The organism is Natrinema zhouii (genome assembly GCF_013456555.2).
GTDB lineage: Archaea > Halobacteriota > Halobacteria > Halobacteriales > Natrialbaceae > Natrinema > Natrinema zhouii.
On record NZ_CP059154.1, the window covers coordinates 3,422,403 to 3,479,410 of the forward strand.

52 protein-coding genes and 2 tRNA genes (2 of these 54 cut by a window edge) are annotated in these 57,008 nt (G+C 63.3%); 19 read left to right on the plus strand and 35 right to left on the minus strand.

Going from position 1 to position 57,008, the window contains the following annotated elements; all coding sequences use genetic code 11:
* The 6 genes from HYG81_RS35790 to leuS all read right to left on the minus strand — a co-directional run.
* Positions 1 to 620, minus strand: the 5' portion of a protein-coding gene (locus tag HYG81_RS35790; protein WP_180840923.1) for a class I SAM-dependent methyltransferase. Its footprint begins 73 nt before the window's first position; only the first 620 of its 693 coding nucleotides appear in the window; it begins with the start codon at positions 618 to 620; its stop codon lies off the left edge, out of view.
* Positions 621 to 627: 7 nt separating this feature from the next.
* Entirely contained in the window at positions 628 to 1,527 is a 900-nt protein-coding gene (locus tag HYG81_RS35795) for a thiamine-phosphate synthase family protein (RefSeq protein WP_180840924.1), read from the minus strand.
* A gap of 98 nt (positions 1,528 to 1,625) precedes the next feature.
* Entirely contained in the window at positions 1,626 to 2,231 is a 606-nt protein-coding gene (locus HYG81_RS35800; protein ID WP_180840925.1) for a DUF420 domain-containing protein, read from the minus strand.
* 106 nt (positions 2,232 to 2,337) lie between these two features.
* A complete protein-coding gene (locus HYG81_RS35805) occupies positions 2,338 to 3,096 on the minus strand; it encodes a J domain-containing protein (RefSeq protein WP_180840926.1) in 759 nt (252 codons plus the stop codon).
* A 90-nt stretch (positions 3,097 to 3,186) separates the two neighbouring features.
* Positions 3,187 to 3,480: a DdfA family disk-determining factor gene (gene ddfA, locus HYG81_RS35810; RefSeq protein ID WP_180840927.1), complete on the minus strand. Its 294-nt coding sequence runs from the start codon at positions 3,478 to 3,480 to the stop codon at positions 3,187 to 3,189.
* 189 nt (positions 3,481 to 3,669) lie between these two features.
* Positions 3,670 to 6,423 carry a leucine--tRNA ligase gene (leuS, locus tag HYG81_RS35815; RefSeq protein ID WP_180840928.1) on the minus strand — a complete coding sequence of 918 codons (2,754 nt, stop codon included), beginning with the start codon at positions 6,421 to 6,423 and terminating at the stop codon, positions 3,670 to 3,672.
* A gap of 234 nt (positions 6,424 to 6,657) precedes the next feature.
* Between leuS and HYG81_RS35820 the strand changes: the two genes are divergently transcribed.
* Together HYG81_RS35820 and HYG81_RS35825 are read left to right on the plus strand one after the other, a co-directional pair.
* Positions 6,658 to 7,329, plus strand: coding sequence for a hypothetical protein (locus HYG81_RS35820; protein WP_180840929.1), 672 nt, complete (start codon positions 6,658 to 6,660; stop codon positions 7,327 to 7,329).
* A gap of 105 nt (positions 7,330 to 7,434) precedes the next feature.
* Entirely contained in the window at positions 7,435 to 8,409 is a 975-nt protein-coding gene (locus tag HYG81_RS35825; protein ID WP_180840930.1) for an SDR family oxidoreductase, read from the plus strand.
* Between the two features lie 53 nt (positions 8,410 to 8,462).
* Here HYG81_RS35825 and HYG81_RS35830 read toward each other — a convergent pair whose 3' ends face one another.
* Positions 8,463 to 8,918, minus strand: coding sequence for an SPW repeat protein (locus tag HYG81_RS35830; protein WP_180840931.1), 456 nt, complete (start codon positions 8,916 to 8,918; stop codon positions 8,463 to 8,465).
* A gap of 383 nt (positions 8,919 to 9,301) precedes the next feature.
* On the opposite strand from HYG81_RS35830, the gene HYG81_RS35835 reads away from it, so the two are divergent.
* The gene (locus HYG81_RS35835) at positions 9,302 to 13,381 is read left to right on the plus strand and encodes an Eco57I restriction-modification methylase domain-containing protein (RefSeq protein ID WP_226375977.1); all 4,080 of its coding nucleotides are present in this window, start codon (positions 9,302 to 9,304) and stop codon (positions 13,379 to 13,381) included.
* A gap of 78 nt (positions 13,382 to 13,459) precedes the next feature.
* Here the strand turns inward: HYG81_RS35835 and HYG81_RS35840 are convergent, their stop codons facing one another.
* Together HYG81_RS35840 and HYG81_RS35845 are read right to left on the minus strand one after the other, a co-directional pair.
* Positions 13,460 to 14,185 (minus strand): YqjF family protein, encoded by a 726-nt coding sequence (locus HYG81_RS35840; protein WP_180840932.1) that lies wholly within the window; start codon positions 14,183 to 14,185, stop codon positions 13,460 to 13,462.
* Positions 14,186 to 14,253: 68 nt separating this feature from the next.
* Positions 14,254 to 16,521, minus strand: a complete 2,268-nt coding sequence (locus HYG81_RS35845) for a PAS domain S-box protein (protein ID WP_180840933.1) — start codon at positions 16,519 to 16,521, stop codon at positions 14,254 to 14,256.
* Between the two features lie 10 nt (positions 16,522 to 16,531).
* On the opposite strand from HYG81_RS35845, the gene HYG81_RS45800 reads away from it, so the two are divergent.
* Together HYG81_RS45800 and HYG81_RS35855 are read left to right on the plus strand one after the other, a co-directional pair.
* Complete coding sequence (locus tag HYG81_RS45800; RefSeq protein WP_180840934.1) at positions 16,532 to 16,741, plus strand: HNH endonuclease; 210 nt, start codon at positions 16,532 to 16,534, stop codon at positions 16,739 to 16,741.
* 154 nt (positions 16,742 to 16,895) lie between these two features.
* Entirely contained in the window at positions 16,896 to 17,774 is an 879-nt protein-coding gene (locus HYG81_RS35855; protein WP_180840935.1) for a hypothetical protein, read from the plus strand.
* A 42-nt stretch (positions 17,775 to 17,816) separates the two neighbouring features.
* Here HYG81_RS35855 and HYG81_RS35860 read toward each other — a convergent pair whose 3' ends face one another.
* Entirely contained in the window at positions 17,817 to 17,963 is a 147-nt protein-coding gene (locus HYG81_RS35860) for a hypothetical protein (RefSeq protein WP_180840936.1), read from the minus strand.
* A 76-nt stretch (positions 17,964 to 18,039) separates the two neighbouring features.
* Positions 18,040 to 18,528 carry a hypothetical protein gene (locus HYG81_RS35865; RefSeq protein ID WP_180840937.1) on the minus strand — a complete coding sequence of 163 codons (489 nt, stop codon included), beginning with the start codon at positions 18,526 to 18,528 and terminating at the stop codon, positions 18,040 to 18,042.
* Between the two features lie 173 nt (positions 18,529 to 18,701).
* On the opposite strand from HYG81_RS35865, the gene HYG81_RS35870 reads away from it, so the two are divergent.
* Entirely contained in the window at positions 18,702 to 19,211 is a 510-nt protein-coding gene (locus tag HYG81_RS35870; protein WP_180840938.1) for a hypothetical protein, read from the plus strand.
* Between the two features lie 48 nt (positions 19,212 to 19,259).
* On the opposite strand, the gene HYG81_RS35875 is transcribed toward HYG81_RS35870, so the two are convergent.
* On the minus strand, positions 19,260 to 19,460 hold the full coding sequence (locus HYG81_RS35875; protein ID WP_180840939.1) for a hypothetical protein: 201 nt from the start codon (positions 19,458 to 19,460) through the stop codon (positions 19,260 to 19,262).
* Positions 19,461 to 19,535: 75 nt separating this feature from the next.
* The gene (locus HYG81_RS35880) at positions 19,536 to 20,234 is read right to left on the minus strand and encodes a DUF8102 family protein (protein ID WP_180840940.1); all 699 of its coding nucleotides are present in this window, start codon (positions 20,232 to 20,234) and stop codon (positions 19,536 to 19,538) included.
* Between the two features lie 84 nt (positions 20,235 to 20,318).
* Here HYG81_RS35880 and HYG81_RS35885 point away from each other — a divergent pair, with 84 nt between their 5' ends.
* Positions 20,319 to 20,894: a hypothetical protein gene (locus HYG81_RS35885; RefSeq protein ID WP_180840941.1), complete on the plus strand. Its 576-nt coding sequence runs from the start codon at positions 20,319 to 20,321 to the stop codon at positions 20,892 to 20,894.
* Positions 20,895 to 21,286: 392 nt separating this feature from the next.
* On the opposite strand, the gene HYG81_RS35890 is transcribed toward HYG81_RS35885, so the two are convergent.
* Positions 21,287 to 21,358 (minus strand) — tRNA-Ala (locus HYG81_RS35890).
* A 241-nt stretch (positions 21,359 to 21,599) separates the two neighbouring features.
* Here HYG81_RS35890 and HYG81_RS35895 point away from each other — a divergent pair.
* Positions 21,600 to 22,331, plus strand: coding sequence for a class I SAM-dependent methyltransferase (locus tag HYG81_RS35895; protein ID WP_180840942.1), 732 nt, complete (start codon positions 21,600 to 21,602; stop codon positions 22,329 to 22,331).
* An 87-nt stretch (positions 22,332 to 22,418) separates the two neighbouring features.
* A tRNA-Gly gene (locus HYG81_RS35900) sits at positions 22,419 to 22,489 on the plus strand.
* Between the two features lie 269 nt (positions 22,490 to 22,758).
* Here HYG81_RS35900 and HYG81_RS35905 read toward each other — a convergent pair.
* A complete protein-coding gene (locus HYG81_RS35905) occupies positions 22,759 to 23,010 on the minus strand; it encodes a hypothetical protein (RefSeq protein WP_180840943.1) in 252 nt (83 codons plus the stop codon).
* A 109-nt stretch (positions 23,011 to 23,119) separates the two neighbouring features.
* On the opposite strand from HYG81_RS35905, the gene HYG81_RS35910 reads away from it, so the two are divergent.
* The gene (locus HYG81_RS35910) at positions 23,120 to 24,367 is read left to right on the plus strand and encodes a sulfatase (protein WP_180840944.1); all 1,248 of its coding nucleotides are present in this window, start codon (positions 23,120 to 23,122) and stop codon (positions 24,365 to 24,367) included.
* A 55-nt stretch (positions 24,368 to 24,422) separates the two neighbouring features.
* Here HYG81_RS35910 and HYG81_RS35915 read toward each other — a convergent pair whose 3' ends face one another.
* From HYG81_RS35915 to HYG81_RS35925, 3 genes are all read right to left on the minus strand, one after another.
* Positions 24,423 to 25,193 (minus strand): ABC transporter permease, encoded by a 771-nt coding sequence (locus HYG81_RS35915; protein WP_180840945.1) that lies wholly within the window; start codon positions 25,191 to 25,193, stop codon positions 24,423 to 24,425.
* On the minus strand, positions 25,190 to 26,326 hold the full coding sequence (locus tag HYG81_RS35920) for an ATP-binding cassette domain-containing protein (RefSeq protein ID WP_180840946.1): 1,137 nt from the start codon (positions 26,324 to 26,326) through the stop codon (positions 25,190 to 25,192). Before HYG81_RS35920 ends, HYG81_RS35915 begins: the two co-directional genes overlap by 4 nt.
* A 178-nt stretch (positions 26,327 to 26,504) precedes the next feature.
* The gene (locus HYG81_RS35925; RefSeq protein ID WP_180840947.1) at positions 26,505 to 27,050 is read right to left on the minus strand and encodes a hypothetical protein; all 546 of its coding nucleotides are present in this window, start codon (positions 27,048 to 27,050) and stop codon (positions 26,505 to 26,507) included.
* A gap of 120 nt (positions 27,051 to 27,170) precedes the next feature.
* On the opposite strand from HYG81_RS35925, the gene HYG81_RS35930 reads away from it, so the two are divergent.
* Positions 27,171 to 27,734 carry a GNAT family N-acetyltransferase gene (locus HYG81_RS35930; RefSeq protein ID WP_180840948.1) on the plus strand — a complete coding sequence of 188 codons (564 nt, stop codon included), beginning with the start codon at positions 27,171 to 27,173 and terminating at the stop codon, positions 27,732 to 27,734.
* Between the two features lie 208 nt (positions 27,735 to 27,942).
* Here the strand turns inward: HYG81_RS35930 and HYG81_RS35935 are convergent, their stop codons facing one another.
* Complete coding sequence (locus HYG81_RS35935) at positions 27,943 to 30,846, minus strand: MEDS domain-containing protein (protein WP_180840949.1); 2,904 nt, start codon at positions 30,844 to 30,846, stop codon at positions 27,943 to 27,945.
* Positions 30,847 to 31,149: 303 nt separating this feature from the next.
* Here HYG81_RS35935 and fen point away from each other — a divergent pair, with 303 nt between their 5' ends.
* Positions 31,150 to 32,127, plus strand: a complete 978-nt coding sequence (gene fen / locus HYG81_RS35940) for a flap endonuclease-1 (protein ID WP_180840950.1) — start codon at positions 31,150 to 31,152, stop codon at positions 32,125 to 32,127.
* Between the two features lie 113 nt (positions 32,128 to 32,240).
* A complete protein-coding gene (locus HYG81_RS35945) occupies positions 32,241 to 33,260 on the plus strand; it encodes a zinc-dependent alcohol dehydrogenase family protein (protein WP_180840951.1) in 1,020 nt (339 codons plus the stop codon).
* Positions 33,261 to 33,527: 267 nt separating this feature from the next.
* On the opposite strand, the gene mvaD is transcribed toward HYG81_RS35945, so the two are convergent.
* Both mvaD and HYG81_RS35955 read right to left on the minus strand, forming a co-directional pair.
* A complete protein-coding gene (mvaD, locus tag HYG81_RS35950; protein ID WP_180840952.1) occupies positions 33,528 to 34,511 on the minus strand; it encodes a phosphomevalonate decarboxylase MvaD in 984 nt (327 codons plus the stop codon).
* A 128-nt stretch (positions 34,512 to 34,639) separates the two neighbouring features.
* On the minus strand, positions 34,640 to 35,293 hold the full coding sequence (locus tag HYG81_RS35955) for a hypothetical protein (protein ID WP_180840953.1): 654 nt from the start codon (positions 35,291 to 35,293) through the stop codon (positions 34,640 to 34,642).
* 218 nt (positions 35,294 to 35,511) lie between these two features.
* Here HYG81_RS35955 and nth point away from each other — a divergent pair, with 218 nt between their 5' ends.
* Positions 35,512 to 36,195: an endonuclease III gene (nth, locus tag HYG81_RS35960; protein WP_180840954.1), complete on the plus strand. Its 684-nt coding sequence runs from the start codon at positions 35,512 to 35,514 to the stop codon at positions 36,193 to 36,195.
* A 101-nt stretch (positions 36,196 to 36,296) separates the two neighbouring features.
* Positions 36,297 to 36,557, plus strand: coding sequence for a hypothetical protein (locus HYG81_RS35965; RefSeq protein WP_180840955.1), 261 nt, complete (start codon positions 36,297 to 36,299; stop codon positions 36,555 to 36,557).
* Between the two features lie 97 nt (positions 36,558 to 36,654).
* On the opposite strand, the gene HYG81_RS35970 is transcribed toward HYG81_RS35965, so the two are convergent.
* Positions 36,655 to 37,470: an NAD(+)/NADH kinase gene (locus HYG81_RS35970; protein WP_180840956.1), complete on the minus strand. Its 816-nt coding sequence runs from the start codon at positions 37,468 to 37,470 to the stop codon at positions 36,655 to 36,657.
* A gap of 88 nt (positions 37,471 to 37,558) precedes the next feature.
* The gene (locus tag HYG81_RS35975) at positions 37,559 to 38,869 is read right to left on the minus strand and encodes a M28 family peptidase (protein ID WP_180840957.1); all 1,311 of its coding nucleotides are present in this window, start codon (positions 38,867 to 38,869) and stop codon (positions 37,559 to 37,561) included.
* 138 nt (positions 38,870 to 39,007) lie between these two features.
* Here HYG81_RS35975 and HYG81_RS35980 point away from each other — a divergent pair, with 138 nt between their 5' ends.
* The 3 genes from HYG81_RS35980 to HYG81_RS35990 all read left to right on the plus strand — a co-directional run bounded on the left by HYG81_RS35980 (position 39,008) and on the right by HYG81_RS35990 (position 40,880).
* Positions 39,008 to 40,072, plus strand: coding sequence for a polyprenyl synthetase family protein (locus HYG81_RS35980; protein ID WP_180840958.1), 1,065 nt, complete (start codon positions 39,008 to 39,010; stop codon positions 40,070 to 40,072).
* Between the two features lie 78 nt (positions 40,073 to 40,150).
* A complete protein-coding gene (locus tag HYG81_RS35985; RefSeq protein WP_180840959.1) occupies positions 40,151 to 40,570 on the plus strand; it encodes a DUF7541 family protein in 420 nt (139 codons plus the stop codon).
* A gap of 61 nt (positions 40,571 to 40,631) precedes the next feature.
* Entirely contained in the window at positions 40,632 to 40,880 is a 249-nt protein-coding gene (locus tag HYG81_RS35990; protein WP_180840960.1) for a DUF6684 family protein, read from the plus strand.
* A gap of 29 nt (positions 40,881 to 40,909) precedes the next feature.
* Here the strand turns inward: HYG81_RS35990 and HYG81_RS45430 are convergent, their stop codons facing one another.
* Complete coding sequence (locus HYG81_RS45430) at positions 40,910 to 41,041, minus strand: hypothetical protein (RefSeq protein ID WP_255647623.1); 132 nt, start codon at positions 41,039 to 41,041, stop codon at positions 40,910 to 40,912.
* Positions 41,042 to 41,896: 855 nt separating this feature from the next.
* Entirely contained in the window at positions 41,897 to 45,901 is a 4,005-nt protein-coding gene (locus HYG81_RS35995) for a hypothetical protein (RefSeq protein WP_180840961.1), read from the minus strand.
* Positions 45,902 to 46,083: 182 nt separating this feature from the next.
* Between HYG81_RS35995 and HYG81_RS36000 the strand changes: the two genes are divergently transcribed.
* Entirely contained in the window at positions 46,084 to 46,356 is a 273-nt protein-coding gene (locus HYG81_RS36000; RefSeq protein WP_180840962.1) for a DUF7520 family protein, read from the plus strand.
* A gap of 10 nt (positions 46,357 to 46,366) precedes the next feature.
* On the opposite strand, the gene HYG81_RS36005 is transcribed toward HYG81_RS36000, so the two are convergent.
* The 10 genes from HYG81_RS36005 to HYG81_RS36050 form a co-directional block, all read right to left on the minus strand.
* Entirely contained in the window at positions 46,367 to 48,067 is a 1,701-nt protein-coding gene (locus HYG81_RS36005) for an acyl-CoA mutase large subunit family protein (RefSeq protein ID WP_180840963.1), read from the minus strand.
* An 80-nt stretch (positions 48,068 to 48,147) separates the two neighbouring features.
* Positions 48,148 to 48,975 carry a CBS domain-containing protein gene (locus HYG81_RS36010; RefSeq protein WP_180840964.1) on the minus strand — a complete coding sequence of 276 codons (828 nt, stop codon included), beginning with the start codon at positions 48,973 to 48,975 and terminating at the stop codon, positions 48,148 to 48,150.
* A gap of 73 nt (positions 48,976 to 49,048) precedes the next feature.
* A complete protein-coding gene (locus HYG81_RS36015; protein ID WP_180840965.1) occupies positions 49,049 to 50,545 on the minus strand; it encodes a DHH family phosphoesterase in 1,497 nt (498 codons plus the stop codon).
* A 55-nt stretch (positions 50,546 to 50,600) separates the two neighbouring features.
* Positions 50,601 to 52,127: an NADH-quinone oxidoreductase subunit N gene (locus HYG81_RS36020; RefSeq protein WP_180840966.1), complete on the minus strand. Its 1,527-nt coding sequence runs from the start codon at positions 52,125 to 52,127 to the stop codon at positions 50,601 to 50,603.
* A complete protein-coding gene (locus tag HYG81_RS36025) occupies positions 52,127 to 53,653 on the minus strand; it encodes a complex I subunit 4 family protein (protein ID WP_180840967.1) in 1,527 nt (508 codons plus the stop codon). Before HYG81_RS36025 ends, HYG81_RS36020 begins: the two co-directional genes overlap by 1 nt.
* Positions 53,650 to 55,698 carry an NADH-quinone oxidoreductase subunit L gene (nuoL, locus tag HYG81_RS36030; protein WP_180840968.1) on the minus strand — a complete coding sequence of 683 codons (2,049 nt, stop codon included), beginning with the start codon at positions 55,696 to 55,698 and terminating at the stop codon, positions 53,650 to 53,652. Before nuoL ends, HYG81_RS36025 begins: the two co-directional genes overlap by 4 nt.
* 1 nt (position 55,699) lies before the next feature.
* Positions 55,700 to 56,005: an NADH-quinone oxidoreductase subunit NuoK gene (nuoK, locus tag HYG81_RS36035; RefSeq protein ID WP_006181260.1), complete on the minus strand. Its 306-nt coding sequence runs from the start codon at positions 56,003 to 56,005 to the stop codon at positions 55,700 to 55,702.
* Complete coding sequence (locus HYG81_RS36040; protein WP_180840969.1) at positions 56,002 to 56,439, minus strand: hypothetical protein; 438 nt, start codon at positions 56,437 to 56,439, stop codon at positions 56,002 to 56,004. The genes nuoK and HYG81_RS36040 overlap by 4 nt, the downstream gene beginning before the upstream one ends.
* The gene (locus HYG81_RS36045; RefSeq protein WP_180840970.1) at positions 56,436 to 56,714 is read right to left on the minus strand and encodes an NADH-quinone oxidoreductase subunit J; all 279 of its coding nucleotides are present in this window, start codon (positions 56,712 to 56,714) and stop codon (positions 56,436 to 56,438) included. Before HYG81_RS36045 ends, HYG81_RS36040 begins: the two co-directional genes overlap by 4 nt.
* A 39-nt stretch (positions 56,715 to 56,753) precedes the next feature.
* On the minus strand, positions 56,754 to 57,008 hold the 3' portion of the coding sequence (locus HYG81_RS36050; RefSeq protein ID WP_180840971.1) for a NuoI/complex I 23 kDa subunit family protein. 207 nt of this gene lie beyond the right edge of the window; 255 of the gene's 462 nt are visible here — the last part of the coding sequence; its start codon lies off the right edge, out of view; the stop codon is at positions 56,754 to 56,756.

Here is a 57,008-nt window from a genome sequence, read left to right on the forward strand (position 1 = left end):
TCGTGGAGTCGAGCGTGTGCGGCGTCGATCTTTTCGTCGAGTCGGAGATGGGGGTCGGTTTCGTACCGAAGCTGCGCCGTCGGCGGCGTCGAGAGAACGACGATCGCCCGGAAAACGGCGTTAACCGGCGGCGCGTACCACTCTCGGCTCCGGGCGGCGTTGGCGAGCACGACGGTGCCGTCGGAGCCGACGAGGTCACACCAGTCGTCGACCGCACCCGCCGGATCCTCGAGCATCCCCACGACGAACGTTGCGAGCACGGCGTCGATTCCGCTGTCCGTCCCGGGCACGTCCCCGCGATCGACGGGCGGCTGCGTCGCATCCCCCTGCAGGACGTGGACGTTATCGTACTCCGCGGTGACCGCATGCGCTCGCTCGAGGACGGGGCGGGTGAAGTCGATCCCGATCACGGTCCCCTCGGGACCGACCTGCTCGCGGAGGAACGGGAGGTTCGCACCCGTCCCACAGCCCATCTCGACGACGGTATCGCCGGGCTCGAGCCGACAGGCGGCCGCCGCTCGCTCTCTGAGACGCGCGATCCCGGGCGTTCGGCGCGCGATCAGGTCGTAGAGACGCGCCCAGCGGCCGTAGAACTCCTGTGCGGATTCGGATCCCGTCATCATCTGCTCAAACGAGCGATCGAATCGTGTCGGCGACCGACTCCGCGTCGGAACCGAGCACGTAGATCAGCGGCTCGATGCCCATGCCGCCGGTCTGGTACAGCACCGTCGCGTCGGGTTCGTCTTCGATCGCCGCGCCGACGCTCGAGGCGACGTCGCCCGATTCGTCGAACTCGGCGGCCATGCAGCCCTGTGCGACTAGCTCGTCGAGCAGTTCCGGATCGTAGGTGATGTTGATCCCGGCCGAGACGTCCGCGCCGTGGCGGCGCGCGGCCAGCAGCACGCGTGCGACGTGCTCGGAGACGCCGAACTCGGGGTCCGCGGGGACGGTCGCCCGCCCTTTCACGTCGAAGATTCGGCCCGGAACGCCAGCCACGTCGTCGACATCCTCGGCGTCGGGCGTGCACTCGACGAGGTTCGAGCCGACCGCGGGGATCAACGCGGTGAAGCCGCCCGCCGTCTCGAGGATGCGCAGCCCGCGCCGGACCGACGAGAGGATCCGCTCGCTGGTCCGGAGGTCGCTTTCGGGATCGTGCACCCGGAACCCCGAGCCGTGGTCGGCCAGTTCCGGGACGGCATCTTCGTGAAGCTGGGCGAGGAGGTCCCCGCCGGTCTCGAGTTCGCGGATCAACACCTCGAGTTCGATCAGCGCCTGCACCGGGGAGATTTCACCGGACGACAGCCCCGTTCCGAGTTCTTCGACCAGGTCCCGGACCCGCTGGTCGGCGGCGATGCGATCGTTGACGGTCACGTCACCGTGGGCGTACTTCGAGACGGCGCTCTGGCTGATTCCGAGCACGTCGGCCACTTCGCTCTGCGTGAGTCCCCGGTCGCGGAGGTCGCCGGCGAGCAGCGACCGAACGGTCGGGAGGAACTCGTCCACGACGATTTCTTCGACGAATTGCATTCGTTGCCCGTGACTAGGACGGGCGACGGGATAACTTGTGGGTCACGACGACGGAACCGTCTCCGGACGGGACAGGAGGCGAACCCGCAGTGCTCGGTCTAAAAGCCGATCGGCACGAGCATCGCCGCGAACTCGTAGTCGTAGACGTGGTTGAGCAGGACGTAAGTAACGACGCCCAGAAAGAGGCTCAGGATCCACGCGCCGGCGGCGATCCGGCCGATCCTGGCGTGGGGCGTCCGCCGGAGTTCGGCGGGCGTGTGGGTCAGCCCGAGGATCAGCGCGTAGAGGACGACCGGCACCGAGACGATCGAGAGGATGATGTGGATCGCCAACATGACGAGATAGGCGTAGTAGACGCCCTGATGACCGACGAACTCCTTCGTTCCGCCGCCGCCGACCTTGAGCAGGTAGACGACCAGGAACACCAGGATTAACGCGAATCCGCTTATCATCGCTAGCCGGTGTTTCTCGACATCGCCGGCGCGAATCCAGTACCAGCCCAGCACCAGCACCACCGTCGCGGTCGTGTTGATGACCGCGATCGCGTGGGACATGACGTTGACCTGCGCGTTCGTCAGATCGGGGTAGATCGGGATGTCCAACAGGAACGTCCCGAGTACCAGCGCGTAGCCGACGATCGTCAGGAGGACCGTGACGCCCATCGGGCGCTCGCGAAGCCGCCGTCTCGCATCAGCGGTTGCCATTACCGGACGTTCGAAGCACCGCCGTATCACGTTTGCTGTTCCAGTATCACGTTTGCTGTTCCAGCACGGCCCGCGTACGTCCCGCGCACGAGTCGGCGCTCGAGGCTCAGTCTCGAGCGAACGGGAACCGGTTCAACCGTTCGCGGACGAGGGGCTTTAGTTCGAAGAGATAGCGTTCCGTGTCCGCGATGGCTTTGGAGTCCTCGTCGGGGACGTGCTGGGTGTACATCACCTGATCGAGGGAGACGTCGTCGGGAATCTCCTGGGCGATGACGACCCCGTCTACCGCGCGGCCCGGCTCGAGTTCGACGTCGGTACCCGTCCAGCGCTCGGGAAGGTCGGTCGCGTGCGGGGCGACGATACTCGAGCCCTCGTAGAGGAAGCCGTCGTCACCGAAGAAGCTCGTGTTCGCTTTCCCCTGCCAGGGAAGCGGCCGCGAACTCGTGTTGTGGGCGCGGAAGAAGGCCACGGTCCGCGTGGTCGCGACGGTAATTGGACCGTCGACCAGCGAGCCGAGATCGACGTCGTGGACCAGTCCGGCGAGGGTGAGCGTGAGGTACTCGCCGCTGACGGTCAGTTCGTGATCGCGGTCGCCGCCTCCGTCGCGGTCGGCCGGATCGTAGGTCGGACTGTGTTGCCGGGCGGACCGTGCATCGCCCTGCGTGATCGCGCCGCCGTCCGCTTCGCTGTTGCCCGGCGCTCGCTCTCCGAGGATCGCCTCGTAGGCGTCCTTGATCCGCAAGAATTGCTCTCGAGAACCACCCTGATCCGGGTGATGGACCTTCAGCAGGCTTCGGTAGGCCCGACGAACCGCCCGGTCGTCGGCGTCCGGCGAAAGCCCGAGGATCTCGTAGTGGCTCTCCATCGGTGCAGACTCGATGCTTCGTCGAAAAGAGTCTTTCCGTGTTCACCGTCGACTCCATCCGTTGGAAACTATCGGCTCGTCCTACCGCCATCAGTCCGCGGGTTCGGTCGGTTCCTCGAGCGTTACTGATCCATCCCGGTCGACAGTAACGTGGTAGTCACAGAAGCGAAACGAGACGGTTCCGTGCGGTCTGTTCATGCCGTTCGGTCGGTCCGCAAAGAGCGCGTCGAGCGCCGCCGGATCGACGATCGCGTGAAGCGACTCGTACTGCGGCGGAGCCAGTTCCGCCGGCTGAACGCCCTCGGCCTCGGCGACCGTTTCGATCACTGCCTGACTCGGCGGTACCACTGACGGCGTACCGACGCTATCGCCACCCTCCACCATCGTATTCGCACCTTCCGAAGCCGGTGGAATAAAACTGTCCTTCTCGGATGAGTCGTGTCCCCAGACGACAATTCCGTTCGCACCCCCACGAATGTCGGTCCCTCGTGTGGAATCGAATCCGCTCGCGCGAGATCGAACCTCGTCGTACGAGACTTGATACCGCCGCCCGAGACCGGACGCAAAAGCGACCTACTCGATATGGATCGCGGGTTTGCCCGGCCGCGCTTTGTCCGCCAGGTCGTCGCCGGCGGCCGCCCGACGAACGGTGACGGTCGCACCGAACTCGTCGGTGACGAGCCAGCTCGCGCGGTCGAGAATCTCGAGTTCCCGATCCGCGGTCAACTGTCGTTCCGACTCCTGACCCCCTTCGCGACCGACCAGTCGACCGACGAACGAGCCGACGGTCTCGCGGTCGGCCCCGACGCCGTCGGCCGCGAGGATTCGGTCGACGATCGCGTCCGTGTCCGGGACCGCGTCGGGGTCGTCGGTCGCCGCCTCGTCGACCAGTTCGGCGGCCCGGTACTTCCACTCGCGAGCGCAGACCAGTTCGATCCGTTCGGGTTCGTCGATCGCGGCGACGTCGACGATGTCCCGGACATCCTCGAGCGTCCGCTCGACGAGTCCCCGCTCGAGTCGGTAGGCGGACGTGTCGCTGGCGGGGTCGGGCCAGTCGGCCTCGACGACCAGTCCGTCGCCCCGGAGCTTGTTCCAGCACTCCTCGCCGAGGTGCGGCGCCATCGGCGCGATCACCGCGGCCAGCGTCAGCAGGCCGCGCCGGTAGACCTCGTCGTGTGGCCGATCGTACTCGCGGTAGCGCCGGAGGAGACGCGCCAGTTCCCGAATTTCGGTGGCGGCGCGGTGGAACCGGAACCGCTCGTACTCCTCGGTGACAGCGGCGATCGTCCGGTCGATCTCTCGGTCGACGTACTCGTCGTGGTCCCGGCGTTCGAGGCGGGTGTCGCTCTCCTCGACGAACTCGGTCGCCATCCGGTAGAGCGTCTGCTGGAGGTCGTAGGCACCCCGGACGTTGTTGGCGGTCCACTCGAAGTCCTGCTCGGGGTGGGCCGCCGAGAGCACGAACAGCCGGGTCGTCTCCGCGCCGTACTCCTCGGGGGTGACGACGTTCCCCTTCGAACTGGACATCTTCTCGCCGTCGTAGAGCACCGTCCCCTGGCTCTTGAGTTCTCGAATGGGCTCCCGTTCCTCGAGCAGGCCGAGATCGGCGAGCGCTCGCGTGAAGAACCGAGTGTAGAGCAGGTGGAGGATCGCGTGCTCGTCGCCGCCGACGTAGACGTCGACGGGCATCCAGTCGGCCGCGAGGTCGGTGTCGAAGGGGGCGTCCGCGAGGTCCGGCGAGAGGAATCGCAGGAAGTACCACGAGGAGTCGACGAAGGTGTCCATCGTGTCCGTTTCGCGGCGCGCGGGGCCGCCGCAGTCGGGACACGTCGTCTCGTTCCACTCCTCGGCCGCGTCCAACGGATTCCCCGTGGTCCGGACGAACTCCGGGAGTTCGACGGGGAGGTCGTCGTCGGCGACGAGGACGTGCCCGCAGTCGTCGCAGTGGACGACCGGGATCGGCGTCCCCCAGTAGCGCTGCCGGGAGATCAGCCAGTCTCGCAGCCGGTAGGTGACGTCTTCCGCGAACGCGTCGTGATCAGTCACGAGCCGCTCGCGCGCCGTTTCGCTCTCGAGGCCGTCGTACTCGCCGCTCCCCTCGAGCGTCCCCTCGCCGGTGTAAGCTTCGCTTTCGACCTCGCTCTCGTCCGACCCGTCGTCGGGAGCGACTACGCGCTCGATCGGCAGGTCGTGCTCGAGTGCGAACGAGTGATCGCGCCCGTTGTGTCCGGGAACGCCCATCACGGCACCGGTTCCGACGTCCTCAAGGACGTAGCCAGCGACGTAGACCGGGAGTTCTTCCCCGGTGAGGGGGTGTACCGCGGTCGCATCCGTTTCGACCCCCGAAAAGCCGACTTCGTCGGGGTCCTGCTCGCGGACGGTCTCGACGTACTCATCGACAGCGTCGTCCGAGTCGGCCAGTTCCCGCGCTAGTTCGTGGCCGGGCGAGACGGCGAGGTAGGTCGCGCCGTAGACCGTCTCCGAGCGGGTGCTGAACACGTCGACGGTTCGGTCCCTGTCGCCATCGCCGTCGCTCCCATCCCCGCTGTAGTCGGACACTTCGAACGTGATCCGCGCCCCTTCCTGCCGGCCGATCCAGTTGCGCTGGATCTCGCGGACGCCGTCGGGCCATCCCTCGAGGTCCTCGAGCCCCTCGTGGAGTTCCTCGGCGTAGTCGGTGATCGTGAAGAACCACTGGTCGAGTTCGCGCCGCCCAACGGGGGTCTCGCAGCGCCAGCAAACGCGGGTCCCGTCGCTGCTCGCGGCTTCGCCGCTCCCCTGATCCGAGGACTCACTCTGTTCGTCCTCGCGCTCGGCCACCTGCGCGTCGGCCAGCACCGTCTCGCAGTCGGGACACCAGTTGACCGTCGCCGCCTCGTACTCGACGAGACCCGCCTCGTAGAGCCGCTTGAACAGCCACTGGTTCCACTGGTAGTAGTCGGGTTCGCAGGTAGTGATCTCGCGCGACCAGTCGTAGCCAAAGCCCATCGTCTCGAGCTCCTCGCGCATGCGCCGGATACACGCCTGCGTCCAGGACTCGGGATCGGTCTTTCGCTCGAACGCGGCGTTCTCGGCGGGGAGGCCGAACGCGTCCCAGCCCATCGGGTGGAGCACGTCGTCGCCTCGCATCCGGCGGTAGCGCGAGTGGGCGTCCGTGATCGCGTAGTTGCGGATGTGACCCATGTGGAGCGTCCCCGACGTGTACGGAAACATGCCGAGGACGTAGGTCGGATCGTCGGCGTCGGAATCGAGCGCGTAGACGTCGTCGCGCTCCCAGACGTACTGCCAGAACTCCTGTACCTGCGCGTGATCGTAATGGCTCGTCATTATCGGAGAGATCCGTTGGCTTTCACTCGGTCGGCCGGCTATATCATTGTTCGGCCGCAGACGGCGGCCTCGTCGGGCATCGCGGCCACCGTCGGACCCGCCCGAGTGGTCCTCGGCCGACGCCGAGTCCGCTCGAGCAGAGCAGTGTCGTCCGTTCGGCCGGCAGGAATCCGGTGCCTGTAGAGCTGTGGGTTGGAATTAACAAAGCAGGTGGGTCCGGTATCGATCGGTTGAATGTCAGGAAGCCGTGACGACTCCCCATCGGCCGTGGCGTTGCTCGCCACCATCGCAGTCGTCCTGCTCGTGTTCGGGGTGATCGCGATGCTTTTCGCCCCGGGCATGACGGCGGGCGACACGACCCCCTCGTCGCTCGAGTCCGACGACGTGTCGATCACCCAGTCCAACGAGACGACAGAGGAACGTACAAACGAGAGCGAATCCGAGACGACTACTGAAACGTCTACCGAGACAACAACCGAGTCGACCACTGAAACGTCCACTGAGACGACTACCGAAACGTCTACCGAGACGACTACCGGGAACCAACCCGACGATACCGGTGACGACAGTCCGGCTGATGAGCCTGAAGACGATTCGTCGCCGACCGAGGACGATGTCCCAGGCGATTCCGATCTGCCGAGCGACGAGGAGTCGGCCGCCGACGACTCGTCCAACGACGAACCCGATCTGTTCGAGCGGATATTCGGGGACGACGAATCGAACGACGAGGGCGACGAACCGGATGGCGAAGCGGATGAATCGGAGGACGAAGCCACTGATGAAGGCGACCCCGGACCGCCTGAGAACGCCGGCCCGCCTGACGATGCGGGTCCATCGGATGACACCGACGATGGACCGTTCGAGGGCGATGGGCCGTTCGACGACGGCGGACCGTTCGATGACTGAACTGTACGTCTATCCGCTCTTTCCCACTGGATTCGTCGCAACCCGTGACACTCCGCGTACTCGACTACCGGGACTTCCTTTACCGGTGTCGTGGTAGGCCGCGGCATGCCCTCGACCGCCCTCGTGACCGGCTGTTCCACCGGCATCGGCTACGAAACGGCCCGCGCGCTACTGGCCGACGGCTGGCGCGTCTACGCGACTGCTCGAGACCGCGACCGGGACGGCCTCGAGAATCTGGCTAACCGCGGTGCCGAAATCGAAGCGATGGACCTGACCGATCCCGAAGCGATCGAGCGCGTCGTTGATCGCATCCGCGACGAGGACGGCGGCGTCGACTGCCTCGTCAACAACGCGGGCTACGGTCAGTTCGGGCCGGTCGAAGACGTGCCGACGGGCCTGCTCGAGCGCCAGTTCGCGGTCCACTGTTTCGGCCCGCATCGATTGATACGAGCGGTCCTGCCGGGAATGCGCGAGCGGGGCCGCGGCCGGATCATCAACGTCACTAGCGCCGCGGATCGCCTCGCGCTGGCCGGAATCGGCGGCTACACTGCCTCGAAGTGGGCGCTTGCGAGTCTCAGCGACGCGCTTCGGCAGGAACTGGTCGGCTCGGACGTCGAAGTCGTCGTCGTCCAGCCCGGTATCGTCGCGACGCCGTTCTACGACAGCGCGCTGCGCGCGGTCAACGACGCGGCTGCGACGGCACGGTCACCGTCGCAGCCCGACGCCGACGCGGAGACAGCCGCGGCCGCACACCGGAACGTGAACGTCGTCAGACCGACGCAGTACACCGATCTCTACCGCGTCCTCCAGCGACTCCGCGCCGTCGAGGGCGGTGGTCCCCTGATCAACGAGCCCGACCGGGTCGCCGCGACGATTCTGGAGGCCGCGACCGTCCCGAACCCCGATACGCACTACCGCGTCGGCCCCGTCCCGCTCCTCGGATCGCTGTACGGCACGCTCGTTCCCGCCGCAGTTCGGGATCGGCTCACGCGCTTCGGGGTTCGACTGGCCGCGACCGAGCCCGTCCTGGACCTGCTCGAGCGACGCACGCCCGACGCCGATGCGGAGCGATATCCGTGACCGAACTGCCGACCAGAAGACGGAACTCAGCGGGTAGCACGCACTGGCAGCGATCACGTCCCAGTCGCCGCCTGTCGCGAGAGCTCCCGACCGCCGGCGTACGCGATGTACGCCGACAGCGCCGCGGCGACGAGTCCGGAGACGACGTTGTTCCAGAGTAGCCCGGCGTCCGCTATCTCGAGGCCGCTCAGCGCGAACTGCCCGCCGATCGCCCACTGGGAGACGGCGAGCCACAGCGCCAGCAGGGCGGCGAGCGACATCACGCCGATGCTGGTGGAGTGGCCGTTGGTGATCCGGTAGTAGTTGTATCCAGCGAGCAGGAAGATCGTGCCACCGATCAACAGATTGTTCCACAGCATGGACTCGGCCGTCTCGTAGACCAACGGCGAGACGGCCAGCCACAGCCCGATCAGGGAGACGAACCCGCTCAGCCACTTCTGGCCGGCCGGTTCACCCTGTCCGCGAGCGTGCGATTCGCCGGTCGGGTCGTCTGTCGCGGACTCGCTCATAGCGTCCTTCACTGGTCTCGAGAGCGCTGAAAAAGCGCGCCGACTGTTCCAGTCCGTTCGGGAAAATCTGCAGGGAGACCGCTCGTCTCGAACTTCAGTAAGGGACTACGATCACGCTCCAAATCGCTGTTACGGGAAACCAATCAGTGACTGGCGACGAGCGAAGCTATCGGGCAAAACGCAGCTGTCGGGGAAGACGTACCTATCGAGTGAGGTGCAGCCGCTGGGTGAGACGTATACACCGAGTAAGGCTGTATTACTCTCTGATCTGGCGAGAAGTAAGGAGTTGTGAGTGGCCAGTGTAGCGTGACGAACCGACGGTGAGAAACCCGGTATCGGGGGAACAGCTATATGTCACGACTCGGATCACGCAAAGGAAAGCGGTGTCCCGGAACCGAGTCGGCGCTCCCACCGACTACTCTCGTCGGGAGGAGTGCTCCTACCGGACCAGCCACGACGTGTTCTCCAGCGCATACCTCGAGGATCGCCTCCCCGAAACGGACGCGTGGGAGGGGACCGACGAGGACGAACTCCGAGCGGCGTTCGATGAGATCAGTGCCTGCTGGGAGCGAGCGGGGGAAACAACCGCGAGTGAAAGCCGCTCCCGACTCGAGGAAACGTTCGTCCGACCCGTGTTTCGGACGCTTGGGATCCCGTTCGTGCGACGCGAGCGGACCGATCGAACGCAACATCGTCCGGACTACGTCTTTTTCGAGTCCGACGACGTTTGCGACGCGTTCGACTGCACCGAAGCCGACGGAGACGGTGACAGCGACGGTAACGGAGACGGAGACGAAGACGAAGATGCCGTCGCGATCGCCGACATCAGGCGCTGGGAGCGCGCGCTCGAGTCCCGCAGCAGCGGTGAGCACGAGCGCGACGCCGGGACCCCGTGCTACCGGATCCACGCTGCCCTGCAGGAGACGGCGGCCGAGTGGGCGGTGCTCACGAACGGGCGGCAGTGGCGGCTCTACACCGCACGGACGGGCTATCAACTGGACGCGTACTACGAGATCGATCTGCCGGCCGTACTCGAGACAGGGGATCTCGAGGCGTTCAAATACTTCTACCTGTTTTTCCGACACGACGCCTTTCTCGAAGACGCCGAAGGGAGCTGCGTTCTCGACAAGGTGTACGACCAGTCCGCCGAGTTCGCACAGGAAATGAGAGCGACACTCGAGGAGAACGCCGCCGACGCGCTCGAGATCCTCGCGCGCGGATTCCGCCGGTATCCCGAGAACGACCTCGGGGAGGACCACGCCGAAGCCGACTCCGACGACGCTCTCAGCGAGGCGGATTTCGACCTGCTGTACGACGCCTCCCTCGTCGTTCTCGTTCGGCTCGTCGTCGCGTTCGCCGCGGAGAGTCGAGGTCGTCGGCGCACCGAACCGATCGACGAACATGGAGACGAGGCCAGCGACACCGAGCCGACTGAGCCGGAGCGCCTCCATTCGATCGCACGGGCCGTCACAGCCGAACTCGACTGCTCGGGGTCGGCTTACAGCGATCGGTCGGACGACCTCTGGTCGCGACTCGAGGATCTCGTTTTGCTGACTGGCCGTGAAAATCGATCCGGCGAGCGTACCGGCGCAGTCCCCTCCGTTCCCCTCTCCGGCGAGTGGCCGTCCCCGACTGGCCCTATGGGGGACGACAGCCGCGTCGCACGGTTCCTCGAGAAACATCGCGTCGGTGACGCGTCGCTTGCGACGGTTATCGACCTGCTGGCTCGACAGCCGGCTGACAGCGACGGGAGCACGTTCGTCGACTACTCGTCGCTCGACGGTCGCCGCCTCGGCGACATCTACGAGGGACTGCTCGAGTATCGGCTCGCGATCGCCGACGAACCACTAACGCTCGCGGACGGCGAGTACGTTCCCGCAGCCGACGGCGACACCGTCGCGGTCGCGGCCGGCGAGGTGTATCTGACCGCGGACGGCAGCCAGCGGAAGGCGACGGGGTCGTACTACACCCCGGAGCACGTCGTCGAGCACATCGTCGAAGAGACGATCGGGCCGCTCCTCGAGGAGATTCGGACGGACCTCACCGACGCCGATACAGACTGCGAGAACGGGTTCGCCGAGCGCGTGTTCGAGCTCTCGATCCTCGACCCCGCGATGGGGACCGGTCACTTCCTGACGAGCGCGCTCGAGTACCTGACGCGGGAGATCGTCGCCGCCGAAGACGCGCGGGCGGCGCGAGCGGGCCTCGAGTCGGTCCCGCCGGACCGCGGCGTCGACGAGGTACGGCGGCAGGTCGCCCAGCGCTGTCTCTACGGCGTCGACCGGGATCCGCTCGCGGTCGAGATAGCGACCGCATCGCTGCAACTCCGAACGCTGGCCGCCGATCGGTCGCCGGCAGATCTCGAGCACCACCTGCAGACCGGCAACGCGCTCGTCGGGAGCGGCCTCGAGGCGCTCGCGGACTGTGCGTCGAAGGGGGATGGAGACAGCGGGGACAGTGTTGATAGTGGAGATGGCGGCAGCGACGCAACACTTCTCGACAGGGGTATCGCTCGAGGCGGGACGCTCGATGGCGGAGGGTGTCAGACGCAGCGGGAAGGGGACAGGCGGAGCGAACGGAGACGGCGACTCGCGGCGATGGCGAACGTTCACACCGCCCGTGAGTTCGGCCTCGAAGGAGTCCCCGACGACGCGCTCGAGCGGCTCGCCGCCGCGCTCGAGGCCGACGACGACTGGACGGATCTCGCGCGAACAGAGTGGTTCACTGCGGCGCAACAGCGCGCTACCGACGAGGGCTTCTTCCACTGGGATCTCGCGTTTCCGGAGCTCTACCGCGACGAGGACGGCGACCGGCTGGATGCCCCCGGATTCGATGCGGTGCTCGGCAACCCGCCCTGGGTCGCGACCGCCGGTCGCGGGACCATCAGCGCGACTATCGATACAGCCCTTCGCTCCTATCTCGAGGACGCCTTCAGCGCGACCGAGAACCAGTTCGATCTCTACGTCGCGTTCTACGAACAGGCGATCCGACAGTCCCGGGACGGACGGGTCGGCATCGTCGTCCCCGATTCGATCCTCGCTCGCGAGGGGAACGAGCCGATCCGGGAGTACGTCTTGGCGAACACATCGCTCTCGGAGATCGTCCGGGTCGGCACCGCGTTCGACGGCGTCGAGAGCGGCGCGGTGATCCTCGTCAGTGGCGGCGACGGAACCGTTGTCCGCTGTGCCGATGCGACCGCGGACGCGGACCTCGCATCGCTCTCCGCCGACTCGGCTCGCGTGAATTCGATCCCCGCAAGCGTGTTCGAAGCAGCGGATGCGAGCCGATTTCTCATCTATCTCGATCGCGAGACGCGTTCGATCTGCTCGACCGTCGCGGCCCATCCGCCGCTGGGCGATGGCGTCTCGATCTCCCGCGGCGAGGAGATCAGCAAACGAGCCGACGTCCTTCGGGAGCGCTCGGGGCCGACGACGCGGCCGATCGCCCCCGGGAGCGCGGTGTGTCGATACGGGATCGATGCCGACGAGCGCCGCTTCGTCGAGTCGGTCGACCTCGAGAAAGCACCCTCCAATTACGAGAGCCCGAAGCTGATCGTCCGGCAGACGAGCGACTCGCTCGTCGGCACCTACGACGCCGACGATCTGGCCACGATCAAATCGGCCTACAACGTACACAGCGACGCCGAGTCACCGGCCGAGTTGAAACACTTCTTGGGCGCGTTGCACTCGTCGGCGCTCGCGTTCTACCACCACTATACGCACGCCGCGTACCGCGCTGTCTTCCCCCAGATCAACCAGTCGACGCTCGAGGGGCTTCCCGTCCCGATGGCCGACGGGCCCGACCGGGAACTCGTCGCAGCCGTCGAGAAACGGCTCGCGCTTACCGCCGAACGATCGGCGATCGATCTGTGCGTCCCCGCGTATTTCGGCTGCGATCCGAACGGGCCGTCTATCGGTGATCTCAGTGCCATTCAACGGGCGGACGGCGTCGCGGCGACGAAACTCGCGTCGACGACCGAGGAGTGGCCGAACCTGCGAATCGGCTCCGTCGATGTCGACTCAAGCGGTACTGTCGTCCACCTCTCGGCGACCGTTCGGTACAAACCCGATCCCGCCGCGGCCGTCGAGACCGATCGGTGGGGCTACGCGGAAACCGACCCGATCCCGGCCCTCGAACTCGTCGAGCCCGACGACGACCGCCGAGCGCTGGTCGACGCCTTCGTCCCCGCCGCTATCGAGGAGGGAGACGGCTTCGCCGGCTTCAGGCGGACCGCCGCGAAAACGATCTCACTACTGGACCGTCTCGAGGCGCTGACGCTGCCTCGTCTGAACGAGGTCGAAGACGAACTCCGACGGTTCCTCGAGACCCGTGATCGAGCCCGGGAGCTCGAGGAACTGATCGCCGCGACCGACCGGCGGATCGACGACCGCGCGTGTTCGCTCTACGGACTGACCAAAGCGGAGCGTGAAACCGTACGTCGCGAATTCGGCGGCGAGTGGTAGAGAGTGTCCGCGACAGCACAGCAGTGTTCGGATGATCAGTGGCGATTCTCGAGCAGTCAGTAGCGGATCCTCGAGTGATCAGTGCCGGTCCTCAAGACGCTCACTCCGCGACGCGACGACATCGAGGCCCGGACTGTAGAAGTACACCGGATCGGTCTCCGGGTGCGCGAAGCCGTCCGCGGCCAGCACGGTGTTCGACTCGATTTCGGCGGTGGCCGGATACAGCGTCCAGGGGTCGTGCTCGACGTCCGTGTAGCGAACCGTTCCGTCGGGGGCCTCCGTGTAAAATCGGTAGCGCTCGACGAGGAACGACCCCAGCGGGTCGTCGGGAGCCGGAAACGGCTCGCCGGTCGGCTGGTAGGTCGCCTCGTACTCGGCGGGCCGATCGCCGGGATGGTATCGTCGGCTGCTGAATCGAACCTGGCCGTCGGCCTCCGCCCCTTCCGGGGCCGCCTCGACGTCGAGCGAGATTCGGGCGTAGTAGTACGGCAGGTGATGGAACAGGCGCGCACCGACGACGCTCGCGAGTCCCTGTGCGTCGAGGCTGAAGAAGTAGACGCTGGGCACCCCGTCGCGGATGACGTACGTCCTGATGTTGAGTTCTGGTAATCGGATCCCGGCCCGTTCGGGGAGCCCCTTCGGCCGGACGGCGACGTTGGTGAACGGGATCACCGACAGCCACGCGGCGCCGTCGTGTTCGTCGACCTCGAGCGCGTCGGGGAGGTGCGCGTCCATCATCGCCAGATCGACCGGCCAGTTCTCGAACAGCAGGTGTCGCCAGCCCATCTCGAGCGGAATAACCATCGTTATCCCTTCGGCATCGACGCAAAAAACAGCTTCCGTTTCCCGAGAACGAGGAGCGACGCAGCGTGTTACGACTCGGGGGCAGTCGACGCCGGCAGCGTGAACGAAATCGTGGTCCCGTCACCGGGTTCGGATTCGACCCAGATCTCGCCACCGACAGACTCCCGTCGCTCATCTGTCGAGCCTGGCCTCACGCTGTTCGGCCGGACGCTGTGGCGCTCGACGATGCGCCGACAGAGCGCGAGGCCGATTCCAGTGCCGGCGTGGTCCTCGTGAGTGTGGAGGCGCTGGAACACCTGAAACACGCGATCGGCGTCGTCGGAATCGATGCCGATCCCGTCGTCGCGAACCGAGACGACCCACTCCGCGTCGCGTCGGTCGGCCTCGACGCGGATCCGCGGTGGCTGCTCCCCGCTGTACTCGATGGCGTTATCGAGCAGGTTCTGGAACACCTGCCGGAGCTGGCTGGCATCGCCCTCGACGGTGGGCAGCGATTCGATCCGAATCTCCGCATCGCTCTCCTCGACCTGGAGGCGGAGGTCCTCGAGCACGTCGCCCAGCACCGTCTCGAGATCGACCGGCTCGAAGGGGTCACCGCCGGCTTCGATCCGCGAGTACTCGAGCAGGCCCTCGATCATCTCGCGCATCCGGTCGGCGCCGTCGACCGCGAACTCGATGAACTCCCGGCCGTCGTCATCGAGTTCGTCGGCGTACCGTTGCTCGATCAATCGGAGGTAACTCGAGACCATGCGCAGGGGCTCCTGGAGGTCGTGCGAGGCGGCGTAGGCGAACTGTTCGAGACGTTCGTTCGACTCCTCGAGCTTCTGTCGGTACTCCTTGCGCTCGGTGATGTCTCGGACGACGCCGACGCGCTTCTCCTGGCCGTCGTCGGTCCGGAGCGTCGCGAAGGTCCCTTCGGACGGAACGCGGTCTCCGTCCGCCGTTCGAATGGCCGCTTCCATGGCCAGGCTGGACTCGTCCGAATCGGTCGACCGAATCGTCCGCGATTGTTGGATCGTCTCCTCGTCGACGACGAGCGAGGCGTGCTCGCCGAGTAGCTCCTCGCGGTCGTAGCCGGTCAGTTCCGCATAGGCCTCGTTGACCATCGTGAACCGTCCCGCCTCGTCTTTCACGTAGATCCCGTCGTCGATCGTTTCGACGATCGTCTCGTACTTCGCCAGCTCGCGCTCGCGTTCCGTGCGCTCGGTGACGTCCTGTGCCATCGCCATCCCCGTGAAGACGTCACCCCGCTCGTCCGTGATCGGAACGATGTAGAGGATCCAGTCGCGGCCAGCGTACTCGACTTCGATCGACTGCTCGTCGCCCTCGAGCACCGCCTCGAATGCGGGGTCGATCGTGCCGGCGGTATCGCCCCAGATATCGGCGACCGAATCCCCCTCGAGATCAGCGGGCTCGAGGGGGATTCGGTCGAACCCCTGTCCGGCCGCCAGCGTGTACTCGAGGTCGTGGTCGAACAGCGTCACGATCCCGTTCGGGAAGGACTCGGTGAGCGCCCGGTAGCGGCGTTCGGTCTCCTCGAGGGAGCGCTCGTGTTCCTTTCGCTCGGTGATGTCGACCAGATAGCCCAGATAGTGCGTGATGGTGCCGCTCTCGTCGCGGACGATTTTGGTGGTATCTTTCACCCACCGAACGTCGCCGTCGCTCGTCCGGACGCGGTACGGGTCGTGGGTGAATCGCTGGGTCGTCCCGTCGCTGTTCGCCGCGACCTCTCTGGCGATTCGGTCGCGTTCGTCCTCGAGGAGCAACTCGGCGTAGGAGAGAGACCCGGACTCGAGTTCGGCCGGCGCGTAGCCGAACACGTCCTCGACGTTCGCGGAGACGTACTCGACCGGCCAGCCGTCCTCGTTCGCCCACCTGAAGACAACGGCGGGCCCCTGGGCGAACATGTCGCGCTCTTCCGCCAGGCGCTTCCGGACCCGCTCGCGCTCGGTGCTGTCGCGAACGATTCCGACGGCCCCTCGGACGGCGGCTGTCTCTATTGGACTCACGCGGACTTCACAGCACACTCGGGTTCCCTCGGCAGTCCGAACGGTGAACTCGAGCAGGTCGCTCTCGGTCGGGTCCGTGAGCGAGTGCTCGAGGGCCCCACTCTCCTCCTCGAGCAGCATGGAAATGTGTTCCTCGAGCAGTTCCTCGCGTGCGTACCCCGTGAGATCGGCGAACGCGTCGTTGACCGCGGCGAAGTGTCCGTCGGTATCGAGCTGGTAGATGCCGTCGTCGGTCGCCTCCGCGAGGGCTCGGAAACCCCGGAGTGCAGCGGCGTCGTCGGCGTCCCCCCAGAAGTTCGCATCTGCCGTCACCCGCTGATCGCTCATACTGGCGGGAATGAGCGGCAAGTCAAATAAGTCCCATGTACGGTATCGTTCTCGAGATAACTATCTCTGTCAGAACTGTTGGCGGAAGGGAGGTCATCGAGGGCCGAAGCGGTTAACTGTTTATCATATCGTCCCCAAGGAGCAACCAGAGGGGACCTGTTGGCTTACAAATCTCACAACACTCTGTATGAAATACCACGGGGCAGCTCACCGGAGTTAAACTGCTGCCGTTCTTCCCCATTCCCTCCTAACTCGTATTCTATAACCCTGTTCTCCTCTCTACGTAGGGTAAAGACGGGGAGAACCGGATTCCTCGAGCGGGAACGACAATGATACTCGAAACATGTATCAGTGACCCTTTCAGTTAAGCTGATATGAATCGTCGAACGGTGCTTTTGGGTAGCAGCACTGCACTTTCGGCACTCCTCGCGGGTTGTTCGAGTGACGAAAACAGTGACAGTAGTAACGGCAACGGTGACGGCGATGAAGGCGGCGACGGCGACGGGAACCAGAACAATCCGAGTAACGAGAGCACCGGTGAAGCAGCGTTTGAACTCGAGTCGCTGGACATGCCGGACGAGGTTGAAGTCGAACAGGAGTGGTCCTGGTCGGTGGAGATCGCGAATATTGGCGATGGTGATGGGACGTTCGAAACCACAGTATATGCGAAAGTAGCGGACACCGATTTCGGCGAAGTCGGAACCATCGAACTGGATATTCCAGCAGGAGAGACCAAGACCTACGAATCAGATGCAGGACACATCAACTACCTCACCACGAGGACATATCGCTTCGAAGCACTCGATACCGAACACGAAATTCAAGCGGTCTCTCGATCGCTTAGTTGGGGAGAATCCTACGAGAACCCGCAGGGTGTCGTCACCACAGCTCACAGCATCGAACTGCGCGATGTATACAGCTACGAGGGATGGGATGGAACGACAACAGAAGAAGCCAGCTCCGGAATGCAATGGGCGTTTCTCGAGTTCGAGGCAACGAACGAGTCTGGGTCGAAAGAGTGGGTGCCCTTTGAGGGCGATATGAATCTACTCGCCGGCAATAGCCAATATGACTACGTCTACATTTCTAAAGAGCAGGGAGCATACAAAGGTGGAGGGGTCCAAGCCGGTATCACTCGCAGTGGGTGGATTGCCTACGAAATCCCCGAGGATCTGAATGGAGATGATCTCGTAGTGGCGTACAGCGGTGATAACTTCGATGGCGAGTGGTCTGTCCGCTGGCGATCCGCATAGATCGTACACTGAGCTGCTTTTTCGACCGGTCGAATAGCTACCTTAAGAAGTATAGGGGCAAACCAGGGAGATACCGTATTTATATCTATCATCAACGGGCATGGTGATGAAGAAACTCCCTTCCCCAGCGATAAAGCCCAGAAGGAACTCCATCGTTTCTGGATCTGGTTTCTTTGAATCTGATTCCATGGCTATACCGTCAATGAAATCCCTGTTAAACGGTAGCATTAGATAAAGGAATAGTCTGACATAATAGACTGATCTACTATCGATAAAGTTCCCGACTAAAGTAGACTCGGCACCACTCTGTATCTGTGTTTCCTCGGCTCAAGATGATATTGATACCGCCTATGTGACCGTCAAAACTCCCTGGAATAGATAACGTATTTTCTATCTCTGAGATACCTTGTTCACTTAACATTGGTGCCCCAGTTTGTCCAGTAGCTAATTTCTCGTACTCATCATCAGTGAATATATCGACATTGATATCTCTCCCATTCAGTTCTTCTAATTTATAATCGAATCTTAAATTAGTCTCCATGAAAGGCTCTCTATATCGATACTCTGTATGAAAGAATATGTTTGATTGATATTTCCTAATTAGATCCTGTTTTGATGGATCTTCGGGATAATCATCATACTTGTCCTGTCTTCCGTCGCCATCTTTGTCATTTTCAGACATCATACCTACGCAACCGCTTACTGATGATATACCTACAACAGCTGCGCCAGATAGGAATTTGCGCCGATTCATAATTCCAAAACACATTAATTATATAAAATATTTTCGAATGGATGACAAGTGTGGTGTGTTTCCTACTATACTAAACGGTAACTACAGATGCATACTTATCGTGAGAGACGCTCTCTGGAATTCAGCCCAAAGACTCTTATCGTAGGTGATATTAATTACTTAATATATCTGATATGACCTCCCGCCGCACTGTTCTCAGCCTGATAGTGGTGAGTGGAATCGGAGGGATTGCCGGGTGTAGCGATGTGATTATCTCAGAGAAACCCGCGCACACCGTGAGTGTCTACATGCATAATCGAAATGGTGTCCATGATGTCACCGTCACGATCAAAGAGGATGATGGAGCAGTTGTGTTCGAACGGGATTACTTCTTTTCCGACGACAAGGGATCTCATGAGGACGCAACGTTCCCTGAGTTAACCGACCCACATACCGTCGTCGTGACTGTCGATGGAAAACAGTTCAAACAGCTGTGGCCGGAATTCAACGACCCGAACAATCGGTGTTCTAAAGGGAACTGGGAAGGTATCGAAGTCTGGATTAAAGGCGCTCCGGGGGAATCCCTGACTGTTCTTTTAACAGGCAATTGCCAACATATTACGATTGAAGAATGGAAATATCTATCAAAAGACCAAACACCATTTCTGAACGTTGTTCTATACACATCCTGTACTGAACGGTAACTAAAGTGCGAACCTCGATGAAATCGAAATCAAGAGCCGGTACTGGGGTTACTGATAGCCTCGGATGATCAACTGAACCCGATCATTACAGAGTTGCCACCCGTCATTAGTTCGTTCGACGGTGCCCAGTGCTTCTTGATCGCGAAGGGTGATCTCAACCAGATCGATGGGGATACCGGTGATATCGACAATCTCCCACTTGGTGAGGGGACCATCTGCGAGGACGTGTTCAAACGGTTCACGGGGCATGTGGGGGTGAACCACGTTTCGCTTGGATAAAGTGAGCCGTGAGGTGAAAGTGGTCGAGCAATCCACCGAAAAGCTTCAGGCGTATCGGAATAATTCGTCGTCTGGACCGACGTTGACCTCCTCTCCGGCACTGTTCTCATAGACAATTTCCGCATCATATTTCCTTAACCTCCGTCTTAGCTCGTCGACATTGCCATTTCTAAGAAAGAAGAACAATTCTTCATGAGTTGGGTCCCCGTGAACTAACTTACGCAACATCGATTCATTATCGAACTGATCCCGTTCAATATCGATGTCAACACTGATATCAGTGGGTATTTCTCCACGCTTGCCATGTGATATTTTTTCATTTTCGAGAAGTTGTCTTTCAACGTGAGCAATGTTAGTCACTAACCTATCTGCTAATTCATCTTCTAACGAAAGGTTGGCTCTCCATCCATCACCAAACCAATCTTTCCGGTTGCCAATATAATGGAACTTCAAACCCATGTGAAAGAACGGGGATGGTACCCCAGTTGCATTTCCTATATGTGGCTCATCTTCGTCTTGGCCTGACTCTAATATAGAGATGTATTCACTGGTTGGCCATGTAGCAAACATGAGAACAAGATCAAGATATGCTGCTTTGAACCGTTCTCTGATCCGATATCTGGTGTCTCGTAATTGCTGTCCATTGTCAAAGTCCTTCTTTCCCATCAAGTACTCCCGATCGCTTTTAGTCAGGATTCCTCGCTTTCGATCTGCTCGATCTATGAAGTATTCTTCTTCTGTCATGGTATCGTCGGTGTTAGCGACTACGCTATCGTTGGTACCTCCGATACTTTTAATGTTATGATCCGAACAGTCATAGTCAGAGAAATGAGCGAAACTGCACAAAGCATACATCAGGAGGTTTCTGGGACGAAATACTGTCATGATCCGCTGGTCCCAGCATCTGAATTTGCGTCGGCGCTACTACCGACGACGACGGTCCCCGATTCGAAATACATCCCGCTGGCTGAACATGGAGCTCGGCGAGCGATGAACTCCCGAGGAACGATCGAAAACCACGAGCGAGGAATCCTTGGTGAGTACGCTGTTGCCGACTTCTTCGGGGTGTCAGACGTAGTAGACACCTCGTTGTACGAAAATGGCGATCCTGGTTTCGACCTCCAGATGGGGCCATGGACCATTGACGTAAAGACCGCTGGACCCTGTTTTGATCAACCGTCTCTGATGGTCAATGCCACCAAAAATCTCTCTGCAGATTTCTACGTATTGACGCAGCAACTCTCCCAGCAACACTACCGAATCATCGGCTATGCGCCCTCGTCACGCGTGGCAATGGCACCAGTTCGCCAAATTGGCCCCCATCCTGCGGACGAGGTCTATGTATTGGACCAATACAAACTGAACCCTCTCCATGCATCAGCGAGTGATATTTTTGCCCCCTGAATTCGGCAAGCTATTTTCGTGCTGGCGGTTCATGTGTTCCGCCGCATAATCTTGTCAAGATTCAGTCCTATGCACCACAGGGTGTCTCACATATATCGCTGCTGGTGGCATGGTGATCCAGCGGATATCCTAGTCCTCATACACGTTATACTGTGAGGTTTGTCCATGTGAGTGGAGGGTGAGAAAAAGTATAGTCAGGGGTAGACTTCACTGAGTGGGTGGTGAGTCCACTGGATACAACCGCATAACGTTCCCGAGGAGGGACTCGCGACGGGTGTCAATCGCGCCGGAAGGTGTTGCCGAGAGTCGGGTTGGACTCGACCCTGTTCGGGGGTGTGATGGTGATAAAAACCGAACGACGTCGGACGAATATGCTTCGCGTCGTCGCGTCATGGACTCGCCGGGATTTGAACCCGGGGCCTCTCCCATGCCAAGGGAGTGATCTACCACTGATCTACGAGCCCTCGAGCGCATCCCTCACTTCCCCACGGGAATAGATAAACCCCTCGAATTCCTCGAGTCCCCGTCACAGTCCCGCATTCGCACAGATCACATCGCTGTGTACTTCCTCCGGTTGCGAGCATATGCTTCGGCTGGCGTTCTGCCACTGCGAACCCCGTTCGTTGCCGTCCCACCGCAGCACTCACCGACGGACGTCGGTGTCGTTGCGAACGCTTTTTGCGGATTCCCCGACGAAACCCGACGATGGCCGGGGACCAGAATCGGGAACGCGATCGAGCTCACACCCACGACGACGAGCGCACCCGCCGTGCCGACGTGCGCGACACCTACGACCGGATCGCGACCCACTTCGCGTCCACACGGGAGTACGCCTGGCCCGAAGTCGAGGCCTTCGTCGAAACCCACGCGACCGACGTCGACACCGGCGTTGGGCTCGATCTCGGCTGCGGCAACTGCCGCCACGCCGAACTCTTCGAGGCTCACCTCGAGTCGGTGATCGGCCTCGACGTCAGCCGCGGGCTGCTCGAGACGGGCCGAAAGCGCGCGCTCGAGCGCGACTTCGACGTCGAGCTGATTCAGGGAGACGCCGCCTCGCTCCCGCTGGCGGCCGACGCCGTCGATGTCGCGGTTTACGTCGCGACGTTACACCACTTGCCGACGCGGGCGGCCCGCCGGGCCAGCCTTGACGACCTCGCGCGGGTACTCGCCCCCGACGGCCGCGCACTGGTCAGCGCGTGGTCGACCGCCCACGACCGATTCGACGAGACCGAGGGATTCGATACGACGGTCGAGTGGATACTCCCCGGCGGCGAGCCGGTCGACCGATTCTACCATATCTACGCCCCCGACGAGTTCGAGGCCGATCTCACCGATAGCGATCTCGAGTTACTCGAGTGGGAACTCTCGAGCGGAAACTGTTACGCGACGGTCGCGGGCGCGGAGACGAACGACGAGCCCCGTTTCGAAGACCGCTGATTCGTGTCCACCGGCGACGCTGATCGCCAGCGGGCAGTCACGAGGAAAAGGAAGAGCCTTAAACGTGGAACGAAAATCCGAGAATGCGCGCGGATGGTCTAGTGGTAGGACCTGAGCCTTCCAAGCTCATGGCCCGGGTTCAAATCCCGGTCCGCGCATTTCTGCTGCGAGCAACTTCGCGAGCGGCAGCAATCGTACGAGGGATTTGAATTATACCGTGGTTCTGCGAACAGAATGAGCAGGTTCTCGGGAGTGGTTCAAATGCCAGTCCGCGCATTCTGTCGCAAGTAAACTCGAGAGCGAGTAGGATCGGAAACGAGATTTAAAACTACGGCCGTCTCGGGGCGTGAGCGAAGCGAACGCGACAATCTTCGAGCAGACTTCAACCGACTCGGCCCCGAACGGGGCCACCGATAGTGACGAATCGCTAACTTTCGAGGTAGCCCAGCGACTCGAGGCGCGCTTCGACTTCGTCCTGCGCTTCCCCCTCGTAGTCGTCCGTTTCGGTTTCGGCCTCGACGGTGGCCAGGACCTCTTCGACGATGAACGTCACGTACTCGGCGGCCGAGTCGAAGTCGCTTCTGGGGACTCGAGATTCGATCCGCGAGACGAGTTCCGACGGGAGTGCGATCGATTCGTGGTCGTCGCGTTCCTGCGCAACGGTCTGATTCGAAGTCATGACGCGACTATCGGAGCACGAGATAGATTATTACCCGGCGTATAAACGATTGGGACTGCCGAATACGACACCGGTATTAATCACGGTGGCCGAATAGCATCTCGACAGAATGGGCGATCAACGGAACGTTATACTACTGACTGTCGACAGTCTTCGGCTCGATTACTGTGGCTATGCGGACGACTCGTCGGGATCGATGCCGACCCTCGAGCGACTCGCCGACGAGGGACTCGCGTTCGAGAACGCGATCGCGACGGGGCCGGCGACCCACGAGTCGGCGACGACGTTCATGACGGGAGCACACGCCGTCGAGCGATCGGGGAGCACGGAGTTCACCAAGGCACAGATGCGGACCCACATCCAGTCGCACCTCCGATCGCAGCGGACGATAGCCGAGCAGCTGTCGGCGGCCGGATACGAGACAGGAGGGTTCACCGCGAATCCGTGGACCTCGAGCCACTTCGGCTTCGATGCCGGCTTCGACCACTTCGAGGACTTCATGGACGAGGACCTCTCGTCGGGGCTCATCGAGGGCGGGAAGCCGGATGACTCGATTCGCTACGCACTCGTCCAGGCCCTCAACTGGTGGCAGGGCCAGGACATGTTCATGTCGTGGGAGACGTATTACGACGAGATGACGTCGTGGCTCGAGAGCGCCGACGAGCCGTACTTCATGTGGTCGTTCCTGGTCGATCCACACCTCCCCTACATCCCAGGTGATGAGTATCGCTCGCGCTCGAGAGTGATGACGTACCTCGCGAACATGTGGATGTACGCCGGCCGACCGGACTGGTTCGACGAGCAGTTCCGCGCGGCGCTCCTGGACGCGTACGAGGACACGGTTCGACACACCGACGCGTTCCTCTCGCAGCTGCTGGACGATCTCGACGAGATGGACGAGGAGCCGCTGATCGTGATCCACGCGGATCACGGCGAACTGTTCGGCGAACACGGCCGGTACGGCCACGGCGGGTACCCGCACGAAGACCTCGCGCAGGTGCCACTGGTCGTCGCCAACGGGCCGACCGATACCGTGACGGAGCCGTTCTCCCTGCGCCGACTGCCCGAACTCGTCTCGACGCTGGCGGCGGGCGGCGACTACGAGTCGCTGACGGACCCCTGGGTGGTCACGCGGAATCGGAATCCGACGACGTGCGTTCGCGGTGCGAACTGGAAGTACGCCAGAACGCATACGGGTGACGAGCGGCTTCGCGCGCTGCCGGAGGAAGAGCCACTGGAGAACGAGGAACTGCGTGCGATCGGCCGCCAACTGGTCGACGACTGGGAAGAAGCGAAATCCGAGCGCGAACGGATCGTCGAGGCCGTCGACGACCTCCCGATCGCCGACAAGGTCTGAGCGGGCTGGACCGACGTTACGACTTTTAACTGAGTGGTAAAACGGCAGTCACTACTCAGACCGCCTCGACACGCTGGAACAGCGCCGCGCCGATCGCGACCATCGCGACCGACGAGACGACGAGCGCGCCGAGGTCGAGCCAGACGGAAAACGACGAGGTGCCGACCAGCACCCCTCGCAGTCCGTCGACCCCGTAAGTCAGCGGGTTCGCGTACGCCAGATACCGCACCGAACTCGGGAGCCCCTCGAGCGGGTACAGCGCCCCGGAAAGGAAGAAGAGCGGAAAGATGACGAACTGGACGATCAGGCCGAACCCCTCGCTGTCGCTGAACTGAGAAGCCAGCGCGATCCCGAAGCCGACGAACGTGATCGCGAGGAGCACGAGGAAGACAGCCGCGATCGGAAGCGAGAGCAGGCTCACAGGCGCGAACCCGAGCGGGATCGAGAGCCCGAGGATCAGGAGCGCCTGGACGAGCGCCGTCGTCGACCCGCCCGCGATCCGGCCGAGGACGATCGAGGTGCGACTCACGGGCGCGACGAGGATCTCCTTTAGGAAGCCGACGTCCTGATCCGCGAGGATCGAGAGGCCGGCGAACGAGGCCCCGAACAGCATCGTGAAGCCGACGATTCCGGGCACGAGGTACTGCAGATAGTCGACATCCTCCGGAAGGCCCGGGATCGCCGCGCCCTGAAACCCGAATCCCATGAAGACGAGAAACAGCAGCGGCATCGCCAGCGAGCCGATGATCCGCGACGGCGACCGGAGGAACCGTTTCGTATCGCGCAGCCAGAGCCCGTAGATCGCCTGTCCGTCGACCAGCCTCATGGCTGGTCCTCCGTGGAAACCGCGCTCGAGCGGTCGTCATCTACCTCCCCACTCGAGCGACCGCTCGAATCCATCGAATCGCTCGCAGTCTCCCCGCCTGCGCTCCCAGCGTCGCCGGACTCGAGCGCCTTCCCCTTCCGGTCACCGCTGGCCATCACGGTTCGATCCCCGCCGGCCGTCCCGTTCCGGTCGCTGCCTGCCGCCGAACGATCGGTTAGCTCGAGGAAGACGTTCTCGAGCGTCGGTTCGCGGAGATCGACCGACGAAATTCGGACGCCCGCATCGTCGGCCAGTCGAACGAGGTCGGCGATCCGCGAGTCGCCGTCGTCGACCGTAACGCGAACGCCGTCGTCGACCGCCGTGAACTCGCGGCTCCACGACTGTCCCTCGAGTCGGTCGAACAGCGCGGTCGGATCGTCGGCGCTCGCGAACTCGAGGACGACGACATCGCCGCCGAGTGTGGCTTTGAGTGCCGTCGGCGAGTCCATCGCGACGATATCGCCGTCGTCGACGATCGCCACGCGATCACAGAGGTGGTCGGCTTCCTCGATGTAGTGGGTCGTCAGGACGATCGAGACGCCGGCTTCCTCGTTCAGCCGCTGGATGTACTCCCAGGTGTCGCGGCGGGTGCGCGCGTCGAGGCCCACGGTCGGCTCGTCGAGAAAGAGGACAGCGGGTTCGTGGAGCAGCCCGCGACCGATCTCGAGACGGCGTTTCATCCCGCCGGAGTAGGTGCCAACGGGGTCGTCACGTTCGGCGGAGAGTCCGACGAGCGTGAGCACCTCGTCGATTCGCTCGGCGCGTTCGGTCCGATCCTGTCCGTACAGTCGCGAGTGAAACGCGAGGTTCTCCGCACCGGTGAGTTCCTCGTCGAGAGCGGGTTCCTGGAAGACGATTCCGAGACTGGATCGGACGGCTCCTCGTTCGGATCGAATGTCGTGACCGTTGACCGTCGCCGTGCCGGCACTCGGCGGGAGAAGCGTCACGAGCATATTGATCAGCGTGGACTTGCCCGCGCCGTTCGGTCCGAGCAGTCCGAACAGTTCGCCGCGCTCGACCGCGAACGACAGGTCGTCGACCGCGGTTACGCCGTCGAACTCCTTGGTGATACCGTCGACGTTGATCGCATTCATGGCGGGTAGCTCTACTACTGACTGGACGGTCAGTCAATAAACAGTCGTCGGTTGGGGAGATACTGTCGGCTGTCGGTCAGTATGGTGGACTCGGCGGACGGTTTCGGCGAGGCGACGGTCGGGTCGAGAAACCGATTATCGAGCGGGTGTGGTCGAGACCGATAGCCGTACGGTCCCGCTATAGCGGGGTGTCGGGATTCCGGTCGCGGAGATCGACGATCGCGGCGAAGACGGCTCCGAGGACGACGCCGAACAGCGCGTGTCCGAGCAGGCTGCCGGCGGCGGCTCCCGAGATCAGCTCGGCCCCGCTGCCGCCGACCGCATCAACCCAGACGGGGAGAACGAGCAGCGGGAGTATCGCCCAGACCGTGATCCCGTAGACGAGACCGGCTCCGATCAGCCGAAGGATGATACCGGACCGAGAGAGTACGTCGGTCTCGACGTCGGTCCGGAGCATCCCGAGGATTGAGGGGCGCGTGACGAGCAGCCCGAAGACCAGGCCGAGGACGATCCCGTGGGCGATGTGGATCCCCCAGCCGAGGAAGCCGGCGGGCTCGAGGCCGTAGATTGCGGGGATGGCCGCCTCGAGAACGTCCGGATCGAGGAGTAACATGACGATTCCGAACGCGACCGCGCCGATCGCACCGCCGAGCGCGCCGCCGACGAGCCATCCCACGTTGCCACTCAGCCCGAACGCAGCCGTCGTGTCGGATTCTCCGCTCATCGTGGGCGGGCTATCACGAACGAGTGCAAAAGTGTTCGTCACGGTCGGTGATGGGGACAGTCACCCGTCGCGGACCGTTCGAAACCGGACATTGTAGTAGGTCGCCCGTCAAGCAATCCCGTGGAGTACGAACTGCTCGGCTGGCCGCCCGACGGCCCCAAACTCCGACTCGATCACGAACGGTTCAGCTACGCCGGCAAGTTCGTCATGACGAACACTGGCAAGGCGGTGGCTCGAGCCCCCGACGGCCGGATCGTCGCAGCGGTCGCGTTCAACGAGGACCGCACCGACGCGGACACCCTGTGGCTGCGCTACGTGACCGTCGACCGAGAGCTGCGCGGTGAGGGGATCGGTCCCCGCCTCTGCCGGCTGGTCCGCGACCGCGCCGTCGAACGGGGCTATGACCGGCTTCGGATCGCCGTCAACAACCCCTTCGCCTACGAGGCGCTCTACCGGACCGGCTTCTCCTATACCGGGGAAACGACCGGCATCGCCGAACTGATCCTCGAGTATCCGACACCGGCTGACGAATCACCTGCGGACGACACGAGATGGGACGACCGGGAACGGTATCAGGCCGGTCTCGAGGAGTATCGGGACCGGGATCTCTCCGAAGCGGAAGACGCCTTTCTCGAGTCGCGGCGCGACAGCGGACCGCCCGACCTCGAATCACACGAGGAGTAAGTCATCGCGTGACCGTGTCGGTGGTGTGCCCGTGCTGGTAGCGCGCAACGGACGGGACGGTGAGCGTTCGCGGACGCGAGCGAGTCGGCCGGGGACGGGTGACAGACCCAGTTGTCGCGGACCGGTACCGTCGAGTCGGCCTCACGATATCGGAAACGAGGTGTCCCACTCAGCGGGCAGCCAACCGCGCCGGATCGATGTCTCCTTCCTACTCGCGTAGTGCGGGGAGCGTAAACGAAAACGTCGACCCCTCGCCCGGTTCGGAGTCGACCCAGATATCGCCACCGTGGCGTTCGATGATCCGCTGACAGAGCGCGAGGCCGATGCCCGTCCCCTCGTACTCCTCGCGACTGTGGAGTCGATCGAAGACGGTGAACACGCGATCCTGATCCGCCGGATCGATCCCGATCCCGTCGTCCTGTACCGAGATGACCCACTCCCGCCCTCGTCGATACGCATCGATGTGAATCCGCGGCGGTGCATCGCCGCTGTACTGGATGGCGTTATCGAGCAAGTTCTGCACGACCTGTCGTAACTGACTGGCGTCGCCCGTCACCCGCGGGAGTTGTTCGGCTGTAATCTCTGCATCAGTCTCTTCGATTTGGATCTGCAAGTCTGCGAGTACGTCGTCGAGAAGAGCGTCCAGCTCGACCGGTTCGAACGGATCGCCGCGCGTCTCGACGCGGGAGTACTCGAGCAGGCCGTCGATCATCTCGCGCATGCGGTCGGCCCCGTCGACGGCGTACGCGAGGAACTCTTCGCCGTCTTCGTCGAAGGCGTCGCCGTACCGGTTCTCGAGCAACTGGAGGTAGCTCGCGACCATCCGAAGTGGCTCTTGCAGGTCGTGGGAGGCGGCGTACGCGAACTGCTCGAGTCGCTCGTTGGATTCCTCGAGCGCTCGTTCCCGTTGGTTTCGATCGAGTTCGAATTTGATCCACTGGGCCATGAGATGGAGGAACGCCCGTTCGGCGTCCGTGAACTCCCGGTTCCGCGAGTCCGTCGACACGAAGAAGAACGTTCGGTCGGGAACGTTCTCGAGTTCGATTCGCGTTCCGAGATACGCTTCCACGCCGAACGCTTCGTACGCGAGGGTGTTTCCGAACCCGGATCGCTCGGGATCGGTGATGCCGGTCACCGTCCCGTCACCGTCAGCCGCCCGACAGTAGGTCTCCGAGAGCGGTGCCGTCGCGCCAGGCTCGAGTTGGTCGTGGTCGCCCGCCATGGCCTCCACCTCGAACGAATCGGTCGTCGGATTGACCTGTGCGAGTCCCCCGATCTCGAGATCGAACCGCTCGCGTCCTAACTCGAAGATGTCGTCCAATTTCTCGTCGAACGAACGATCGGGATCGGCGGCGATCCGGCTCAGCGTCCGTTGATACTGTTCTCGCCGCTCACGCTCGATTTCGTAGCTGACCCACTGGCCCATCAGCTCGATGAACGTGCGCTCGGTATCGGAGAACGGCCGGTCGCGCGCGTCCGTGCTTCCGAACCAGAACGTCCCGTACGGTTTCGATCCGTTCATCACCCGCGTCCCGAGGTAACTCGTCAATCCGAACTCCCGGTGGATCCGGTCGTCCTGCCAGTCGGTGCCACGCACGTCCGCCATGGCGACGGGATCGTCGGTTTCCACGGTGCGGCGGCAGAAGTGCCCGTACCCCGGGTCGGACCACAGTTCGTCCTCGGGGCCGACGCCGAGACCGACGCCCTTCTCTAATCTGAACTCACCGTCCCACGACGGCAGATGGTTCAGGCCCCCCATCTCGAGATCGAACTGCTCCCGGCCCAGCTCGAGCAACTGTTCGAGCTTCTCGTCGAAGTCGCGGTCGGGGTCGGCCGTGATCCGGTAGCTCTCGCGGAGGAACCGCTCGCGGCGCTGGCGCTCCAGTTCGTACTCGACCCACTGGCCCATCAGGTCGAGAAACGTCCGTTCGGCGTTCGAGAACCGCTCGTTGCGCGGCGTCTTGGAGGCGAAACACAGCGTTCCGTACTCCTCGCCGCCGACGTGGACGGTCGTTCCGAAGTAGGCGTCCAACCCGAACCGCTCGTAGGCGACATCGTCGGTCCAGCCCACCTCCGCCGCGTTCCGGACGGAGATCGGACCGGGTGATGCGAGCAGCTTCTCGCAGTACGTCTCGCAGAGCGAATCGGTAACGCCGGACTCGATGATCTCGTGGTCGCCGACGGCTTCCGCGATTTCGAACGTGCCGTCGTCGTTGGTTTTCGTGAAGTATCCGATCTCGAGATCGAGTCGCTCACGGCCCAGTTCCAGTAACTCCTCTATTTTCTCGTCGAAGGAGCTAGTCGAACTCGCGATCGTCTCGTACAGTTCTCGCTGATAGTGCTCGCGGGTCTCGATCGTCGCCTGCGCGTCGGTTCGATCGACCAGCGTCGCTAACTTCCGGTCAAGTTCGCGCGATGGCCGGTCGGGGCCGAAGTACTCCTCGGGGGGCGTGTAGTAGAAGTTCTGACAGATTGTGGTGTCGTCGTAGACGAGAAACGGGTGGGTATTGAGAACGTCGTGGAGGATGTCTGCCGGAAACCGGTTGCGGTTGTACTGACAGAGGACGGTGTACTCCGACCCGTCGTACAGCGGGTTGAGCAGTTCCTCATACTCGCAGAGGTGATCGAAGTCCGTGTCGTCGGCCTCAAGCGCCCACGTCATCTCGGCGGTGGCTCTGAGCCCCGCAAACTCGTTGGCAGTCGCATCGTCGAGCGTCTCTTCCCAGAAATCCAACATCGCCTCGCAGTCGAACTCGCCGGTTCGGCGGTAGGTCTCTCCCTCCGTGAATACCGAGAGCGCTCCCGACTCGAGAGCGGTATCAACGTCGATACCGCGAGTCCGCATCGCCTCGAGGACCTCGTCTACGGTGTTGTCATCGGCGACGTAGACGCACCGCTCACCCTGTTCGAGACCTTCCTGGATGAACGGGATAACCGTCGCGAACTGCTCGGTATGATCCTCGTAGAGAAGCGCGAAGTGGTCGTTTGCTTCGTGTCCGTCGGTCGGTTCGATGGGACCACGAGTCTCGAAACCCGATTGCAGCGTTTTGAATCTGCTCTCGGGGGTAGACGCGGCGTGGTGATCGGGGCGGTCTGGTATGCGTTTACTCATGAGTTCCGTCCAAGCGGTGGAAATTCGGCACCGGATCGTTGACTTCGATATAATTCGAGGTCGCTTCTCGCGTTCCGGTTAGTATTCGTCAATCGGACGGAAGAGAGCAACGGTAAAAAGAGCACCGCAGATAGATTCCGCCAAAACGGGTCGTGAAAGTACGCCCCTAGAAGAGCCCAGAATCGCAACGAGACGGTCGCCGATGCCCGCTGCGGGAGGGACGTCACCGGAACCGATCGTTCGGGAGGCCACGACGAACTGGAAGCCAACGATTCAAATCCCAGTCCGCCCAACTACCTCCCAATGGGTAACGCTGCACTGCGGGATATCGCCGTCATCGAGGAGATTCCCTTCGACGATATCGAAGGCGTCGTTGCCGTGGACGCACATAACTGGCTCTACCGGTACCTGACCACGACGGTCAAGTGGACCGACAGCGACACGTACACGACCGGCGACGGAACCGAGGTCGCGAACCTGGTCGGGATCGTCCAGGGACTCCCCAAGTTCTTCGAAAACGACGTGACGCCGGTGATGGTCTTCGACGGCGGCCCCTCGGAACTCAAAGACGACGAGATCGAATCCCGCCGCGAACAGCGACGGAGCTACGAGGACCAACTCGAGACCGCCCGCGAGGAGGGCGACGCGGTTGCCATCGCACAACTCGAGTCCCGCACGCAGCGGCTGACGCAGACGATTCAGGAGACGAGCCGAGAGCTCCTTCGGCTCCTTGACGTGCCGATCGTCGAAGCGCCGGCAGAGGGGGAAGCCCAGGCCGCTCACATGGTCAAGCGGGGCGACGCCGACTACGTCGGCTCGGAGGACTACGACGCCCTCCTCTTTGGCTCTCCGCTGACGCTCCGCCAACTGACGAGCAAGGGCGACCCCGAGCTGATGGACCTCGAGGCCACCCTCGACCACCACGAGCTGACCCTCGAGCAGCTGATCGACGCGGCGATCCTCATCGGGACGGACTTCAACGAGGGCGTCTCCGGCATCGGCCCGAAGACGGCGATCAAAGCGATCACCGAACACGGCGACCTCTGGAGCGTCCTCGAGGCCCGCGGCGCACACATCGAGTACGGCGACCGCGTGAGACAGCTGTTCCGCGATCCGAACGTGACCGACGACTACGAGTTCGACGCGGCCGTCGATCCGGACCTCGAGGCCGCGAAGTCGTACGTGACCGACGAGTGGGGCGTCGACGCCGACGAGGTCGAACGCGGCTTCGAGCGCATCGAGGAGAGCGTCACGCAGACGGGGCTGGACCGCTGGACGTAGCTCGTCGGACAGTACTCGGCGATCGATCGAACCCGTGCTCGCTAATTCTGCTAGAGCCAGCAAAACGGTCGCCGGGCGCCAGACCGAAGTCCGGCACGGCCCGTTCTCCGATGATGAAGGCCTACGAAGTGCAGGAAGCCACGAGCGAGTACGACGGAATCGTCGAAGTAGAGCGCGAACGACCCGCGCCGGATGACGACGAAGCGCTCGTCCGGATGCACGCGGCCTCGCTCAACTACCGCGATCTGGCCATCGCGAACGACGAACTCACCTATCCGGGCGCGGCGCTGCCGGTCGTGCCGCTCTCGGACGGTGCCGGCGAGGTCGTCGCGGTCGGCGACGACGTCGAGCGGCTCTCGGAGGGCGACCGCATCGCGACCCCGTTCGCCCCCGACTGGATCGAGGGAGAGGGGACGCGCGAGAAGATGGCGCGGACGACCGGCGGCAACGTCGACGGCGCGCTGGCCGAGTTCACGACCTTCCCCGCCGAAAGCCTGGCAATCCTGCCCGACCATCTCTCGTTCGAACAGGGTGCGACGCTCTCGTGTGCAGGCCTTACCGCGTGGCGCGCGCTCGTCGAGGACGGCGGTCTCACCGCCGGCGAGACGGTGCTCGCGCTCGGGACCGGCGGCGTCTCGACGTTCGCGCTCCAGTTCGCGACGATGCAGGGGGCCGAAGCGGTCGTCACCTCTTCGAGCGACGACAAACTCGAGCGGGCCCGCGACCTCGGCGCATCGGAGACGCTCAATTACGAGGAAAACACCAATTGGGGCGAATTCGTCCAGGAGCGGACCGACGGCGGCGTCGACCACGTCGTCGAGGTCGGCGGCCCGGGAACGCTCGAGCGGTCGCTCGAGGCGGCCGCGGTCAACGGACACGTCCACCTCATCGGGGTGCTCGCGGGGCATGAGGGGCAGGTCCATCCGGGACCGATGCTCCACAAGGCGCTGACCGTCGAGGGCGTGATGGGCGTCGGCAGTCGCGCGATGTTCGACCGGATGAATCGGGCCATGGCCGCCACCGAGATGGAGCCCGTGATCGACCGAACCTTCGATTTCGGCGAGACGCGCGAGGCCTACCGGTACGTCGAGGTCGGCGAGCACCAGGGGAAGGTCGTGATTTCGATCGAGTAGGGTACGCTCGAGCGCCCCGATCGGACGCCGTGCTCGAGACGGGCTGAGAGGACTCGAACACCGTGGCCGTGAGCGGGACTCCGAGCAACGCGAGGTGTCCGCTCACCGGGGAAGGGCAGGCTGTTCACCGAAACCCACTGCGAGCGAGTGAAACGAGCGAGCGGGCCGACGACCGATGTGAGTGAAACGAACGGAGGGAGGAGTGCTTTTCATCGACGTTTTGCCGAGGGCGCGGCTATGCCGCGCCCGCAGAGCAAAAGGTCGGCTCTAGAACAAGTGCTTCTCTTCCTTGAGGAGTTTCGCGGGACCGCCGACGTTCCAGGTGGTCGTGGAGACGCCGCAGTCGGAGACGGCTTCCTCGACTTCCTCGGCGTACTCGTCGGTGGTGTTGACGTAGACGCTGGCCCCGGTGTCGGTCGAGAAGTAGACCGGGATGTCCTCTTCCTCGCGGAGTTCGCGCACTTTGTTGAAGACCGCGAGCGTGGCCGGCTGCCAGTAGACCCAGCCGGAGGGACCGGTCATCGTGGTCGCCGCGAGCGAGAGCGAGTCGTGTTCGGCGAGTTCGAACGCGCCCTCGAAGTCGTTGTTTCGCAGTGCGTCGCGCATCTTGGCAATCTGCTCGTGAATGTGCGCGTTGCGCGCCTGGAACATGTGACTGTCGGCGGCCTCGCGGTGGGCATCCTCGGTCTCCTTGTGGTAGGGGACGAGTCCGACGATGATCTTGAGGTTCTCGTGGAGGTCGGACGGAATCCGTTTCGAACGGCAATCCTCGTCGTTCATCCCGGTGTAGAGCTGGGAGAACGCGCCGGTGACCGCGCGCGCGGACGACGCCGAGCCGACGCGGGCGATCGTCGAAACCTCCTGTCTGCTGGCATCGAGCTCGGCCGCTTCTGCCAGCGCCATCGCCGCGGCCGCGAAGCCCGACGAGGATGACCCGAGGCCGACGTTCGAGGGGAAGCTGTTCTCGCTCTCGAGGCGTACCGGATACACCGTGTGGGCGGCGTCGGAGCGCGAGCGGGCCTTCTCGACGACGGCCTCGACCCGTTCGTACGCGCGGCCGTCGAGTTCCTCGCCGTCGACGACGAACGTGTCCTCCTCGTAGTCCATCGAGAACTCGACGGTCGTTCGGGTGTGGCTGGGTGCCGTACAGACGCTGATACTGTCGTGATACGGAAGCCGCTTGATATCGTCGCGCATCCCGTGATACTTGACCAGTCCCTGGATGGGGTGGGCCATGGCCGTGGCTTTCATACCCACATAGGTGGCTGAGGACCGCTTAAATCACACGGCATCCTATCGACCTCGAGTATCCGGTCCCTCAGCGGCGTATTCGACGGTTCTGGCGGATATCCGCCGTGACGCCGGACGGAGAATCAGATTCACGGCGTTCGATCTCGAGCATCGGCGTCTCGTTGCGACTCCTCGAGTTCGGATTTCACATCGGTTGCCGTTGCCTCCTCAAGCGCAGCGAGTCGCCGCTCGAGCGACGCGATGTCGTCCCGCAGGGTCGACTGTAACTGCTCGAGATCGGTCTCGAGGTCCGACGTGACCGCGTCGAAGGCGGTCGTGACCGTTCGCTCGAAAGTCTCGAGGTCGTCCGCGAGCGCGTCCAGATGGGCGTCATCGGCGTCAGTGCCGGTGTCGACTTCCACGAGGGATTCCCGCACCGCAGCGAGCTCCGATCGGAATTCCCTCGTCTCGGATTCGAGCGCCGTCAGTTGGTCGTCGACCCCCTGCAAGCGACGAGTGAGGGAGTCGAGTCGGGGCTCGAGGTCGTTCTCGATCGCGGCCTGCAGTTCCGCGTCGACCGCCGCACGGTCGTCGACGTCCGTCCGCAGCGTCTCGAGGTCGTCTTCGATCTCCACGATCCGATCCGCGTCGGCCGTTCGCTCGAGGTCGAGCGCCCGACGGAGCGATGCGCTGTTCGTTCCGTCGTCAGCCTCGAGTTCGGTGAGCAATACCTCGAGAAGGTCGGTACCCTGCCCCCCTGCCGTCTGGTCGAACTGCGCACGAGTGTCGTCATCCCCTGTCATTATCGAAATTCGGTCCCGGTCGGAACCCGATTCATACTATCGTAGTGGTGTATGATAATAATATCCCTTCAACGAATTCATCGCTGTATCAATTGGTGTCCCTGCTCGTCACCGGTATCGACGGCTATCGTCGGAGAGAGTACTGGCGGATTGCTGCGACGCCGACTGTCCGTCTCGAACCGAACGGCTCAAATGCGCGCTCTCGCAACGATTTCAGCATGGGAACCCCGCTCGAGACCCGCGCCGACCAGGCCGAGGAGATCGTCGACCGCCTCGAGGACGCTTACCCCGATTCGACGATCTCGCTGCGGTACTCGAACCGGCTCGAGTTGCTGATCGCGGTGATCCTCTCGGCCCAGTGTACGGACGAGCGGGTGAACGAGGAGACGAAGCAGCTCTTCGAGACGTACGACGGCCCCGAAGACTACGCGAACGCACCCCAGGAGGAGCTCGCGGAGGCCCTGAACTCGATCACCTACTACAACAGCAAGGCCGAGTACATCCGCGACTCCTGTGAGACGATCCTCGAGGAGCACGACGGCGAGGTGCCGGATACGATGGCCGAACTGACCGAGCTCTCGGGCGTCGGTCGGAAGACGGCGAACGTCGTCCTCCAGCACGGACACGACATCGTCGAGGGAATCGTCGTCGACACGCACGTCCAGCGGCTCTCGCGGCGACTGGGACTCACCGAGGAGGAACGGCCCGAACGGATCGAAACTGATCTGATGGAGATCGTCCCCGAGAGTGATTGGCAGCAGTTCACTCACCTCTGTATCGATCACGGACGGGCGACCTGCACGGCCCGGAACCCCGACTGTGCCGACTGCGTGCTGGCGGATATCTGTCCCTCGGAGAAGGGCGACAGCGAGGTTGACCTCGCCTCCGGAGAACCCTGGTAACCGGCGGTAGAATGGCCGAGATCGGCGATATTCCCGGCATGCCGACTGTCGCAAGCCCAATTCCTTTTCAGCGACCGGCGGTATCCCCATTCGGGATCACTATGTCCGACAACACTGACGAGCGCGAGAACACCGGCAAGGACGAACACGGGCGGGACGTACAACTCGAGCACGAGGAGACCGATCCCGAGGAAGCTCGGGACGAGGAGGAGCTCACCGAGGAAGAGAAGGAGGCCCGCGAACGGCAGGACGAAGAACAGCGTCGTCAGGACATCGAACACAAGTCCGACGATCGCGTAGACGACGCCCTCGAGAACGCGAATCCAGATCACCACCGAGACGAGGAACCGTACAACAGCTAGCGACGGTCGAGTCGAGGCGATCCGGTCCCGCCCGCAGACAACCGTCACCAACCGCAGACACCGCGTTTTTCGCGCTCTCTTCCGCCGATTCCTCGAGTTACTCCGCAAGTTGTTCGTCCGGAACGACCAGCGTCGGGAGCGTTCCGGCGAGGGAGACGTCGACCCGCGAGTCGATCGTGACCGTGCCGATCGATCGCCCGTCGACCACGAGGGTGACGGTGCAATCCTCGCGTTCGACCGTGAACGCGAGGTCGTCGTTCGGCAGCACCCACTGTCTGGTCTGTGTGACGAAGGGGCCGATCGGGGCGACCGTGAGGGCGTCGACGGCCGCCGAGAGGTGTGGCGCGTCGACGGCGCTCGCGTAGCCGTGACTGCCGGCCGGCGTCGCTGCGACGACGCCGTCGGCGCGAAAGGTCGCGACCGCTCGATCGCGGCTTCGGACCCCGTACTCGGAGATCCGTGCCGGTTCGTCGGTGATCAGCGTCACGTCGAAGAGGGCGCGCTCGCGTACCAGGTTCTCGCTGGACTCGCCGTCGTCAGCGGGGTCCGATTCGAGGCTCACGCCCAGAACGGATCGCGTTCGACGGACGGCCCGTCCGTCGAGCACGGCCTCGAGCGCGTCGGGGAGGTGATCGCAGTCGACCGACTCGATCCCCGAGACGGAGCCGACCGGAAGGACGGGGAGGTTGACATCGGCACGTGCGACCGCAGAGAGAGTTCCTTCGCCGGCCGCTAGCAGCACCGACGGCTCCGCTGAGAGAACGTCCTCGAGGCTGCCGTCGACGGCCGTCCCGCCGGCGTCGGCGAGCACCGACTCGAGGGTGTCGTCGACCGCGACTGCCTCGCTCCCGTCTGCCTCGCGATCGACGACGCCGACGACGGGGTCCTCGTCCGCGCTCCACGCGGCATCCATGGCCGTCAGTTCACACGGCCCGCTCAAAAGCGTACGGTTGTCGGTCGCCGACCGCGCGCCGGCGGTCGATCTCGCTCGGCGGCGGCGCTCACTTGTCGTACGGCCAGTCGCCGGTGATCTTCATCCCTTCGGCGAGGTCCTGCGCCTCGAGGTCGGCCGCGATCGCGTCGGGATCTCTGCGGTCGATCGTCACGTCCTCGCGGGCGAGTGCGACGACGTACGCGGTCAGGAGGATCGCCTGTTCGGACAGGGTCCGGGGCTCGAGTTTCTCGATGGTGTCAGCGAAGGTGTGCCCCCAGCCGCGGCCGGCGTCGTCCGATATCGACTTGACGTGACAGCCCGGGACGCCCCACGTGACGAACGACCAGTGGTCGCTGTGCGGGCCGAGTTTCGGGACGGTGCCGATCGGATGGTCGTACCGGTCCGCAACGTCGTTCGCGACGTCCTGAAGCGCGTCGAACCCGTGCGTAACGATCGAGAGCGTCCGATCGCGGACGACGCCGTCGCTGTTGATCACCGCTTTGATCGCATCGTGATCCGCCCGTTCGGCGTACCGGGCCGATCCCACGAGGCCGACCTCCTCCGCGCCGAAGGCGACGAACTCGACGCGCGTCTCGAGGTCGTCCTCGCGATCTGCGAGGGCGTTCGCGAGTTCGACCACCATCGCGGTGCCGGCGCCGTTGTCCATGGCCCCCTCCGAAATATCGTGGGCGTCGACGTGGCTCGTCACGAGCACGCGCTCGTCGGTATCGGGGCCGAGTTCGGCGCGAACGTTCTGGCTCTCGGCGGGATGAACGTCGGCCTCGACGGAGACCGTGATCGACTCGCCGTCGAACCGTCGGGCCAGTCGCGCGCCGACCTCGCTCGAGACGCCCAGCGCCGGGATCTCGCCGACGGGGTCCTCGTCGGTGCCGACGCTCCCGGTCGGTGGGAGACAGCCCTCGACGTGATTTCGGTAGACGAATCCCACTGCGCCGTTCTCTACGGCGTGGTAGTACTTCTCCCGACGGTGGAGGTACCGGTCGTAGTAGTCGGGCACGTCGCTGCGGACCATGACGATGGCGTCCTCGACGTCGGTCTCCTCGAAGTCCTCTGGGAGGCCGTAGCCGAGATCGACCAGCGGCGCGACGACGCGCTCGTCGGGGCTGCGCGGTAGGGCGATACACTCCTGGGTCGTATCGCCGGCGGTAATCGCGCTATCGCCGCGGGTCCAGCCCTGTATCTCGAACGGCTCGAGGCGGGCGTTTCGCGCGCCGGCGTCGGCCAGCGCGTCCCGAGTCGCTTCGGCGGCCTCGCGTTCGCCCTCGCACCCGGCCATCCGGTTCCCGATATCGACGAGTCGCTCGAGGTGGTTCCAGCCGACGTCGCTCTCGAAGATGGAGCCGATCCAGGCGGTCATGGCTGGAACGTGGAGGGATGGCGGTGTAATTGTATCGCTCGACCGATTCGATCAGCCGGGACCAACGTGCCGGTTGGTACCACTCAGTGACACGACAAACTACAAATCTTTTTCACGCCGCTCCCTCTCGGACTCGATATGCGGGAGACGCTTGCCGACTGGCGGCCGGCCATCGACGAGGCGATCGCCGACCTGGTTCCACGCGATATTGACGCCGACTACCTCGAGTCCTTTTTCGGGCCTCCGACCTACGAGTACGATCCCGACGGCATCCAGCGCGCGCTGTCGACGCCGCTGTGGGACCTGCTCGACCGCGGCGGGAAACGGTGGCGCGCGGTGCTCTTTCTCGTCTTCATGGAGGGGTTCGGCGAGGATCCGGCCGAGTACCTCCCCTACGCCTGTATCCCGGAGATCCTCCACAACGGGACGATCATCGTCGACGACGTCGAGGACGGCGCAGCGATTCGCCGGGGCGAACCGGCGCTTCACCGTGTCTACGGGCGTGATATCGCGCTCAACGTCGGCAACGCGATGTACTTCCTCCCACTGAAGGTCATCACGCAGGATCCGGCGGACCTGCCGGCCGGCCGGCGGCTGGCCGCCTACGAGATGCTGATGCACGAACTCAACCGAACACATCTCGGCCAGGGGGTCGACATCTGCTGGCACAACGAACGCGAGGTCCGGATCAGTACTGACCAGTACCTCGAGATGTGCGCATGCAAGACCGGCTGCCTCGGTCGGATCGTCGCTCGCCTCGCCGCAACCATCACCGACCAGCCCGCCGAGGTCGAGGCCGCCATCGCCACGTACGCGGAACTGACCGCGGTCGCCTTCCAGATCGGCGACGACATTCTCGACGTCGAAAACTCACTGGGTCGGGCCGGCGAGTTCGGCAAGGAGTTCGGCAACGATATCCGCGAAGGCAAGAAAACACTGCTGGTCATCCACGCGATGGGGGAAAGCGAGCCGGTGCGCGCCCAGCGGCTGCAGGCGATTCTCGAGGCCGATGAGAACACCGACGACGAGATTATCGAGGCCCTCAAAATCCTCGAAGACGCCGGCAGCATCGAGTACGCCCGCGAACGAGCACTCGAGTTGGCCGCCGAGGCGCGCGCGGCGATCGACGGACTGGACTTCGACGCGGAGACGACCCGGAAGCTCGAGGAGTTCACGGAGTTCGTCATCGAGCGCGACGAGTAGGGGTCCAAGCGTCCCGAAACAGTCAGGAATGATGAACAGTAGGGTCAGATACTACAGTCTCGACGTGGAACCCCAGGTATGGTCGACCACTCGAGACGGACCGAAACCGATCGCACGGACGCCGCGAAGCCGTGGCCGATCCTCGTGGCCCTCGGACTCGTCGGCTCGGAGGTCGGCATCGTCGTCGATCTCGTCCCGGTCGCCGTCGGCGGACTCGTCGTCTTCGCCGCGAGCGTCGCCGGCATCCTCGCGGACGCCGACTACGTCGATCGACCGCTCGCGTTCGCGGCCAAGTTCGGCGCGGCGTTCGTCGTCGTCGGTGCGTTACTGACCGCTCACGGCACCGGGGCGCTGCCAATCGCCCCCCTCGAGCCCCTCTCTGGGCTCGCGAGTCGCGGACTAGCGCTGGTCCTCGCCGGTATCGTCACGATCGTCGGAGCCGGATTCGTGCGCTCCCGACGAGCCGAAGACGACGGTGTTCGCACACTCGAATCATGAATCGGACTCAGAATCAGTTGCCAACCAACTCACTCGAGATGCCCCCGAAACGAACACCCATATGAGCCGACGTGCCTTCGACGCGGAAATCACGCTGGACCTCGCAGTCAACGCGATCCCGTTCCTGATCATGGCGTTCTTCGTCGCAGTCTTCGCGGTGTTCAATCCGTGGGGATTCGACCCGCTTCAGTCGACGATCCAGTTTTCGATTCTGGTGGCGACGATGGGGACGCTCGCGGTCGTGACCTGGCTCGCGGCTCGCGTGATCGAAACCGACGACCGGACGCGACACGACACGTCCGAGACGTGACGTCGGCCGGGATCAGACGGTGGTCACGCTCAGTTGATGATGAGGACGAATCCGGTCACCGCCATCATGACCGTAATCCCGACCAATAGAAGCAAGAACAGTTCCTTTTCGGAGAATCGTTGCTGCGCTGATCGGTCGGAATCGGTCTTATCGGCGCTCATAGACGACCACTATCGGCGATATACACGGCAAGCGGGGAAGAACGTTTCCCAGCGACGGAGAGTACCACTCGAGGACGCCACCGGAGCCACCGATCGTGACTCGGTCACAGACTCGATCGAATTCTCCGCTAGCTGACTTCACGAGATGACAAATCGAATACAGCAGTAGTGCGGACGCAAGCGATCGTTCGCGTCAACTGGGATTGCACAGCTATCGTGCGACCGAGGGTGGACTCCCGTCAGTAGGAACCGCTACTGTGAGGACATCGTTGGCTTCCGATCGATTTGCTCTACAGTGCGTGGGTTGACGCAGTTTGCGCATCGAGCGGGACCAGCGATCCGGGCAAATAGTCTTCCACCGCAATCGGGACATTTTTCATCAGGATACCTGACCATACAGCTAGAAGACAAGAACGAGACCATAGGTTTTGCGGCCCCTCCTATCCGGTGGGAGATTGCGGGGAATGTCCGTCTTGTGCTATTGAGGGCACGATTCAAATATAATATGTATCGCGGTAGCGGTCACAGTAGGTGTATCGCTCGTCGGAGCGCGGCGAGGAGGTCGTCGGCTCGGCATCACTACAACACAAAACCCACCATCCGGGACGACGTACCGAGAGCCGTGACCGAGGATCGAACGATCGGTGGCCGGGGCGCCGTCGCCGGCCTCGGCCTCGCCCTGATCGCCCGTCCGCCGCGTTCGGAGCGCTACTCGGTGCGACCTTGCCCATCTACACCGGGATCGAGAGACGGAGCGACGACAGCTTCTCCGCCGTCTCGCAGTAGACCCGAGGAAACGGCTCCCTTGCAACCCGTTCGGGGAAACCATGTCGGTGAGGGACGCGTGGTGTACCCCTAGGGGTCCCGATCGAGAATTCGAATCTGGTCGACCGTGATGCCAGTGTTACCGTTCGCCCAGACGCCGATCCCGCCGCTCTCCCACGTCTCGTCGTTCCCCGAGACGGTCGCGACGACCGACTCCGCAGATACGTCGTAGAGTTCACACACGTGGGAACTCTCTTTCTCGGAACGGTCCCACCAGTGGCGCACGCGATACCACGTCCCGGTCTCGTAGATGTCTCCGTACGCACCCGTTCCGACGGTCGTGCTCGAGTTCCCGTCGTCGATTTTAATTCTGAACCCGTCGGTTCCGTCATTGCGATTGAGTTGGATCTCGTACTGGCCGGCATCGTCTTCGGGACCCTGTCGGCCGAAGTAGAACCGAGCTAGATGCGCGTTGTCTATTTTGATGTAGAACTCCCACTTGTCGCCCGGTTGCGGAACGTACTCGAGCGACGGCGATCCTTCATCGTTCGCGAACGCGCGTGTGTGATCGTCGTCGTAACACCGCAACGCAGCGGATCCGTCGTAGCTGTCCGTAACGGTCTCGACCGTGCCGCTCTGTGACGGAATTGACCACTCCTCGAGATCGGCGTCATCGAAGTCGTCGACGACGAGATCCGTCGCTTCGTCGCTTGGCTCTCCCATCGTTCGGATCGTCACATCGTCGAAGAAGACGCGATCCGAACCGCTGATCCAGTAGGCGATCCCCGATCGATCGTACCACGTGTACTGCGTCGGGTCCGACGTGAATTCGCCGACCGTTGGAGTCCCCTCACCGGTGTCGACGGATACCGTCCACCGGTCGCCATCAGTCCCGTCGATGACCGTCCGGTACCACGTGTCGGTCGAGAGGTCGAGGTCGGCGTGGCCGAGGTAGTTGTCGCCGGTTGCCCCTCGTTCCTCGAGTTCGACGAATTGATCCGAACTGTCGAGTCCGACCGAAAGGCGGAACGTCTCCGACAGGTCGTCGGACTGGATCGCGAAGTAGACGCTGACGTGTTCGCTCTCGGTCCGTGTATTCCACCAGAACTCCCAGTTGTCGTTCTGTCCGGGATACGCATTCAGTCCGGTATCCGATCGGACGTTCCCCGAGGTACCGCTGGATCCGTCCAGTTCGAGTCCGTAGTCCCCTCGGAACGATGCGGCATCCGAAGTCGCCGCCTCGGTCATATCCGAAACGGCGTAATCCTCCAACTCACCGCTCTCGAAGTCGTCGACGACGGTCCCCGGAACACCGTCTGCGTCCGCTCCTCTCTCGCGGATCGTCACGTCATCGAGGTAGACGTGATCCGAACCGCTGATCCAGTAGGCGATCCCCGACCGATCGTACCACGTGTACCGTGTCGGATCCGACGTGAACTCGCCGATCGTCGTGGTATCCTCACCGGTATCGACTGAGATTGTCCACGTATCGGAGTCAGTTCCGTCGACGACCGTCCGGTACCACGTATCGGTCGAGAGGTCGAGGTCGGCGTGACCGAGGTACTCGTCTCCGTTCGGCCCCCGTTCCTCCAACTGGACGAACTGATTCGAACGCTCGAGACTCGTGACGAGGTTGAACGCTTCCGATCGGTCGTCGGACTGGATGGCGAAGGTGACTCTGAAGAATTCGCTCTCCGTCTGGGGATTCCACCAGAACTCCCACCTGTCGTTCTGTCCGGGGTACGCGTCCAATCCGGTGTCAGACCGGACGGTACCGGAGCCGCCAGTAGCGCCGTTTAGCTCCAGGCCGTAGCTCCCCCTGAACCGTGCGTCGTCCGATGCGGCCGCCCCATCGATGCCTGTAACCGAATAATCGTTCAAATCGCCGCTTTCGAAGTCGTCGACGACCGTTCCGGGCGGTTCCTCGTCGCGCAGTGGGTTTTCGTTACGAACCGCGATATCGTCGAGGTACACCCGATCTGCGCCACTGATCCAGTAGGCGATTCCGGACCGCTCGTAGTGCGTGTACTGCGTGGCGTCCGTGGTGAACTCGCCGACGACCGACGACCCCGCACCGGTATCGACGTGGATGGACCAGCCGTCGGAGCGGGAGCCGTCGACGATCGTCCGGTACCAGGTGCCCGTCTCGATCTCGAGGTCGGTCTGTCCGATGTAGGTGTCGCCGCTCGAGCCGCGTTCCTGGAACGAGATCAGTTGATTCGAGTCGTCGAGATTGACGTTGACGCGGAATCCCTCGGTCAGGTCGCCGGACTGGAGGGCGAAGTTGACATTGAAGTTCTGGTTCGCCGTCTGCGGGTTCCACCAGAACTCCCAGATGTCGTCGGGACCGGGGTAGGTTCCCAGTCCGGAGTCGGAGCGGACGGTACCCGAGGTATTGCTGTTGCCGTCCAGATCCAGTCCGTGCATTCCGTTACGCGCCGCTGCATCCGACAGGCTCGCCTCGTCGTCGAACGAATACTCGGTCAGTTCCTCCCGCTCGAAGTCGTCGATGATGCTGTCGCCTCCGTCAGCTCCCCCGGTTCCGTCTTCGTAACCGAAATAGAATTCGGGGAGGTCGCCGTTTCCGTCTAACGGGCTTTCGAGTCCTAACTCCGAAGCCGAAACTACCGTATCTCTATACGTGTTTCCATTATGGTGCAGTTCCGGCCATTCACCCTCAGGCGTGATCCTATCGATGAAAAATTCCGCTCCATTGTCGCTCTCGACGCGAACGTCGTTCTCGAGGAGGGCGGTACCAGGATTGTGCCACTTAAGAAACTCTTTTCCAATATAGAACGTGTGGTCATTCGTTCCTTCGTCGTAGATGTACATGTCCTCGAACGTCGCATTCACGTGTTCGCTACTGTCAACCCGGATCGGACGACCCGATCCTCCTTTGACGTGAATAACGCATTTTCTGAAATGGATGTCCTGGGCATTATTCCGAAGTTGTAGGAGATCGGCACCCCAGTGGTCTCCATCGGCGATCATCTCGAGACCGACCACCTCCATGTCCCCCCCATAGCCGGACGCGAACGGCGTACCGAGCTGACCACTGGTTCTGCCGGAAACTTCGGTAGTCCCGCCAATGATCCGATCGTGGTGAGAGATCCGCATGTTCCCACGTGCATTATCTCGGGCCGTGCAATTCCAGAGGATGTTCTTTCCGGGTTCGGTCCTCGACAGCACGTAGAAGGCGTTCGCCTCGAAGTTTTTAGCGACGCAATCTTTCCAGACGTTGAGCCCCTCGTGCGACGGGTCCGCGTTGGGACCGTAGGCGTGAAGATGCGTATCTCCGTCGGGGTGCCCAGTCATATCCGTCCCTCCGTCGGGGAATTTACACCTGTGCATGAACCCAGTCGCGCCTGCGGCCATCTGGATCAAGAACGTGGACCGGGCACCGACAGTTGTCAGGGTACCGTCACCGTTTAGATCCTGTTGCCGGTGGCGAGAGCCCTCGAGCGTGACATCCTCGCACCAGGCTTCGTTTCCGATCCCATAGGATCGAATGATCGAAACGTCGGTGCTGTTGTTGCCCGCGTCCTCGGTAATGTCGAACGTGACGTCCTCCATGACCAGATAATCGGGACTGATCTGGAACAGGACTTCGAGGTCCGTCCCGACGTAGTGGATACGAGCACCGTCACCCACGATCCCGACTATATCACCGATATCCCCGCTTCTGACCGCCGATTCCATTTCGTAGGTGCCACTACCGAGGTCGACGATAGCGCCGTTCTGGGATGCTTCGATGATTCGTTCGGAAAGGTCGCCGTTCCGAGCGTCGTACTCCGAGGCGTCGAACACATCGAACGATCGTCCGTCGCGAAACTCCTGGTCCTCGAGCATGTCTGGTTTGGACTGCCAGAGGTCCCAGGCTTCGTCGGGGACCTCGTTGGTGAGGTCGTAGTAGTTTCCGGATCCGTCAGTGTCGCTACTGGTCGCCGCTGCTGTCGGAGTGGCGCCGTTGGTGAGACCCAGCATGGAGGTCCCGATACCCGTCGCACCGATCTTCATCCAGTCACGTCTGCTGAATTGGCTGCGATCATCGTTGCTCGCTTCGTCGCTCCCATCCTCGCTTCCGTTTCTGCTCATGCCACCTAATTTATAAATAATTCGTAAATAGTACTTTGTATTCGAATAGAAATATTTTATATAACGAGCTGGGTCGATAGCTCGGCTTCAGAGTGGTGGATCCGTCGTCCGCACGATTTCTGTCCCGCCACCCCGACGGAGTCAGCGCAAGATCCTCCATCCGGGGCGATCTATGGAGACTCGTGATCGACGATTCCCGGATGACGGGCCGGAGTGCCGTGGCCGGTCTCGGCCTTGCGCTCGTCACCGCGAGCGCCGCCTTCGGCGCCTTACTCGGCGCGACCCTGCCCGCCCGGACCGGCCTCGAGGAGATCGCCGTCCTCTCGGTCGCGATCCCCGTCTCACCCGTCTCGCTCGCCGTCTACGGCGCCGTCGCCACGAGCGCGCTGCTGGCGTCGCTCTGGGTCGCGATCGTCGTTCTCTCTCGGTTCGATGAGGATGCAGTCGAACGGTAACCGACCACCGTCAGGCCAGCCCGAGGCTCTCGCTGTACGCGCCGTGTTGCGCCTCGAAGACGCCCATGATCTCGCCCATCGTCGCGTAGGCCTTCACCGCGTCGACGATGTACGGCATCGCGTTCTCGCCGCGCTCGCTGGCATCGCGCAGCGCCTCGAGCGCGTCCGCGACCGCCGCGTCGTCTCGATCTGACTTTACGTCCTCGAGGCGGCCGAGCTGGCGTTCGGCCGTGGTTTCGTCGATCTGGAGGATGTCGGGACTGGTGTCCTCCTCGAGAGTATACTTGTTGACGCCGACGACGACCTCTTCGCCGCGCTCGACGCGCTCTTGGTACTCGTAGGAGGCGTCCTGGATCTCTCGGAGGAAGTAACCGTCTTCGATCCCCGTCAGGATGCCGTCGCGGACCGAGCCGTCTCCCATGTCGCGGATCTCCTCGATGTAGCGCATCGCACGCGCTTCGATCTCGTTCGTGAGCGTCTCGACGGCGAAACTACCGCCCATCGGATCGACGATGTCGGCCGCGCCGGACTCCTCGGCGATGATCTGCTGGGTTCGCAGCGCGACGCGGACCGCCTCCTCGCCCGGCAGCGCGAGCGCCTCGTCGAAGCTGTTGGTGTGCAGCGACTGCGTGCCCCCGAGGACGCCGGCTAACGCCTGGATCGTCACCCGGGCGACGTTGTTCAGTGGCTGCTGGGCCGTCAGCGACTGGCCCGCGGTCTGGGTGTGGAACTTGAGCCGCTTGGACTCGTCCGTCTCGGCGTCGTACCACTCGTCCATCACGCGCGCGTAGATCCGCCGGGCCGCCCGGAACTTCGCGATCTCCTCGAAGAAGGAGTTGTGGCAGTTGAAGAAAAACGAGAGGCGGGGCGCGAACTCGTCGACGTCGAGGCCTCGATCCATCGCGTCCTCGGCGTAGCCGAAGCCGTCCGCGAGGGTGAAGGCCAGCTCCTGGACGGCGGTCGAGCCGGCCTCGCGGATGTGATAGCCCGAAACCGAAATCGGGTGGAACTTCGGCGTCTCCCGCGTGCTGAACTCGAGGACGTCCGTCACGAGGTCGAGCGACGGCTCGGGCGGGATCACCCACTCCTTCTGGGCGATGAACTCCTTGAACATGTCGTTCTGGAGGGTCCCGCGAAGTCGCTCGCGGGGAACGCCTCGCTGGTCGGCCAGCGCGACGTACATCGCGTAGATCACCGGCGCGGAGGGATTGATCGTAAAGGAGGTCGAGATTTCCGCGAGGTCGATCCCGTCGAAGAGAATCTCCACGTCCCGCAACGTGTCGACCGCGACGCCCTCCCTGCCGATCTCGCCCTCGCTCATGGGATCGTCCGAATCGAGCCCCATCAGCGACGGCATGTCGAACGCGACCGAGAGGCCGGTCTGGCCCTCGTCGATCAGGTAGTGAAAGCGTTCGTTGGTCTCCTCGGCGGTCCCGAAGCCGGCGAACTGACGCATCGTCCACGTCCGCCCGCGGTACATCGTCGGGTACGGGCCGCGGGTGTAGGGTTCCTCGCCCGGAAAGCCGAGATCCTCGAGGTAGTCCAGATCCGCAACGTCGTCGGGAGTATAGAGGCGATCGACCTCGTGGTTCGACACGGTCGCGAACCGGTCCTTGCGCTCACCGTGGCCCTCGAGCGCCGGCTCGAGTGACTCGGTTTCCCACCGCCGGCCTTCCTCGCGAATTTCCTCGAGCTCCTCGTCGTCGTACATGGTCGTAATATTTGCCGGAGACCCAATGAAAGTTCGGGACGAACGGAAGCCACCGTCGCGAGTGTCGGGCGATTTCGGCGTTACTCCGCGCTCTCGCCGTCACCGCCGTCGGACTGGAGTCGCTTCGTCGTCTGGACTAACGGATGTCGCGCGTAGTCGACGACGTCGATGTCGTCGATTCGCTCGAGTGCTTCCTTTTCGGCCGTGCGCGCCATCCCGAGATCGATTTCGTGGTCGATGACGATGACGTAGGCGTCCATCTCGTCGATGTCCAACCGATCGGCCGCGAGCACGCGGTGGTGTCCGTCGGCTAGTAACAGGGTACCCCCGTTGTCGATGACCACCAGCGGTTCGGCCAGTCCGCGCTCGAGTTCGTAGCGCCGCCCCTCGAGTTCGTCGGCGTAGACCCGTCCCTGCGTGGGCGTCAGCTCCGCGAGCGGAACGGTCCGGCGCTCCTCCGTCAGATCGATCTCGTGGATCTGCTCGAGGGTTCGCATCAGCTTGCCGACTTTCTCGGGAGTCGCGCGCTCGATCTGACTGCGGATGACGTCCGCGTTCGAGATGATCCCCACGAGATTACCGGCGTCGTCGACGACGGGGAGCTTCTGGATTCCCGATCGGAGGATGACCCGGGCGGCGTCGGTCACCTTCATGTCGGGATGGGCGACCAGCAGATCGGTCGCCATGATCTTGAAAATCGGATCGTCGTCCCCGGCGAGCAACAGGTCACGAGCGCTGACGAAGCCCTCGACGCGGCGTCGCTCGCAGACAGGAAACCCGCTGTGTTCCTCGCTCTCGGCGATCCGCGTCGCGACCTCGCCGACGGTCTCGTCCGGTGACACCGTCGCCACGTCGCGCGTCATGTAATCCTTGACCCGGGGTTTCGTCCGGTCCGACACGACGTCCATAGACGAGACCACGGGAGCCGCGCGCAAAAGTACTGTTACTGATGCCGCCGTCCGTGCCCGTCCCTCTCCGCTGCTACGCCGACTCGCCGTCTTCCGGGTCGTCGCGCTGCGTGAACAGCCACTCGCTGGTCTGCGTGTAGGCACCGACCGGAACCCCGGGCCGCGTCTCGATCGCCTCGAAGAACCGGTTCATGATCACCTCCTCGACGACGCTGACGATCGATTCGACCTCCACCTCGTCGTCGGCGCTTCCCAGGATCCCGAGCTCGAGTTGCGCGCCGGCCATGTCGGCGTGACCGCCGGCGCTGCCGATCCGATCGAACCCGTCCCGGAGCGTCTCGCCGAGATCGATGTCGGTAGCCCGCGAGCGAGCCGAGAGGAACACCATCTCGTCGTCGAATCCGAAGACGAGCGTCGTCTCGATCCCCTCCATCGCGAGCAATTGATCGGCCGCCTGGGGTAACGCGTCCCGGTCGCCGATCCGCCCGACGCTTGCGACGGCCACCGAATCGCGCTGGACGCGGTTCTTGATCGCCCGCGCGATCGTCTCGAGGGTCTCGCCCTCGAGCGATGGCTGTTCGATCTGGCGCAGAATCGACGTGTCGACGGACGGCGAGAGAATGGACGCGGCCCGAAAGTCGGCGGGCGAGACGCCCCTCGTGAAGTCGTTCGTATCGACTCGAATGCCGTACAACAGCGCCGTCGCCGTCGAGGGATCGATGGCGAAATCGAAGCGATCGAGGTACTCGGTGAGCACAGTGCTGGTCGCGCCCGCACCCTGTCGGAGGTCGACGAACTCGCCGGGAACCGGCCCGCGAGGCGGATGGTGGTCGATGACGATGTCGACGTGGAGATCCGTCGGCAGCTGATCGTTGACGCCCGGCCGCGAGTGATCGACCAGCGCGAACGCCGAATACTCCGCGAGCGAGTCGGCGGGTGCCATATTCCGCAGCTCCAACTCGAGCAGGTTGACCATCGCCCGATTTTCCTGGTGGGAGATGTCGCCGAAGTAGCAGGCGTCGGCGGTGACGCCGACGGACTCGGCGATGTCGACGAGCGCGACCGCGCTCGCGATTGCATCCGGATCGGGATTGTCGTGGGCCACGACCGCTAGCCGACCGTCGATCGCCGCGAGACGGTCCCGGAGTTCGATCGCCGCTTCGGCGGACGGACTCGCCGTCTCGTCGATTGCCTGATCGGCTATCGCCGCCGTCGGGTCGATGATTCGATCCGCAAGTTCCGCGAACCGGTCGCGGTCGGCGGCCACCGCGTTGCCGCCCAGATAGGCCACGATCACGGCGTCCGGAAACCGACTGCGCGCGGCCTCGAGTGCGGCCCGGTTGACGTCGGTGCGATCGCTGGCGACGAAGATCACGGACGGGGTATCGATGTTCGCGATGGTATCGGGGTCGGCCGGGTCCGCGCTCCGTGCCGGCACGCTCTCGTCACGCAGCGTCTCGACGACGCTCTCGTCGTCGGTGATGACGAGCACCCGACCGGCGCGCTCGGCAACCCGTTCGGTCACCTTACGGCAGACAGTTCCGCAGCCGAGAACGAGCCGGAAAACCATTTATCGCGGCTTGCAACCCCGGCGGGTAAAAGCTACCGGGTCTCCCGCCGGGCGACTACGCGATGATCGCAGCCGCCGCCTCGCTTGCGGCGTCGGCGATCGGGCTGAACGCTGGCAGGATGAGGACCGTGATCACTGCGGCGGCGATGATCGCCGCGTAGAGCCCCGTCGGCTGGGCGAGTCGATCCCGATCGACGACCGGATCCTCGATCCAGAGCGCCTTGACCAGCCGCGAGTAGTAGTACAGCGAGAGCGCGCTGTTGATCACGAGCGCTGCGGCGACGACGAGCAGCGCCGTGTTGTCCGCGGCGGCCTCGATCGTCGCGGTGTACAGGAGATACTTGCTCCAGAAGCCGCCGAAGAGCGGGATGCCTGCGAGGCTGAACATGAAGACCGCCATCGCGGCACAGGCGAAGGGAGCCTGCTTCGCAAGGCCGTTGTAGTCCTCAAAGGTGCGGCCGACGCCCCAGTACTCCGCCAGCCCGACGAACAGGAACGCGCCCGTGTTCATGAAGCCGTAGACCAGCAGGTGCATCATGGCCGCTCCCATGACGACCTCGCCGGCGTCAGTCGAGAGGGCCGCCAGCCCGATCAGCACGTAGCCGGCGTGGCCGATCGAGGAGTATGCGAGCATCCGCTTGACGTTCTCCTGAGTCGCCGCCGCGAAGTTGCCGACCGTCATCGTGACGACCGCGAGGATGACGAACGCCCACGTCCAGTCGACGCCGATGACGGCGGTCGTCGCCTCGAGCGGGAACGCCGTCGTGAACACGCGGAAGGCGAGCACGAAGCCGGCAGCCTTCGAGGCCGACGAGAGGAACGCGGAAATCGGCGCGGGCGCGCCCTCGTAGGCCTCGGGAGCCCAGAAGTGGAACGGCACGCTCGCCGTCTTGAACGCGATCCCACCGATCAACATCAGGATGCCCAGTCCGAGCAGGCCGCCCATCTCTCCGGCGTTGCCGAGTCCGTCGGCGATCGCCTCGAGTTGCAGCGAGCCGGTCGCGCCGTAGACCAGCGAGACGCCGTAGACGAAGATCGCCGACGAGAGCGCCCCGAGGAGGAAGTACTTCAGTCCCGCTTCGACGCTCCCGCGATTGTCCTTGAGGATCGCGACGAGCGCGTACGACGGCAGGCTCGTCAGCTCGAGCGCGATGAAGATCGTGACGAGACTGTTCGACGCGGCCATCATCGACATCCCGGTCGCCGCGAGGATGACCAGTGAGTAGTACTCGGCCTGATAGGTGTGATCGCGCAGATAGTCGTAGCTCGCCAGCGTGACGAGCGCGGTGACGACCGCGATGATGATCATGAAGTACAGGGCCAGTTGATCGACGACGAACTGGCCGTCCATGATGTCGATAGCGCCGAAGTTCTCGATTCCGGTCGCGCCGACGCCGGCGACGGTGAACCAGACGGCGACGGCCAGCGACGACAGCGAACCGGCGACAGCGGTGCCGGCGAGCAGCGCACGGTTCGTCGAGCGCGGGTTGATGCTGTCGAGCAGGAACAGGACGAGCGCCGTCCCCGCCAGGATCAGTGCCGGTGCGAGTGCCGCCCACTCGGGAAGTTCGAGGACCGCCATCAGAGATCACCTCCCTGGACGATCGGATCGATTGCGTCGGTTATCATGTCGAAGATCAGGTCGGGAGCGACACCAAGAGCGATGATGAGTCCCAGCAGGACGACCATCGACGCGACGTCGTGGACCGGTGCGCGGCCGACCTCGTAGTCGGTTTCGAGTCGATACGGGCCGAACACCGTCCGCTGGAGCGCGAAGAGCAGGTAGCCCGCGACGATGACGATGCCGAACATCGCCAGCGACGTGAACAGCGCCGAGTACTCGAGCAGTTCGGAGCCGAAGGAGCCGAAGAAGATGAAGTACTCCGCGGCGAAGCCGCTCATCAGCGGCAGCCCCATGTAGCCGAAGGCACCGGCGATGAGGATCCCGACCGCGATCGGCATCCGATCCGCCATCCCGGACATGTCGGTGACCATCCGGGTGTGGGTCGCGTTGTAGATGACGCCGACGGCCATGAACATCAGCCCCGAGATCAGGCCGTGGGAGATCATCTGGAACGTCGCCCCGCCGACCCCGAACTGAGTGTACGCGACCAGTCCGAGGATGACGTAGCCCATCGACGAGACGGACGAGTAGGCGACGATCCGTTTGAGGTCGGTCTGGGCGAGGGCCAACATCGCGCCGTAGATGACGCTGATGACGGCGATCGCGGCGATCGGCACCGCGTAGGCCTCGACCTGCTCCGGAAACATCGTGAAGTTGAATCGGAGCAGAGCGTAGGTCCCCATCTTCAGGAGAACGCCGGCCAGCAGTATCGAAGCCGGCGTCGGCGCCTCCACGTGGGCGTCGGGCAGCCACGTGTGGAACGGCACGATCGGCACCTTCACCGCGAAACCGAGGAACATCGCGATGAAGACGACCGAGGCAAGCGCCGTCCCGCCGAGGCCGAAGAGCCCTTCGGGGCCGCCCTCGAGCATCGCCGTCGCGATCTCGGGCAGCGCGAAGGAGGTGACCGAGTCACCGAGTCCGAAGACGAGCGCGATGAAGGCGCCGAACATCACCAGCGACGCCACGTTCGTGTAGACGAAGAACTTGATCGCGGCGTACTTCCGGCGCGGGCCGCCCCAGATCCCGATCAGCAGGTACATCGGGATCAGGACCGCCTCCCAGAAGACGAACCAGAGGAAGAAGTCGAGCGCGGTGAAGACGCCGATCAGGTTCGCCTCGATGAAGAGGATGAGCCCGTAGAACTGGGACTCGCGCTCGTCGATCGGCGTCCACGAACTCACGATCGCCAGCGTACAGAGGATCGTCGTCAGGACCACCAGCGGCATGCTGATGCCGTCGACGCCGACGAACCACGAGATCGACCGCCCGCCGATCTCGAGCCACGCCGCCTGCGATTCGAACGCCAGTTCGCCGTCGAGCAGGGCGTTCCCGCTGCCGTCGAAGGCGGCGAACAGCCACAGGCTGAGCGCCGCCGGCACGAGGCTGATGGCGAAGGCGAGTTTGCCAGCGATTCGATTCGGCGCGACGAACGTCACCAGCGCGCCGATCAGTGCGACTGCGATTAGCGCTTCGATCATCATGCAAACCACCCTCCGAGATAGCCGAGGACGAGTAGTAAGCCGATGAACCCGCCCACCAACAGCGCCGCATAGTTAGTCACGATACCCGTCTGGAGTCGTTTCATCCGATCGCTGCCGAACAGACTGATCGTCGAGGTTCCGTTGACGACCCCGTCGATGACGGTCTGGTCGAATCGGTCGGCCGCTCGAGACAGCGGCAGCGTGAAGCCTTCGGCGAGCCAGACCTGATACTCGTCCTGGTAGTAGTTGCGCCGCAGGAGGCCGTACACGCCACCCAGCTTCGCCGTGTGTCGTTCCGGCTCGGGCACGTTATACAGCGTGTGCGCGGTGAACGCGCCCGCCAGTGCGAGGCCGAGCGACAGTCCTGCGCTCAACAGCATCGTGGTGGTCTCCGATCCGATGTAGCTCTCTTCGAAGGCCACCGTCTCGTGGTACGCGTGATAGGTCAGTCCCTCGACGTAGCCGTACTCGCCGTCGAGCCAGTGCTCGAGGTAGGTAATATCGACGTCGAGCAGGCTCGCGACGGGTGCGAGGTTCGCGAAGCCGACGACGGCCGCGAGCGTCCCGAGGACGAGCAGCGGGACCTTGACGGGCCAGCCGACCGCGTGGGGCTCCTCGGCCGTCTCGGAACGGGGCTCACCGTGGAAGGTCAGGAAGACCATCCGGAAGGTGTAGAACCCGGTGAAGAAGACGGCGAGCAGTCCCATCGCGTAGGCCGCGAGGATGACCGGCTCCCCCAGGCCGACGGCCAGGGCGTCGAACAGCACCTCGTCTTTCGACCAGAAGCCGGAGAAGGGGACGATCCCCGCGAGCGCGAGCGCGCCGGCGAGGAAGGTGTAGTAGACGACGGGTGCTTTGTCCTTCAGCCCGCCCATCTTCCACATGTCCTGCTCGTGGTGCATCAGGATGATGACGGCACCGGCACCGAGGAACAGCAGCGCCTTGAAGAAGGCGTGATTCATGAGGTGGAAGACCCCGGCGACGTAGCCGCCGACGCCGAGTCCGAGCATCATGTAGCCGTACTGGCTGATCGTCGAGTACGCCAGCACCTGCTTGATGTCGTCTTTGACGACGGCCATCGTCGCGGCGAATAAGGCCGTGAAACCGCCGACGAAGGCGATGATCGCCAGCGCGGTCGGGCTCAGCGCGTAGTAGCCGAACATCCGAGCGACCAGATAGACCCCGGCCGCGACCATCGTCGCCGCGTGAATGAGCGCGGAGACGGTGGTGGGCCCTTCCATGGCGTCGGGCAGCCAGGTGTGGAAGGGGAACTGCGCGGACTTGCCCAGCACCCCACCGAGCACGAGCAGTCCGGTAATCGTCACCCAGGTCTCGGCGTCGAAGCCGAAGAGGGTCGCGCCGTCATCGATCGCCGTCTCGGCGGCGGTGACGAACGACTCCTCGCCGGCGAAGCCGACCGTGCCGAACGTCGCCGCGATGGCGACGACCCCGACCAGGAAGAAGTAGTCACCGAAGCGGGTGACCAGAAACGCCTTCTTCGCGGCCGAGGGGGCCGATTCCGTGCGGAACCAGAACCCGATCAACAGGTACGAACAGAGGCCGACGAGCTCGAAGAACATGAACGCCATCAGCAGGTTGTCCGCGAAGACGAAGGCCAGCATGCTGAAGGTAAAGAGGCCGAGTTCGGCGTAGTACCGTCGGAGCCCGGTCTCCCCTTCGGCGTTCATATAGCCGAGACTGAAGACGTGAACGAGCAGTGCGACGAGCGAAACGATCACCAGCATGAGCGCCGAGAGCGGATCGATCAGGATCCCGAACGTGAAGGCGATCTCTTCGGCACCGGTCGCGCTCGCGGCCGCGCCGGCCGTCCACTCGTAGATCGTCTCGTGATACGTTTCGCCGCCAGCGACGGCCGCGAACATGACGATCGAAACGACGAGCGAACCCGCCGTCGCGAGTATGCCCGCGAACGCGCCCTTCTTCGGCAGATACTCCCCGAAGAGCAGCACGATCACGAACGCGACGAGCGGGAACACTGCGATCGCCGGTGCGAATCCGAACGGATCTGTTGCTATTCCTGCCATCTTACCACCTCATGGTCGTCGGAACCGTGACGTCGACGTCACGGAAGTTGCGGTACAATACCAGAATGATCCCGAGTCCGACGGCCACCTCGGCGGCAGCGAGCGCCATCGTAAAGAGCGCGAACAACTGCCCCGTGAGATTGCCGTGATAGAACGCGAACGCGATCAAATTGATATTCGCCGCGTTCAACATGAGTTCGACGGACATCAGGAACAACAGTGCGTTGCGACGCGTTAGCACCCCGAAGAGACCGATACAGAATACTGCCATCGACAGCAACACGTAGTACTGCACGTCGACGGTCATCGATTCTCACCGTCCGTATCGGCTGTCTCACTGTCGGACTGCTCACCGCCATCCGCGACCGCCGGCTCCGCACCGCCACTGCTGCTCGAGGCCGCGCCGGTGCTCGAGAGCGCGGCGACGGGTTCGCCGCCCTCCTCGCGTTTCGCGAGGACGAGCGAGGCGTCGAGCGCGGCGTCGAGTGCGATCGCGACGAGCAAGACGGCGGCGAGGAACGGTTCCGTACCGCCGATTTCCTGCAGCGAGTCGAAGCCGAACAGCGCGTAGCCGAGTTCGGCCGTGATCGAGACGTCGTCGGGGAAACCGGCTCCTGCGGCCTGGGTCATCGGCTCGAAGGTCGCGTTCAGGGCGATGAGCGCCATCACGCCGAACAGCCCGATGGCGAGTAGTCCCGGAATCAGCGTCTTGCCGAGTCGAAGTTTCGGACCGGTCGTCATGCCTGTACCACCTCGTCTGCGTCTGCGTCGGCGTCGTCGCGCTGGGTCAGCATGACGGCGAACGTGATGAGGACGAGGACCCCGCCCACGTAGACGAGAACCTGCATCATGGCGACGAATTCGGCCGCCAGCATCACGTAGTGGACCGCCACGCTGAGCAACGCGACGCCCAGCAGGAGCGCCGAATGCCACGGGTCCTGCATGAGCACGACACCCACCGCGCTGGCCAGCGTCATGGCGGCGAACAGCGCGAACGCGATCAGCTCGTAGTTCATGTTTGTTGGTAGTGCCCGTTTACGGGACGGGCGGACCCGTTACTGGTAGTCGACCTCTCCCTCACCCTCGCCGACCCACGCGCCCCGGTCGGGTTCGCGTGCGGCGAGCGGGTCGATGTCCTTGTACCACGGCACTGCCTTCAGCTGCTCTTTGTTGTAAACGAAATCGTGTTTCGTGTCCGCGGTGAACTCGAAGTTCTCCGTGAGCAGGATGGCGTCGACGGGGCAGACCTCCTCACAGAGCCGACAGTAGATGCACTGCCCGATGTGGAGGTTGTACTGTTCGCCCTGTCG

Coding starts and splice junctions, on each gene's coding strand:
- HYG81_RS35795 (WP_180840924.1), bottom strand. CDS start 1,527: ATGCAATTCGTCGAAGAAATCGTCGTGGACGAGTTCCTCCCGACCGTT.
- HYG81_RS35800 (WP_180840925.1), bottom strand. CDS start 2,231: ATGGCAACCGCTGATGCGAGACGGCGGCTTCGCGAGCGCCCGATGGGC.
- HYG81_RS35805 (WP_180840926.1), bottom strand. CDS start 3,096: ATGGAGAGCCACTACGAGATCCTCGGGCTTTCGCCGGACGCCGACGAC.
- ddfA (WP_180840927.1), bottom strand. CDS start 3,480: ATGGTGGAGGGTGGCGATAGCGTCGGTACGCCGTCAGTGGTACCGCCG.
- leuS (WP_180840928.1), bottom strand. CDS start 6,423: ATGACGAGCCATTACGATCACGCGCAGGTACAGGAGTTCTGGCAGTAC.
- HYG81_RS35820 (WP_180840929.1), top strand. CDS start 6,658: ATGTCAGGAAGCCGTGACGACTCCCCATCGGCCGTGGCGTTGCTCGCC.
- HYG81_RS35825 (WP_180840930.1), top strand. CDS start 7,435: ATGCCCTCGACCGCCCTCGTGACCGGCTGTTCCACCGGCATCGGCTAC.
- HYG81_RS35830 (WP_180840931.1), bottom strand. CDS start 8,918: ATGAGCGAGTCCGCGACAGACGACCCGACCGGCGAATCGCACGCTCGC.
- HYG81_RS35840 (WP_180840932.1), bottom strand. CDS start 14,185: ATGGTTATTCCGCTCGAGATGGGCTGGCGACACCTGCTGTTCGAGAAC.
- HYG81_RS35845 (WP_180840933.1), bottom strand. CDS start 16,521: ATGAGCGATCAGCGGGTGACGGCAGATGCGAACTTCTGGGGGGACGCC.
- HYG81_RS45800 (WP_180840934.1), top strand. CDS start 16,532: ATGAGCGGCAAGTCAAATAAGTCCCATGTACGGTATCGTTCTCGAGAT.
- HYG81_RS35855 (WP_180840935.1), top strand. CDS start 16,896: ATGAATCGTCGAACGGTGCTTTTGGGTAGCAGCACTGCACTTTCGGCA.
- HYG81_RS35860 (WP_180840936.1), bottom strand. CDS start 17,963: ATGGAATCAGATTCAAAGAAACCAGATCCAGAAACGATGGAGTTCCTT.
- HYG81_RS35865 (WP_180840937.1), bottom strand. CDS start 18,528: ATGAATCGGCGCAAATTCCTATCTGGCGCAGCTGTTGTAGGTATATCA.
- HYG81_RS35870 (WP_180840938.1), top strand. CDS start 18,702: ATGACCTCCCGCCGCACTGTTCTCAGCCTGATAGTGGTGAGTGGAATC.
- HYG81_RS35875 (WP_180840939.1), bottom strand. CDS start 19,460: ATGCCCCGTGAACCGTTTGAACACGTCCTCGCAGATGGTCCCCTCACC.
- HYG81_RS35880 (WP_180840940.1), bottom strand. CDS start 20,234: ATGACAGAAGAAGAATACTTCATAGATCGAGCAGATCGAAAGCGAGGA.
- HYG81_RS35885 (WP_180840941.1), top strand. CDS start 20,319: ATGAGCGAAACTGCACAAAGCATACATCAGGAGGTTTCTGGGACGAAA.
- HYG81_RS35895 (WP_180840942.1), top strand. CDS start 21,600: ATGGCCGGGGACCAGAATCGGGAACGCGATCGAGCTCACACCCACGAC.
- HYG81_RS35905 (WP_180840943.1), bottom strand. CDS start 23,010: ATGACTTCGAATCAGACCGTTGCGCAGGAACGCGACGACCACGAATCG.
- HYG81_RS35910 (WP_180840944.1), top strand. CDS start 23,120: ATGGGCGATCAACGGAACGTTATACTACTGACTGTCGACAGTCTTCGG.
- HYG81_RS35915 (WP_180840945.1), bottom strand. CDS start 25,193: ATGAGGCTGGTCGACGGACAGGCGATCTACGGGCTCTGGCTGCGCGAT.
- HYG81_RS35920 (WP_180840946.1), bottom strand. CDS start 26,326: ATGAATGCGATCAACGTCGACGGTATCACCAAGGAGTTCGACGGCGTA.
- HYG81_RS35925 (WP_180840947.1), bottom strand. CDS start 27,050: ATGAGCGGAGAATCCGACACGACGGCTGCGTTCGGGCTGAGTGGCAAC.
- HYG81_RS35935 (WP_180840949.1), bottom strand. CDS start 30,846: ATGAGTAAACGCATACCAGACCGCCCCGATCACCACGCCGCGTCTACC.
- fen (WP_180840950.1), top strand. CDS start 31,150: ATGGGTAACGCTGCACTGCGGGATATCGCCGTCATCGAGGAGATTCCC.
- HYG81_RS35945 (WP_180840951.1), top strand. CDS start 32,241: ATGAAGGCCTACGAAGTGCAGGAAGCCACGAGCGAGTACGACGGAATC.
- mvaD (WP_180840952.1), bottom strand. CDS start 34,511: ATGAAAGCCACGGCCATGGCCCACCCCATCCAGGGACTGGTCAAGTAT.
- HYG81_RS35955 (WP_180840953.1), bottom strand. CDS start 35,293: ATGACAGGGGATGACGACACTCGTGCGCAGTTCGACCAGACGGCAGGG.
- nth (WP_180840954.1), top strand. CDS start 35,512: ATGGGAACCCCGCTCGAGACCCGCGCCGACCAGGCCGAGGAGATCGTC.
- HYG81_RS35965 (WP_180840955.1), top strand. CDS start 36,297: ATGTCCGACAACACTGACGAGCGCGAGAACACCGGCAAGGACGAACAC.
- HYG81_RS35970 (WP_180840956.1), bottom strand. CDS start 37,470: ATGGATGCCGCGTGGAGCGCGGACGAGGACCCCGTCGTCGGCGTCGTC.
- HYG81_RS35975 (WP_180840957.1), bottom strand. CDS start 38,869: ATGACCGCCTGGATCGGCTCCATCTTCGAGAGCGACGTCGGCTGGAAC.
- HYG81_RS35980 (WP_180840958.1), top strand. CDS start 39,008: ATGCGGGAGACGCTTGCCGACTGGCGGCCGGCCATCGACGAGGCGATC.
- HYG81_RS35985 (WP_180840959.1), top strand. CDS start 40,151: ATGGTCGACCACTCGAGACGGACCGAAACCGATCGCACGGACGCCGCG.
- HYG81_RS35990 (WP_180840960.1), top strand. CDS start 40,632: ATGAGCCGACGTGCCTTCGACGCGGAAATCACGCTGGACCTCGCAGTC.
- HYG81_RS45430 (WP_255647623.1), bottom strand. CDS start 41,041: ATGAGCGCCGATAAGACCGATTCCGACCGATCAGCGCAGCAACGATTC.
- HYG81_RS35995 (WP_180840961.1), bottom strand. CDS start 45,901: ATGAGCAGAAACGGAAGCGAGGATGGGAGCGACGAAGCGAGCAACGAT.
- HYG81_RS36005 (WP_180840963.1), bottom strand. CDS start 48,067: ATGTACGACGACGAGGAGCTCGAGGAAATTCGCGAGGAAGGCCGGCGG.
- HYG81_RS36010 (WP_180840964.1), bottom strand. CDS start 48,975: ATGGACGTCGTGTCGGACCGGACGAAACCCCGGGTCAAGGATTACATG.
- HYG81_RS36015 (WP_180840965.1), bottom strand. CDS start 50,545: ATGGTTTTCCGGCTCGTTCTCGGCTGCGGAACTGTCTGCCGTAAGGTG.
- HYG81_RS36020 (WP_180840966.1), bottom strand. CDS start 52,127: ATGGCGGTCCTCGAACTTCCCGAGTGGGCGGCACTCGCACCGGCACTG.
- HYG81_RS36025 (WP_180840967.1), bottom strand. CDS start 53,653: ATGATGATCGAAGCGCTAATCGCAGTCGCACTGATCGGCGCGCTGGTG.
- nuoL (WP_180840968.1), bottom strand. CDS start 55,698: ATGGCAGGAATAGCAACAGATCCGTTCGGATTCGCACCGGCGATCGCA.
- nuoK (WP_006181260.1), bottom strand. CDS start 56,005: ATGACCGTCGACGTGCAGTACTACGTGTTGCTGTCGATGGCAGTATTC.
- HYG81_RS36040 (WP_180840969.1), bottom strand. CDS start 56,439: ATGACGACCGGTCCGAAACTTCGACTCGGCAAGACGCTGATTCCGGGA.
- HYG81_RS36045 (WP_180840970.1), bottom strand. CDS start 56,714: ATGAACTACGAGCTGATCGCGTTCGCGCTGTTCGCCGCCATGACGCTG.